Below are 48,446 nucleotides of genomic sequence, written 5' to 3' on the forward strand. Positions count from 1 at the left end.
CAAGAACCTTTTAAATCATCTTGGCTTACTTCTTTGAATTCGTCGTTTTTAGGATCATAAGCTTGCGCTGTGAATGGTAAAATTTCTTTATTGATTAAAGACATAACTTAAATTCCTCCTGATTATCGTGAATATTAATTAGAACTACATAATAATAATTGCTTGTTTATAATAATTCTAATTTCTTAAGTATTATTATTACATGCTATTTCTTATTCGTCAACTTAATGCACTTATAAGTGATAAAATGCTATTTTAACATTGTTAAAACGGGTTTTTTAACACGTCGTTAAGAAAATGAAGAAGTGATTAAGTTTTAGTTTTTAATTTGAAAAATAGGTGTCATCATTTTTTCTGAATATCAATTAACCTTTTTCATTCTCAACTAAACATATATTTTTGATCATGCAAAATAAAATAAATATAAAAAGAACGGAATAGAAACCACATATAGTATGAAGATTTCATTGTTCCGTTCAATAATAATGAATAGGGTGTATAAATGATTTATTTAAGACTCAGGATAATGTTGGAACATATGGTTAATCAATGACTTTAACTGTGACTGATCCTACTTTGTCATAGTCAGCAGTATACGTACCTTCTTCTAAATTTAAAGGAGAAATAAAGGTTCCAGAAGAAATAAATTGTCCTCTTTTTAAAGATTTGCCATGAGAATGTAATTTTTTATTTAACCATTTCACGGATTCAATAGGGTTTCCAAGCACTTCACTAGAGTGACCAGTTTCAATTTGCTGATTATCTTTGAATAATTTTAAATTAATATCTGCGAATGCTTCATAATCGAGAGGTGTGATACGTTCGCCCACTACGATGAGTCCTGTAGCAGTATTATCAGAAATCAAGTCACCTAGAGTGAAATTAGGGAACCAATCTTTATAACGTGCATCTGGAATTTCGATTCCTGGTGCGATTTTCACACTTTCTAATATCGTTTGCGTGTCAGCATCTTCAGGTAAGTCGGCAGTTAATTCAAAAATAATTTCAGGTTCTAATAGTGGCGCAAATAATGTAGTGAGTGATACGCCATGACCATTTTCTACAACTTGATGAGATAAAATTGTACCGTAAGCTGGTTCGTTAGTATTAGCGATGGCTTGAGTTGCAGCACTTGTCATACTTACTTTATAACCTTTGATAGGGACCTGCTTCTCAGCTTGAATTTGCTGAATAAGATCATCTTGTGTTTGATAAGCTTCAGGTTCAGTAAGCGTGTGTGTGTTACTTACAAATTCAATAGGTTCCTTTGACATATATGCTTGAAATAAGGCGTTTGATACTTCTTTATTTGCTTGGCTCATGCTATCTCTCCTTAAATATCTGAAAATTGTTACTATTATGATAACTATAAAATGACCATCATGCAAATGGTTTATGGAAGATAAGTAATTCTTTATAAAAGCAAAATAAAAAATAAATTGTTACGATGTAGTCAATAGGATTGAAGGAGTGGATACAATGACAGACTATGTTTACAATTTAATGAAAAAACACCATTCGGTAAGACAATTTAAAGATAAACCGCTAAGTGACGACACAGTTAGAAAGTTGGTAGAAGCAGGTCAGAGTGCATCAACGTCTAGTTATTTACAAACATACTCAATCATTGGTGTAGAAGACCCAAACATTAAAGAACAATTAAAAGAAGTATCAGGACAGCCATATGTTGTGGATAATGGCTATTTATTTGTCTTTGTTTTAGATTATTATCGTCACAATTTAATCAATGAAACTGTTGATTTTGACATGCAAACTTCTTTTGAATCAGCAGAGGGGTTATTAGTAGGCGCAATCGATGTGGCTTTAGTGTCTGAAAATATGGCTTTGGCTGCAGAAGATATGGGTTATGGTATTGTTTATTTAGGTTCACTACGAAATGATGTTGGTCGTGTTAAAGAAATTTTAGATTTACCTGAATATGCATTTTCATTATTTGGAATGGCTGTGGGAGAACCGGCAGAGGATGAGAATGGTGCACCTAAGCCACGTTTACCGCTTGATCATGTATTCCATAAAAATGTTTATAATAGTAATGCGAAAGAACAAAGAGAAGCGATTCAAAAATATGATGAGACAGTTAGTAACTATTATAAAGAACGAACGAATGGAAAACGCCAAGAAACATGGTCAGAACAAGTCGCTGGGTTCTTAAGTGGAAAAACACGTTTAGATATGTTAGAAGAATTGAATAAATCAGGATTAATGAAGAAATAATCGCGTTTTAATAAAGAAAGCGTAGCTAACGATTACAATTGTTTGAAATAAACACAGTAACGTTTGAGCTACGCTTTTTAAAATATGAATTAATTTGTTGATAAATCTCCATATTCGTTTGAGTTAAACTTATCTTTGTCCATATTACCAGTCAGCTTAGCTGTACCAGTACCTGCTAATATTGAATCATTAACGTTCAATGCAGTACGTCCCATATCGATGATGGGTTCGATTGAGATAAGTACCCCTGCAAGTGCTACTGGAAGGTTTAACGTTGATAATACGAGGATGGATGCAAATGTTGCGCCACCACCGACACCAGCTACACCAAATGAACTGATAATAACAACGCCAATTAAAGTAAGTATAAATGGTAGATCAATATCTACGTTTGCAACTGGTGCTACCATGATAGCTAGCATCGCAGGATAAATACCTGCACAACCATTTTGACCTATGGATAAGCCAAATGATGCTGAGAAATTAGCAATCCCATCTGGTACACCTAATCGCTGCGTTTGCGTTTGAATGTTTAATGGTAATGCACCCGCACTTGAACGAGAAGTGAATGCGAATACAAGCACTTCGAATGTTTTCTTAACGTAACGAACTGGATTGATACCCATAATTGCTAATAATATTAAATGGATAATGTACATTGTGATTAATGCTGCATATGATGCAACCATAAATTTACCTAATGTCCATATCGCTTGGAAATCACTTGTAGCGATTGTTGATGCCATAATCGCAATGATACCGTATGGTGTGAGTCTTAATACAAATGTCACGATAGACATGACCAATGAGTAAATTGCATCGATACCACGTTTTAATAAACTACCACTATCCGGTTGTTTGCGAGCCACACGTAAATAAGCAAAGCCTACAAAAATCGCAAAGATAACCACTGCAATTGTAGACGTTGTTCTTTGACCAGTGAAATCTAAGAATGGATTACTTGGTAATAATTCTAGAATTTGTTGTGGTAACGTATTAGCAGTTATATCTTTCGCTTGATTACTAATTTCGCTTCCTCTTGAATTTTCTGCACTGCCTAAATCAATGCTTGAGGCATCGAGGCCAAATACAATGGCATAAAAAATTCCTACGATAGCAGCAATAGCTACAGTTCCAATTAAAAACATAAAAATATAAGTACCGATTTTAGCGAATTTATCACCAATTTGTATTTTGCTGAATGCAGATACGATTGAAATGAAAATCAGTGGCATTACAATCATCTGTAGTAATGCAACATAGCCGTCTCCTACAATACTGAACCAATCTGTAGTTGTTTCAAGTACTTTAGAGTTAGCACCATAAATGAGATGTAAAGCAATTCCAAACACGATACCCAATCCTAATGCGGTAAATACTCTTTTAGGAAATGAGACGTGTTTTTTAGCCATTATAAATAACCCAATTAAGAATACAATCATAATGACAATATTAATAACTGTAAAAAAAGTCCCCATAATGAATCTCCTTATAATATTCTAATTCCGACATACTTTATAAGGATAATACTATTTATTTTATATTTCAATACTTTGAAATAAAAAGCATAAATTATAAGTTTTTGAAAAGACACAATAGCTAATTAAATTAAAACAATTTAAAGTTTTAAATTATTAATCATATAAAAAAAGGGTGAGGCAGTGGATTCAAAATGAATGCTGTCTCACCCTTATATTAATAGTATTGTGACAAATTGATAGTGTCACAACTGTTCGCTTTATTTGAAAGATTTATAAGTTAAATAATCGTGCAAAGAAACCTTTCTTTTCATCGTTAGGTCTACCAAGAGGAGATGACTGAGATTGTGTCGTAATATCCTCTTTTAATGTATCGATAGATTGTTGATTTTTATCATTAATTTCTTTAACTAAATCATTTTTAGTGTATTCAGATTGCTCTTTTTGAGCCGTTTGAATGGCTTCTTGAGCATTTTGAATAGCTAATAATGATTGATTATTAACATCTAATTTTTCAGTGATTTGATTTTGAAGTTCTTTTAATTCTGTTTGTTGTTGATGAACTTGACTGATCATTTGACCAAGCATTTGACGTTCTTCACGCATTTTTTGAATTTCTGTACGTAATTCTTCTACTAATTGCGTAGCGCTTTGATCCGCAGGTAATTGTTCATTGTCTTCTTTAACAATGACTTGTAAAAAGTCTTTTTCCTTTTCAAGCTCTTCAAAAGCTAAATCATAACTATTTGTTTGTTTTACTTTTTCAGCGATATCTTGGAAAAGTTCAATATCTTCTTCTTTAAAATCAGTAGCTTCACGGCCACGGTATTCAGTCTTACTAAGTTGATAGCCACGTTCTTCTAAATGTTGGACTATTTTACGGACTTGTTTTTCACTTAGTTCGACACGCTGAGCGAATTCTTTGGTTAACATAGCTGAAAGTCCTTTCGTTCATTGATTTATGTACACTGACGTTTGTCTTCTGTCAGTGAAACGTCAGTCTAACCTCGACTATTAGTTTAACCCTTTATATCGCTCATTTCAAGTGTTCCTAGTGTGGTAGGCGTAAATTCATTTTTACTAATAAAGGATAGATAATATCGCGTGAAATACCATTAGCAAATACATATTTTAAAATATAATTTGATTTCACACTTGCTGGGTATATATCTTTAGTTAATTCAATGTTTGATTTAATGAATAAATCTACTTTAAAAGGCGATTCAATTTTTGAGTAATTTGGATGTATATAATCAATTTCACTTTGTCTTTCAAAGCCATTAGATAGCAATAATTGCTGGCGTTGAGTGACTGCTTGTTGATTAATGTCTTGTAATGAGTGATCTGTTTTAGGCACTTCAACCATTACAAAATTAATATCACGAGCATGCACCTTATTAGAAAGTAGGTTTAATTGATGCTCAATTTCTTGTAGTGTGCTAACGAGGACATCTTCATAATCTGAAGTGTTATTCGCAATTAAGTGTATTAAAAAGGCTGAATTTGTTGTTGCTTCATAATGTGCTGTCGCTAAACTAATGATTTCATCATCTCGTATGCCCACGAGAAAAGTATAATCATTTTCTGTTTTATTATTTTTTAAGGATCGCTCAATAATATAGCTATCTTCATAAAAATTTACATCTAATTGTTGATTATAAAAAGCGATTGCTTTGTCATAATACGCATCTTTAATTGATTGAATCACATGAAATTTCATAATATCACCCCCACGAATATTTGTTTAAGTATAGCATATTTAGATAATAAGACGTCATTAATAAAACGTTATGAGACGAAAAAAGGCCGTAAGATAAACGCACTACTATAGCGCATCTTACGGCTTCAAAGTTTAAATCCAATCGTGATTATGATTTTGGACCTTTAGATTCATTCGCATAATGTGTGATATCAATTTCTTCGTAAGCTGAGTTATTTTCCTCAACTTCGTCATGTGAAGATTCATCTTTGTTAGCAACTACTAAAAATTTGCCGTCTAAGATTTCTTTTTTGTATTTTTCTTTTTGATCCTCAGATAAATCATAACGAGCTAAAACAGCTTCTTCACCGTCTTCGCCAGTTAATAATTTAGACATGCGATCACTAAATGAACCACTTGTGGCAATTAAAGTCACTTGAGAATCATGTAAATCATCTAAGTGTAATTTACTTTTACTTACAACGACTAATTCATTTTCTGAATATCCTTCAGCTTTTTTCTTTTGTACAACGTTATAAATTTCATCTTGCTTATCTAATACGGTAAAATCTGCCATATCAATCGCCCTCCATCTTTTCGTCCTACTTTTAATAAAAATATACCCTTAAGAATATTTATAAAACGCAACTATAGTTATTATATAATTAATTAAGAAGTGTTTACAAATAGTGTTGAGCAATATTTAGTTAAACGCTTACACGACAAAATATTATTGTGAAAGGGCTTATAACCATTTCTATGATATTGAAAATCAAGCAAAAGTTTGCTATTATCGTAAAATAATTTATATCACTCATATAATCTAAAGAATATGGCTTTAGAAGTTTCTACCATGTTGCCACAAACGACATGACTATGGGTTCAGAATCAATACATAAAATGGACGATGTTTATTTAAATGACTATCTAGAAATACTGTATAAGGTTGTTTCACTTTGGAGGTTGTATATTCATTCACTTCATCCTATGAGATAAAACAAATTTAAAATTATAAAGTGTTTAAAGAAGAATACATTTAAATATACGACTTCTTGAAATTTTAAAATGATATGTATTGCCTGTTCGCTCATGGATCCTGAAACTTTCTCGTAAAGTTTGAGGCTTTTTTTGTATACAAATTTAGGAGGTTTTGACGTGGAATCGCTTAGACAGAAAGTCAAAGAAGATGGCGTAGTAATTGATGAAAAAATATTAAAAGTTGATGGTTTTTTAAATCATCAAATCGATGCAAAACTAATGCATGAAGTAGGCAAAACATTTTATGAGCAATTTAAAGATAAAGGTGTTACTAAGATTTTAACAATCGAGGCATCAGGCATTGCTCCAGCTATTATGGCGGCATTACATTTTGATGTCCCATGCTTATTCGCTAAAAAAGCGAAACCAAGTACGTTGAAAGATGGTTTTTATAGTACGGATATCCATTCGTTTACAAAAAACAAAACAAGTACAGTGATTGTCTCAGAAGAATTTCTAGATGAGAATGATACAGTTTTAATCATTGATGATTTCTTAGCAAATGGCGATGCCTCACTAGGATTATATGATATTGCACAACAAGCTAAAGCTAAAACAGTTGGTATTGGCATTGTTGTTGAGAAAAGTTTCCAAGATGGCAGACAAAGACTAGAAGAGGCAGGTTTAAATGTGTCTTCATTATGTAAAGTAGCCTCATTACAAGGCAACCAAGTGACTTTACTAGGTGAAAATGAATGAAGACGTTCATTTTAAGTTTACAACACTTATTAGCAATGTACGCCGGTGCAATCTTAGTACCAATCATCGTTGGTACGAGTTTAAAGTTTACACCAGAACAAATTGCGTATTTAGTCACAGTGGATGTTTTCATGTGTGGTGTAGCAACATTTTTACAAGCTAACAAAGTAACAGGTACAGGTTTACCCATTGTACTAGGATGTACGTTTACTGCAGTTGCACCTATGATTTTAATCGGTCAAACAAAGGGTCTGGATGTGCTATATGGTTCATTATTTATATCAGGTATTTTAGTTGTTATTATTGCACCATTCTTCTCTTACTTAGTTAAGTTCTTTCCACCTGTTGTAACAGGAAGTGTGGTTACAATCATTGGTATCAATTTAATGCCAGTTGCAATGAACTATTTAGCTGGTGGAGAAGGCGCTAAAGACTATGGAAATCCTAAAAATTTAATTTTAGGTGGCGTTACACTTATCATTATTCTTATCTTGCAAAGATTTACAAAAGGGTTCTTAAAATCTATTGCGATTTTAATCGGACTGGTTGCAGGAACAATATTGGCAAATCTGCTTGGTTTAGTAGATATTAAGCAAGTGGGAGAAGCCCATTGGTTAGGCATTCCTCAACCGTTTCGTTTTTCTGGTTTCGGTTTTGATTTAGGTGCGATACTGGTATTTACGATTGTAGCAATCGTAAGTTTAATAGAATCGACTGGTGTATATCATGCGCTAAGTGAAATTACTGGCAAAAAATTAGAAAGAAAAGATTTTCGTAAGGGTTACACTGCGGAAGGTCTTGCTATTGTATTAGGATCAATCTTTAATTCATTTCCTTACACGGCATATTCACAAAATGTTGGGTTAGTATCTTTATCAGGTGCGAAGAAGAATAAAGTGATTTACGGTATGGTAGTTTTACTACTCATTTGTGGTTGTATTCCTAAATTAGGTGCTTTAGCTAATATCATTCCATTACCTGTATTAGGCGGTGCAATGATTGCGATGTTTGGTATGGTGATGGCTTACGGTGTTAGTATTTTAGGTCATATTGATTTTAAGAATCAAAATAATTTATTAATCATTGCAGTATCTGTAGGATTGGGTACAGGTATTAGTGCAGTACCACAAGCGTTTAAAGCTTTAGGTGAGCAATTTGCATGGCTAACTCAAAACGGTATTGTATTAGGCGCGATTTCTGCAATTATTCTTAATTTCTTTTTTAATGGTATAAAGTATAAACAAAGCGAAGAAAATGTGAAATAATAGAAATAACTATATATAAAAATGGAGGCTGTATTATCAATGTGGGAAAATAAGTTTGCTAAAGAATCTTTGACGTTTGACGATGTTTTATTAATTCCAGCAGCATCAGATGTGTTACCTAGTGATGCGGATCTTAGTGTTGAATTATCAGAACGAATTAAATTAAATATTCCAGTTATATCAGCTGGTATGGATACAGTAACCGAATCTAAAATGGCAATTGCAATGGCACGTCAAGGTGGTCTAGGTGTCATTCATAAAAATATGGGCATCGAAGAACAAGCTGAAGAAGTTCAAAAAGTTAAACGTTCAGAAAACGGTGTTATCACAAATCCATTCTATCTAACACCTGATGAAAGTGTATATGAAGCAGAGGCGTTGATGGGTAAATACCGTATTTCAGGTGTACCAATTGTGAGTGATAAAGAATCAAGAGCATTAGTAGGTATTTTAACTAATCGTGATTTACGTTTTATAGAAGATTTTTCAATCAAGATTTCTGATGTGATGACTAAAGAAAACTTAATTACAGCTCCTGTAGGCACAACATTGGATGAAGCCGAAACAATTCTACAAGAACATAAAATTGAAAAATTACCTTTAGTGGAAAATGGCCGTTTAGAAGGTTTAATTACAATTAAAGATATTGAAAAAGTCCTTGAATTCCCTCATGCAGCTAAAGATGCGCATGGTCGTTTGCTCGCTGCAGCAGCTATCGGGACATCTAAAGATACAGAAATTCGCGCTCAAAAATTAGTCGAAGCTGGTGTAGATGCATTAATTATCGATACAGCACACGGTCATTCTAGTGGCGTGATTCAAGAAGTTAAAAAAATGAAAGAAACATATCCTGAAGTTACTATTATCGCAGGTAATGTAGCGACTGCTGAAGCAACACGTGCATTATTCGAAGCTGGTGCTGACGTAGTTAAAGTTGGTATTGGACCAGGATCAATTTGTACAACACGTGTCGTAGCAGGTGTAGGTGTACCTCAAATTACAGCGATTTATGATTGTGCAACGGAAGCACGTAAATTTGGAAAAGCAATCATAGCAGATGGCGGTATTAAATTCTCTGGTGATATTATTAAAGCGTTAGCAGCTGGTGGACATGCAGTAATGCTAGGAAGTTTATTAGCTGGTACTGAAGAAAGCCCAGGTGCCACTGAAGTATTCCAAGGTAGACAGTATAAAGTGTACCGAGGCATGGGTTCTTTAGGCGCAATGGAAAAAGGATCAAATGACCGTTACTTCCAAGAAGACAAATCTCCTAGAAAATTTGTCCCTGAAGGTATTGAAGGTCGTACAGCTTACAAAGGTCCATTACAAGATACAATTTACCAACTTATGGGTGGCGTAAGAGCTGGTATGGGTTATACAGGTTCACCTGACTTAAAAACATTACGTGACGAAGCACAATTCACACGTATGGGTCCTGCTGGTTTAGCAGAAAGTCATCCACATAATGTACAAATTACTAAAGAATCACCTAACTACTCATTTTAAAATTAACGTAGTGTGATGATGGCAGTTTGTTAGAAAGAATGGGGAGCACTTTTCAATTCAAATATGTTTGTCTCAGAGTTTGTTCACTTTAAAACATAATCTTGGAGCAATACATTTGGAAAGTGTCTCTCTATTATTTACATAAAATTCAATTTAAAGGAGATCCACAATTATGGAAATGGCTCAAGAGCAAGAGTTGATTCTTGTCTTAGACTTTGGTAGTCAATATAACCAATTGATTACACGTCGTATTCGTGAAATGGGCGTATACAGTGAATTACACGATCACGAAATTTCAATTGAAGAAATCAAACGTATGAATCCGAAAGGTATCATCCTTTCAGGTGGTCCAAACTCAGTTTATGAGGAAGGTTCATTTACGATTGACCCCGACATTTATAATTTAGGTATTCCTGTACTCGGTATTTGTTATGGTATGCAGTTGACGACGAAACTTTTAGGTGGAAAAGTTGAACGCGCTAACGAACGTGAGTATGGAAAAGCAATAATTAATGCGAAATCAGATGATTTATTCTTCGGTTTACCATCTGAACAAACAGTATGGATGAGTCATTCTGATAAAGTGATTGAAATTCCAGAAGGATTTGAAGTTATCGCGGATAGTCCAAGTACAAGTTATGCAGCAATTGAAGACAAAGAACGCCGAATTTACGGTGTTCAATTCCACCCTGAAGTACGTCATACAGAATACGGTAATGATTTATTAAGAAACTTTGTGCGTCGTGTTTGTGAATGTACGGGCGAATGGACAATGGAAAACTTTATTGAAATTGAAATTGAAAAAATTCGTAACCGTGTTGGCAATCGTAAAGTCTTATGTGCGATGAGTGGTGGTGTAGATTCATCAGTTGTAGCAGTCTTATTACATAAAGCGATTGGCGATCAATTAACATGTATCTTTGTTGACCATGGATTACTTCGTAAAGGCGAAGGGGACATGGTTATGGAACAATTTGGTGAAGGTTTCGACATGAATATTATTCGTGTGAATGCACAAGAGCGTTTCATGGATAAATTAAAAGGGGTATCTGATCCAGAACAAAAACGTAAGATTATTGGTAATGAATTTGTATACGTGTTTGATGATGAAGCGGCTAAATTAACAGATGTTGATTTCTTAGCACAAGGTACACTTTATACTGATGTCATTGAATCAGGCACTAAAACAGCGCAAACAATTAAATCTCACCATAACGTAGGTGGATTACCAGAAGATATGGAATTTGAACTTATTGAGCCTATCAATACATTATTCAAAGACGAAGTACGCGCTTTAGGTATTGAATTAGGTATTCCTGAACATTTAGTTTGGAGACAACCATTCCCAGGTCCAGGTTTAGGTATCCGTGTGTTAGGTGAAATTACAGAAGATAAATTAGAAATTGTGCGTGAATCAGATGCGATTTTACGTGAGGTTGTGCGTGAAGAAGGTCTTGAAAGAGATATTTGGCAATACTTCACAGTTCTTCCTGGCATTCAATCTGTAGGTGTAATGGGAGATTATCGTACGTATGATCATACTGTAGGTATCCGTGCAGTAACATCTATCGACGGTATGACAAGTGACTTCGCCCGCATTGATTGGGAAGTCTTACAAAAAATCTCAAGCCGTATTGTAAATGAAGTCGATCACGTTAACCGCGTAGTCTATGACATTACGTCTAAGCCACCAAGCACTATTGAGTGGGAATAAGAGTCAACAAATAAGTATAGGCTAGAAACACCTTTATAATAGGGTTTCTAGCCCTTTTTAATATGAGAGGTTATATAAATGAAATTAAATAAAATGAAGCTTCAAGGAGAAAATTATTCTAAGGCATTAGCCATTTGGGAACGTTCAGTTATAGCTACACATGATTTTTTAAAAGAGAAGGATAGAATACAACTTAAAAAGGAAATACCAACATACTTCCCATATGTTGAAGTATATTTATGGTTCGACGGGAACGACATCATTGGCTTTTCCGGGACTCATGATTCAAATTTAGAAATGTTATTTTTAGATCCTAAGTATTTTAAACAAGGATATGGCACGGCAATACTTCAAAGTCTAATTCGAGACCATAATGTTCGGTATGTGGATGTAAACAAAGATAACCCCGGTGCCTTGGCATTTTATCGCAAGAACGGATTCATAAAATATGATGAATCTGCAAAGGATGGACAAGGTAGGGATTATCCAATCGTGCATCTTAAATTGTAAATGGTTTTACTTCTTCCATGCCATTAATAATTCATTATGGTTTGTTTTATCAATATTGGCGTCGATTTTTATGAAACCTAAATCCGTATAAAAATGAACGGCGCGATGGTTTTCTTCAAATACTTTTAAAGATAAATAATCATATTCAGATTGTAAATGCTTAATGAGTGCATGCCCAATCCCTTGGTCTCGAAATTCTTCTTTTACAAACAAGCCGGCTATGTAAGTGTTATTAAGCCCGCAAAATGCGACAATGTCCTTACCATTTTTATAAACGTAAACCTCAGCATACTTAAGAGCATCAAGTACAGTAGTATAGTTGTCTATCCAATAAAAACTATCAATAAAGGTATGTGTATCTAAATTTGCATTAAGCCAAATATTGCCTAATACTTTTATTGTTTTGCGATTTTTCTTTTTTAAATGTTCAATCATAGTAGACACCAACTTTAAATGTTTAATAGGTTATATCAAAGTGATAAAGGTATTAATGCTATAGTCTGGGACGACAAATTTAGAAAGAATTCTGCCCCACTCCCCCTTGTCTAAAGATACGAATTCGATTCGTTCGTCATCATAAACGGTGATTGCGATAGTCAATGAAGATGATCTGATTATGTATTAATCACAACATATCTGATGATGTACATCTCTAGTATTTGATTCACTATTACCCTAAATTTACGTGTATTGTTCTGAAATGAACATATTATTAAGAAAAATTCACTAAATATTAATTAAATCAATAATTATAAGAGGTTTTTTAAAATATTTTTAAGCGGTTTCACAAAATTGTTACATGCATGACTGTTAAAATATGTTACTTTATAGTTAAACAAAATAAATTCATTTTATCCACTGACGTTCAATCTTTATCCATATAGAGATTGAGCGTTTTGTTTATTAACGCATAAAAAGAGTGAAATCTAATGATTTCACTCTTTTTATGGAATGTTTATGTGCGTTATGCGAGACTTATTTTTTAGTTAAGTCGATGATGAATTTAACAAGTTCAATAATACCAGAAATGATTCCCATTTTGAGTACCTCCTTATTAAATGTTAAATAAAGTATAACGTGACTTTGAATATCTGTGGGCGATAGTTCCTAACTCAATGAAAGCGTTTCGTATTCGTTAGATTTCAGACAATTAGTAACGATAAATCATGCCTATCTGAATGATTAAAGGTCGATAATAATATTGGATAAACGAAATACCCTTCGAATACGTTAATAGATTGACTTTTTAGCAATAATTTTTTATATTGTATGTATTGTGCTGAATTTTTACATAGGTCTTTATCAAGCAGTTGTGCAAGGGTACGCAGTATTCATTGTTCAATTGAAGGATGAGACATATGGTTGATGATACATATAAGGTAGCTTGAAAGAGCATTTATACATATTAAGTAAATGAGTTCTCATAGAAACCTACAATAGTTAGTAAATATCTGATATCTAAGGATAAAACTAGACTATTGTAGGTTTTTTCTTATATTGTTTATAGTATAAGGGAACTTTTTTAATGAAATAGATTGAAGACATGGAGGAGCGGCAATGTTAAGTTCAGGTTTTTTACTAACATTATTTTTCGTAACGCTTGTCATTGCAGTGTTAAGTGGCTTGATTTTTTTAGTGCCATCGGTTCCTGTAAAATACATACGTTTACATTTAACTTTACTTCTATTACCTGTCATTGTAGGAGTAATTGGCTTAATCACTATTAATGGCAGAGATATCGTAGGCATCTTTGCGCTAGACAAATTAGCTTGGTTAGTAGGTGCCTTTGTACTCGCTTTAGGGTTTATAATTCAAAAATTCTCTACACGTTACTTATTAGGTGATCGTAATTATCGTAAATACTTCCCGTTATACACATTTACAACGGTATTTGCGTCTGTAGGTTGGCTAAGTAATGATTTACGTTTAATGGTTATTTGTTGGGGATTGACATTATTTTGTTTAACGCAACTGATTCGACTCAATCGTTCATGGAAAGTACCAGCTGAAGCAGCAAAGGTTTCAGCACGATCATTTATCATTGGTTGGGTAGCATTACTTTTAGCTGTCGTTGTATTTTATATTGGTACAGGCGATTGGGTTATCGACCCATCACAAGATTATGATGTTGCAATGAGTTATGGACTGAAATTAATTGTAGATTTATTACTCGTTATTGCAGTTATTATTCCAGCAGCACAGTATCCATTCCAAAGCTGGTTAATTGAATCTGTTGTAGCACCCACACCTGTTTCTGCAATTATGCATGCTGGTATTGTAAATGCAGGTGGCATCATTTTAACGCGTTTTTCACCTGTGTTTGATAATAGTATTGCCTTAACGTTATTACTTATTATTTCAAGTATTTCTGTACTTATCGGTTCAGGAATTAGCTTGGTGCATGTTGATTATAAAAGACAGCTTGTAGGTTCAACAATGAGCCAAATGGGTTTTATGCTTGTACAATGTGCGTTAGGTGTTTATTCTGCTGCGATTATTCACTTGATTTTACATGGCGTCTTCAAAGCAACGCTATTCTTACAATCAGGATCAATTGTTAAACGTTTTAATATCCCAACACCACCTAATGTTAAACGTTCTTATGCTTGGACAGTGTTAGGGAGAACATTAGCAATTGTTATTGCAGTTATTTTCTTTTTAACAAGTTCGCACACACCTTATACATTAATTAGTGCATTTATTTTAGCATGGTCGTTATCTGTATCGTGGAATCAGATGGTTGCGCTAAATAGAGGAATGATGGGTAGGATGATTGGCATAGCAATGCTCATCATTGTAGCGCTTGTTTATGTTGTGACCCATGACGTATTTGTCAATATTTTAAGTAATGTATATATGGTTGCGCCACACCCACCATTCATTAGCGTGGTCATTTGTATTGCCATTCTAGTATTAGGTAGTATCTTTAGCATTTGGGTAGCACGTCGTCGTTCGTCAACAGCTTTTGCTAAAGTATATTTATGGCTTGTGAAAATTGGGGAAGCAAAATTTAAATCGGTTGAAAGTCATCCGAATTATTTAAAAAAATATTTATAAGAGGTGGCATCAAACATGACTATAACTAAATTTAACATAGAGGACACAGTCAAAGCGGCACGTCGTGTGATTACACCACTATCTCCGATCTCTATCTTTGCTGCACGTAATCCGTGGGAGGAAATGGAACATGAAACGTTTGATCAAGTTGCTCAATGGTTTAAACATGTTCGCGATATAGATTTGTACCCAAGTCATGCATCGGTGATGACTGCTTTGGAAAATGGAGAGATAGATCAAACACTCGTAGAAGCAGACGTTCAACAAGCTATTAAAGCTTACGATACATCAGTGCCAAAATCACATATTGATACTTATTGTAAGAACGCAATGCGCATTAAGGATGTGCCTACAAACCTAATAACTAAAGAAGCCTATTTAAAGATTGAAGTTTCTAAGCTTAAACGTGTATTTGAAGATGAACCTTTTAAATACGCACGTTCAAAAAGTGCGAATGCGTTTAATGCTAAAGGCGAATCTTTAATGGATGAACTGAATACACATATTATTAAGTGGTCTAAATTATATTTGGATAACTTCCAATCAAGTTGGACAATGCCGAAAAGAGAAAAAGGATTTTATATCTCTTGGTTGCATCTCGCACAGCACGATCCCATGTTGAGTAAGACACAACGTAAAATGGTTAAAACATTACCTCAAGATTATAGAGAAGCTTTAATTATGGCATTGAACCATTTAGATATAGCGGAAGATGAACGAGAGTCTTATTTAACAGGACATTTCTTATCGTTACCAGGTTGGGCTGGAATGATGTATTATCGTGCCGAACAACATGAGCATGAAGCGGACTTATTAACACAGTATCTTGCTATACGATTAACGATGGAATGTATTTTATTAGATACTGAAAAAATGAGTCGCCCGGCAGTCTTAAATGTGGAAAGACGAATTAAAGAATTGGTAAGTAAGTGGTTATATTATGGAGAAATGTCTATTGATGATTGGGCATCGATGTCTATTGAAGATCAGTTAGAACATTTAAGATTTGCACATGATTTTAACCCGCTTTATTTCAAAAAATTATGGCTTGAAGCATGGGAAGAAACGCATGAACGTGAGTTAGTGGAAGCGATATATGATAAATCTGTTAAACCAGTTAAACAAGAAACACAAGTTCAATTAGCCTTTTGTATTGATGTGCGTTCTGAACCATTTCGTCGTCATTTAGAAAGTGAAGGACCATTTGAAACAATCGGCATTGCAGGTTTCTTTGGACTTCCAATTAGAAAAGAAGTGCTAGATGAACAATTTACACATAATTCATTGCCTGTTATGGTATCGCCGGCTTATGCCATTAAAGAGTACGCGGATCGTCATGCTCTAAATACGTATAATCAACAGCAACATTCGGTTACGTCTATGTTCTATACATTTAAATTGATGAAACATAATGTTTTACCAAGTTTACTATTACCGGAATTAAGTGGACCATTTTTAAGTTTGAATACGATTGCGAGTACATTGATGCCGAAGAAGACAGGGCATTTTGTTCGTAATTTTACCAAGAATTGGTTGAAGAAACCTGAAGCTAAACTAACAATAGACCGTGAACATGAAGTTTATAGTGATTTACCAATCGGTTTCACAGAAGAAGAACAAGTTGCCTTTACAAGACAAGCATTACAATTGATGGATTTAACGACGAACTTTGCCCCTTTAATTGTATTAGGGGGTCATGGAAGTGTGTCTAATAATAATCCGTACCATGCCTCGCTAGAATGTGGTGCTTGTGGCGGTGCATCAAGTGGCTTTAATGCTAAATTATTAGCAATGATGTGCAACTTGCCTCACGTTCGTAAAGCTTTAAAAAGTGAAGGTATAGTGATTCCAGATTCAACGGTCTTTGTGGCTGCAGAGCACAAGACGTCTATCGATGACTTAGAATATATTTATATGCCTGAATTAACGACAGAAGCACAACATGCATTGGATATGTTAAATGAAGCTATGCCGCGTGTAAGTTATAAGGCAAATTCTGAACGTCTAGCAAATCTTCCTGGCTTAGATCAAGAACATTTAAAAGACCCAGTGGCAGAAGCACATCGCTTTGCGAATGACTGGAGTGAGATTCGTCCAGAATGGGGCTTAGCACGTAATGCGGAATTTATTATTGGCCAACGTAGTATTACTGCAGGCACTGATTTAGAAGGGCGTGCTTTCTTACATAATTATGATTGGAAGAAAGATGCTGATGGACAATTATTAAACACAATTATTTCAGGACCAGCGCTAGTAGCCCAATGGATTAATTTACAATATTACGCATCGACGGTTGCGCCGCATTTTTACGGAAGCGGAAATAAAACGACGCAATCTGTTACGTCTGGTGTCGGTGTCATGCAAGGGAATTCAAGTGATTTACTTGCCGGGTTGCCTTGGCAATCAGTTATGGCAGCGGATAACAAGATTTATCATTCTCCAATTCGATTACTGGTCGTTATTCAAGCGCCGGATCAATATATCAAAGACTTACTTGAGAATAATGTTAAGTTCAAGCAGAAAGTGGATAATCACTGGGTACGTTTGGCTAGTATTGATGAGAACGATAGCTGGAAAGACTGGTAGGGAGTTCGGTTTTTCCGAAAAAAATGATAAAATAAGGTTAATCAATCAATAGGAGATAAAAGATTAATCATGGCTAAATCTAAAGGTGCTTATGAGGCAGAAATTAGTAAAGCAATTACGCAATGGGAAAAGGACTTTCTCGGACGTGGCTCACTCTCAGTAAAAACGGATATATTACGCGATATGATTATCGTCAATTTGCAAGGCGTATTAACACCAGCCGAGTATAGAGTATGTAAAACGCAAGAAGGTTTACTTAACATTAAACGTACGCGTTCAGAACTGGTGGAATCCGGTCAAGATGATTTGATGCAATTAATCTTAGATATTACTGGGGTTAGTGTAAGTAGTTTCCATAGTGATTTAAGTACGATTACAGGTGAACGTGTGATTGTATTTAAACTAGATACTAATTTGGAAAAGCAACTTTAATATTCAACAACAAGCATTGTAATATAAATTTAGAAAAGTACCCTATCTAGTCAGCAATAGAAACTGACCTTCAGGGTACTTTTTATTTATAGGAAGGTTAATGGATGCATGATTCATTTATATTTTATAATTTCTAATTAAGAGATTATTTTAGTGGTTTAGTGTACAATTTACACAAAGGTAATCTAGGAGTTGAAAGTGATGCGCGTAAATGAATTTAAGCAACCCATTGGAGAAGCATTAGATGATTTTGTGACGCCGCCTTTTCCTAATAAACAATTATTAGAAGGGCATTATGGCAGCTTAGCAAAGTTGAATAGTCATCACACAGATGATTTGTATGATGTGCTATGTGATGTTGAATCAAGACATATTTGGACGTACCTTTATGAAGGCCCTTTTGATTCTAAGTCGGAATTTGAACAATACATTAACCAACTGATTGATAGTGAAGATAAATATTTCTTTACGATTATAGATAAGGTGCAGTACAAACCTCTAGGTATTGTGGCATTAATGCGCATAAATCCAGAACAAGGATCGATAGAAGTGGGCAATATCATTTATTCTAATCAATTACAGCAAACACGTGTAGCTACAGAAGTTCAATATTTGTTAGCAAAATATGTATTTGAACAACTAGGTTACAGACGATATGAATGGAAATGTGATAATTTAAATGCGCCTTCTAAGCATGCTGCACAACGATTTGGCTTTACATACGAAGGGTTATTTAGACATTCTAATATTTGTAAAGGTCGTAATCGCGATACGGCTTGTTTCTCAATGTTAGATAGCGAGTGGCCAGATGTGAAACTAAGATTCGAACATTGGCTTGCACCGTCTAATTTCAATAAGGATGGACAACAAATTAAACATTTAAATGACTTTTAATGAAGTGATTTAAATGAATGCGAATTACAGAAAACAATGAAATTAGGGACTGATGAACGTATGAGGAAACAAAAAAGAGAAATATCACCTATGACGACGGTACCTATGTTCATGATTGGGTTAATTATTTTTATTATTGTAGCAATAAATGTCAGTCGTGATACATTAATGGTTCAATATATCGATAAAGGATCATTACATTGGCTAACCGATTACTTTGGTGAACCAAAACGCAGATTTGGTGACGGCATTTGGCATAATTTTATGACGTTTTGTGCTGAAATAGGAGAAGTAAAATCTGTTATCTATATCACGTTATTTTTAGCTATCATTTTATTATTTAAACATTTTAAGCTAGCTATTTGGATGCTTTTAACGGTATCCAGTGGTACGTTATTAAATTATTTGATTAAAGAGCTAATTGAAAGACCACGTCCATATAATCATTTGATGCGAGATCATGGTTATTCCTTTCCAAGTGGCCATTCTAATGCGAGTACGCTATTAGCGTTAATGTTATTCATTATCTTAATTCCACTAATCAAGTTTAAAGCTATCAAGATTATAGCCAGTATTATAACCATTATCGTATGGATAGGTGTATTGTGTTGCCGACTATATTTTCATGCGCATTATATAACGGATGTAGTTGGAGGTGTGACATTAGCTATAGTGTGGATAGCATTGTTTTTAATGATACTACCACTGTTTAACCTTAATCTTCGTCATAAATCTAATAATAATGAATAGGACAACATCTTTTTAACAAAGGGGAGATGGCAATGCCAAAAGATAAAGCATGTACTTTAGTTCTTGGTGGTGGCGGTATTACAGGGATTGCATGGGAATCAGGCGTCTTAGCTGGATTGATTGAAAGTGGTGTGAGTTTAGATTTAGCAGATAGAATCATTGGCACATCAGCAGGATCATTTGTAGGTGCAGTACTGGCGAATGGTGATGATATGCGCACATATTACTATGAATTAAATGAGCGCAGAGATGATAGTGATCGGGCGACGGTTTCTTCAGATATTTATCGTTTATGGCAGAATGCCTTTATTGTAGGTCGTGATGATGCTGTAAAAGTAGGGCAAATGATGGGAGACATTATATATACGAGACCCTCTCGTGTCGATTTATCTAAACGTAAGCAAGCCATACGACAGCGTTTAGGAGATGTAGGGTGGCACGATAATTTGGAAATTACCGCTATGAATGCTAAAACAGGTGAAGTTACTACATTTCATTCACATAGCGATGTAACACTTGAAGAAGCTGTGACAGCAAGTGGCGCAGTACCGGGTATTTGGCCGCATATACATTTGAATCATCGTGACTGGATTGATGGGGGCATGGTTTCTCCTACTAACGCAATGTTAGCAGAAGGTGCTGATAGTATCATTATATTGGCACCGTTAGCGGATGGCTTAGGTATGATACCGGGGGCATTTGATGATGCTAAACGATTGCGTGAACATAGCCATGTTCTAGTGATAAGTCCAGATAGTAAGAGTAGAGTAGAAATTGGAGATAACATTTATGATCCTAATAACATCTTAAAAATAGGGAATGCGGGGTATGAGCAAGGCAAATCCCTCGCACAACGCATTCATATGGAATTTAGCGAGTGGGTTGAATGATTTTTCACATTTAAGACTACGCGCAATGTCATCATGTGTTTATTTTTAAAATAAGGAGAGATTAAGAATGAAAGTAAAATCACCACGCCCCATTCATTTACAAGGGACACGTGAAGAAGCAGTATTATTGCTGCATTCATTTACTGGTACAATTCGTGATATTAAACCATTAGCACAGACACTTAATAATGAAGGTTACACATGTTACGCACCTAATTACAAAGGGCATGGGTTACCACTCGACCAGTTTACACAATATACTGTTCATGATTGGTGGAATGATGTCCTTGATGGTTATCAATTCCTAAGAGATGCAGGGTATGACACAATTTATGCAACTGGCGTATCTTTAGGCGGTCTATTCACTTTAAAATTAGCTGAAACGGTAGATGTTGCCAAAATTGCAGTCATGTCCGCACCAAGTGAAAAGGAAGAAGCGGGTATTGTATGGCGTATGGAACGTTACGGTCAACGCATGAATGAGTTGATGAATGTAGATGGTGATGCCGCACAGGCGCAGCTAAATTATATAGAAGACTATCGCGCTAGCGTTCGTGTATTTAAAGATTTTATTTCAAATATTACTGCTCATTTAGGCGATATTACAACACCGGCAAGCATTCTTTATGGAGAAAAAGATGAACAATCTTATCAAGATAGCGCACATTATATTTATGAACATATTAGTAGTGCAGATAAAGATTTAACACCTCACCCTTTATGTAAACACCTTATGACACATGGTGAGGGTAGTGATAAAGTAGAATCACAAATTGCAGCATTTTTTATGACTAACTAAATGGAGTGTAAAGAATGAAACGTACATTTTTATTAACATACATAACGACGTCTGGTAAAAATTATACTGAATTTAAAACATTTCAAAATGGCCCTGATCATGATACATGCGTACAACGTCTTATTGATGAATTTGATGAACTGGCTTATTTATTTTTAAAAACGGGCCAACAATCGCATTATATTAACATTGATCATATTGAAAGTTTAAGCATTCAAGAAGTCGTGGACGGACAAGAAGTGATGTACGATTTTGAAGATTAATCTATTCATTAATCGCATAATATAAGTAGTATATATTTTGAAATACTAAATAAACATTGTCTGGATACAAATCATTTTATTAATGGAGAAAATTAGAAATAAAATAAATTCATTGCCGGTCCCCAGCATGCTTAGCTTGTAAAATCACTTTCGTGATTTTTTATGTTGGGGCCCCGCCCACCTCCGCAAGGGTGACTAGAACTGAGAAAAGCTTGAATTAAGCGCCTTCTCAGTTCAGTCAGTTACTGCGAATTTGCAAAATAGCTTCATTATATTATTTTTGTCCCAGCCTATTTTTTCTTTCATGAACACACGCATTGATATATATTGTGGTCTTTATCAATTATTTTGATACCATTAGGGACGATGAATAACATAACGTCCCGAATATGTTGATAAGGTACAAACACTGAACCGCCTTGAATGTTAAATGGGGACGTAAACCTGAATCCCTCATCCTCAACACAATATAACCACCTATAACTTCTATACCTTTCCAATAATTAGCGCTAATCTTTTGTGAAGCAATGTCGTTATACGCCTTCGTTCGTCATTAGGATTAGTTAAATTTTACTATAAATTTAAAAAAATAAAAAAACTATGTATATTGCACTTATAAGCAAGACATGTTACAGTATTACTTAAGTGCATAAACGCTTTAACGCGCTAAAGGGAGTGGAACGATTGAGCAAAGAATCACAATGGAAGACATCAACTGGATTTATTTTAGCGAGTGCGGGATCGGCGATTGGCTTGGGCGCAATGTGGAAATTTCCGTACATGGCAGGCATCTATGGTGGAGGTGCTTTTCTACTACTATTCTTAATATTTACTATATTTGTAGGCTTACCACTATTAATTATGGAATTTACAGTAGGTAAGATGGGGAGAACTTACACTACTCAAATATATAGCAAGTTAACTGGTAAGAAGTGGCTAAATATTATTGGGTGGAATGGTAATTTAGCAGTATTTATATTATTTGGTTTTTATAGTGTTATAGGTGGATGGATCATTATTTATATCGGTAACGTGATATTACAAATGTTATCTATCGAGAAGACATCTTTAACCAGCATTAATTTTGAAGCAATTATTAGTAATCCATGGTTAACCGTTTTGGGCCAAGGGATTTTTATCTTTTTAACGATGATTATCGTAATGTTAGGCGTTGAAAAAGGATTAGAAAAAGCATCAAAAGTGATGATGCCGTTGTTATTTATTTTTCTAATTATAGTTGTGGTGAAATCTTTAACTTTAGACGGTGCGGTAGACGGTGTTCGCTATATTTTACAACCACGTTTAGAAGATATTTCTATGGAAGGTATTTTATTTGCGTTAGGGCAATCATTCTTTACATTATCGTTGGGAACAACGGGAATGATTACTTACGCTAGTTACGCGCCTAAAGAAATGACTATTAAGTCATCAGCAATTTCAATTGTGATTATGAATATTTTAGTATCCGTACTAGCTGGCTTAGCTATATTCCCAGCTTTGAAGACATTTGGCTATGAACCTCAAGAAGGTCCAGGCTTATTATTTAAAGTATTACCTTTAGTGTTTAATCAAATGGGCTTTGGTGTTACGTTTTACTTCCTATTCTTAATCTTATTCTTATTTGCAGCATTAACATCATCTATTTCATTATTAGAATTAAACGTATCAAACTTTACTAAAAATGATAATTCTAAACGTAAATCTGTAGCGTTTATCGCAAGTATACTGATATTAATGATTAGTATTCCAGCGACTTTATCGTTTAGTAGTTTAAGCGATATTAAGTTTGGCGCAGGAACAATTTTTGATAATATGGATTTTGTCGTATCAAATATTTTAATGCCATTAGGTGCGCTTGGAACAACGCTAGTAGTGGGTCAATTGTTGGATAAAGATGCCTTAAAAGAAAGTTTCGGACGCGACAAGTTCAAATTCTTTGCACCTTGGTATTTTTTAATTAAATTTATCATGCCAGTCGTTATCATACTTGTGTTTATCGTGCAGTTATTCTAAGAAATATATTAAAATAGAGGTTAGCCACATACATGTGGCTAACCTCTTATTTTTTACTTGAAACGAGCATTGATAAAGTCGCGCTCAATTTCTAATAACGTTATATAATCTTTAGACATTATTTCTTTGCCAATCTCAATATTTTTAGAAATAATAAAGTCGGCAAGTTCACGATTATCTTCCTCAGAATCAAAGAATGTGAGTGCCCGTTTTATTGTATCCTTTTCGGAAAAGAGAATTAACGTCCGTCCGTAGGTTAAGTCCTCTTTACTTCTTTGATACGAAGCTTCTAAAAACGCAAATATTTTTGCGCCATCATTGTATTCAAAAGCTGTATTGATATCACTTTGAACTTTATCAGCAATATTTGACAATCGTGATTGTTCTGCTGGTGCTTCAGGCTTATAGTGATCTCTTACATATTCTTTCCATTTTGTTAGTTCAGTATCAATATGTTGTTTTAATTCTGAGTTATTATTTTTTGTATTGAATGTATCAACTCGTTGTTGTAAGTCGCTTAAATCCATTAAATCGTCACGATGAAGTTGACTCTGTTCAAATGCTTTATAGTGATCATTTTCATGAGTAGCCATTAATCATTCCCTCCCTTTGAAATACTTTAATGATTATTCCTTTAATAGTTTTATTTGAAACATATGTTTTAGAACGTTAAGGAGATCATTGATAAGTTAGGAAGTGTATAGGTGTAACTGCTCAAGGTTACATATTTTCAAAATGAACGTCTTGTTTACGTAATTCTTTCATGACTTTCTCAGAAATTGCAGAATTATTAATTGAAACATTTTTAAAAATGCAATCTTTAATTTTTACGCTATCTAGTTGGCATAAATCTAATGCTACATTTTCAAAGACTACTTTCTTTAAAACAACATCCTTGAAAGTAACGTTACGTAGGCTACAGTCTTTGAAGGTCGTATGTTCTATCGTTAATGCGTTGAATTCACTATTATCGAAAGTAGTTACACTGTAATTCACTTTACGCATTAGTGTCTTAAAGCAATTAATATTCACAAAAATACTACTGCTAAAATCACAATTAATTAACTTAGTATTAACTACGGAATGGACATTTTTAAATATACCTTCTGAGAAGTCGCAATTTTTAAAATAACTTTTATTGACTTCTAAATCGTCATACATCGCGTTTCGGAAGGTACTATGAGTATATTTTTTACTTTTAAACTGTTCATTAGTGAACACAGATAAAGATAAATCGGCTTTTGATGTCATTATGATTCTCCTTTAAGTATGATTCATATAAATCATCAGTTATTGCTTTTGCATCGTTATTATCGTAACACGAGTATTAAGTTGAACGATAGTTATTGAGATACGAGTACATGTATGATTACATAGGAAATTTTAAAATTTGTAGTTTTGCATAAATCTTAAGATTATCGTATAATTCATAGTGATTGAGTAAGAATTTATAAAACAGTATTGGGAATCATGAATATTTTAAACAGAAGGTAGGTTGAGTCAAAGCGAATAAAGCGCTTTAGATGATTAATATGATTGCATTTGACTTAATAGGACAAACACCATTAGTATTACTGGAAAGTTTCAGCGATGAAAATGTTCAGATATATGCAAAATTAGAGCAATTTAATCCGGGTGGCAGCGTGAAAGATCGACTAGGTAAATATCTTGTTGAAACAGCTATAAAAGAAGGTCGTGTGTCATCTGGCGATACAATTGTTGAAGCTACGGCAGGTAATACAGGAATAGGACTTGCAATTGCTGCTAATCGATATCATTTAAATTGTGTTATTTTTGCGCCGGAAGGTTTTTCGGAGGAGAAGATATCCATCATGCGTGCATTAGGCGCTGATATTAAACGTACACCGAAAGCGCAAGGAATGATTGGTGCGCAAACTGAAGCAAGACGTTATGCTCGAGATTTCGAAGCGGTATATATGAATCAATTTGAAACTGAGCACAATCCAGCTGCATACACCCATACATTAGGGAAACAATTGACAGATGCTTTACCAAACATTGACTACTTTGTTGCTGGTGTTGGTTCGGGAGGCACATTTACAGGTGTTGCACAGCATCTTAAACAATACAATGTAAAGAATGTGATTGTTGAACCCGAAGGCTCAATATTGAATGGTGGCGAAGCACATGCACACGATATTGAAGGTATTGGTTCAGAGAAATGGCCGATCTTTTTGGAACGTAGCTTAGTTGATCACATTATTACAGTGAGTGATAACGATGGCTTTGAGAATGTGAAACGCTTAGCGCAACAAGAAGGATTGTTAGTAGGTAGTTCATCAGGAGCTGCGCTACAAGGTGCTTTAGACATTAAAAATAAAATCGATAAAGGCGTTATTGTGACCATTTTTCCAGATGGAAGCGATCGTTATATGTCGAAGAAAATATTTGATTACAAAGGAGAATAATGATTATGAAGAAAAAAACACAAATGATTCACGGTGGACATACAACAGATGATTTTACAGGTGCAGTAACAACACCAATTTATCAAACAAGCACGTATTTACAAGATGACATTGGCGACTTGAGACAAGGGTATGAATACTCTCGTACCGCTAATCCAACACGTAGTGCTATTGAAAGTGTGATTGCTAATTTAGAAAATGGGAAACATGGTTTTGCTTTTGGTTCAGGCATGGCAGCCATTAGTGCGGTTATTATGTTATTAGATAAGGGCGACCACCTTATTTTAAATTCTGATGTATATGGTGGAACTTACCGTGCCTTAACTAAAGTGTTTACGCGTTATGGCATCGATGTTGATTTCGTAGATACAACACATATCGAAAATGTGAAGGACTATATTAAACCAGAAACTAAAATGTTATATGTTGAAACACCATCTAACCCATTACTACGTGTAACGGATATTAAACGTACTGCAGAAATTGCAAAAGAAAATAATTTAATTTCAGTAGTAGATAATACATTTATGACACCTTATTATCAAAATCCATTAGATTTCGGCATTGATATTGTATTACACTCAGCTACTAAATACATTGGTGGCCACAGTGATGTAGTAGCTGGCTTAGTTGCTACTGCAGATGACGAACTTGGTGAACGTTTAGCATTTATTTCAAATTCAACAGGTGGTGTGCTTGGACCACAAGACAGTTACCTATTAGTCCGTGGTATTAAAACATTAGGCTTACGCATGGAACAAATTAATCGTAACGTTGAAGCGATTGTTGAAATGTTACAAAATCATCCAGCCGTTCAACAAGTCTTCCATCCAAGTATTAAAGACCATTTAAATCATGATATTCATGCTTCTCAAGCTAGCGGTCACACTGGTGTCGTAGCGTTTGAAGTAAAAGATACAGAAGCAGCCAAACAACTTATTCGTGAAACACATTACTTCACATTAGCTGAAAGTTTAGGCGCAGTTGAAAGCTTAATTTCAGTGCCTGCTTTAATGACACATGCGTCTATCCCTGCTGATGTACGTGCTAAAGAAGGTATCACTGATGGACTCGTACGTTTATCAATCGGTATTGAAGATACTGAAGATTTAGTTGAAGATTTAAAACAAGCCATCGATACTTTGGAATAACTATTAAATACAAATTCATAGTAACTAAAGTGAAAATCATTCTTGTATTCATTTTCAGTTTTTAGTCATTTATACGGGAGTAGGACAGAATTCATAAAGAATTCTGTCCTACTCCTGTAATTTTTATATCAAACACGATACATTAATCGGTGAAAATGTGTTATACACTTATGAAAAGTAAATTATATTTCTAAGGATATTATTTGAAATTTTATAGTAGTGCACAAAAAATTCATAGACATGTAATCAAAATGAAATGGAATATCATGCTAAATTGTATTAATTTAGTATAAGTACACTACTTGAACGGATAAAAGAAAGAAGTATGTAATAAAGATTTAATACAGATAAGTGTCTAGTACAACTAGAAATAAGTGGTGAGTAACCCAATGAACAAGCATAAGATTAAGGAGGCGCTTTGTATGAATAAAAAAATTCTAGCAACAGCAGTATTAGGGACAGGAGCACTTAGTACACTATTTGCTCATCAAGCTGAAGCATCAACAACGCACACAGTTCGAAGTGGTGAATCTTTATGGTCTATTTCAAACCATTATGGTATCACTGTATCTAAATTAAAATCATTAAATGGCTTATCATCAAATCTTATTTTTCCAAACCAAGTATTAAAAGTATCAGGATCTTCTAATTATTCAAGTCGTTCAAATTACGGTAATTCAAGTAGTACATATACTGTGAGAGCAGGGGATAGTTTATCATCTATTGCTAGCCGATATGGTACAACATATCGTCATATTATGAATTTAAATGGATTAAATAGTTTTTTAATTTTCCCTGGTCAACAATTAAAAGTATCAGGTTCTGCTAGCTCTAATTCTCAATCAAGTTATAATTCAAATTCAGGTGCATCATCAAGCACTTATACAGTACGTTATGGTGACTCACTGTCATCTATTGCTAGCCGATATGGTACAACATATCAACATATTATGAAATTAAATGGATTGAATAATTTCTTTATTTATCCTGGTCAAACATTAAGAGTGAGTGGTTCAGCTTCTTCAAACACGTATACAACACGTTCAACGCAATCAACTTACTATTCATCACCAGTATTTAACCATAGTAACTTATATGACTGGGGACAATGTACTTGGCATGTATTCAATCGTCGTGCTGCTATTGGAAAAGGAATCAGTACGTATTGGTGGAATGCTAATAATTGGGATAATGCGGCAGCTAGAGATGGATATCGCATTGATAGCAATCCAACAGTAGGTTCAATTGCACAATCAGATGCTGGTTATTACGGCCATGTGGCTTTTGTAGAGCGCGTAAATAGTAATGGTAGTATTTTAGTTTCAGAAATGAACTTTAGTGCTGGTCCAGGGGTTCTAACATATCGTACAATTCCTGCGTACCAAGTACGTAATTATAAATTCATTCATTAGAAAGCTTGAAACAAAAATAATAATTTGGCTATGTAGCCAATTTGCAGTAGTTGACTGAATTGAGAAGGCGCTTAAATGAAGCGTTTCTCAACTCAAGTCATCCTTGCAGGGCTGGGAAGACGAATTCAATAAGAATTCTGACCCAGTCCTTTTATTTTATTGAAATTGATAATCTTCTTTAACTTTTCTGAAACTTGAAGCTAAGCGTGTAACATTAATAATGAATGAAACGAATGAAAATAACTTACGGAATTTGTAAGGAGATTTCATTGATACTACGAAATCTAAAAGTGTACCCACTGTACTTAGGCCTAAAGATAAATAAACTAGGTTTTTATTTTTTGCATCAAATTTAATACCGTTGTAACCATCAACGATAAAGCCTGCAGTGCTTACTAAATTTGAAACGCGTGTTAATTTTGATTTCTTTGCCATGAATAATACCCTCCGAATATCAAAATGTCACTAAACGGACATTTAGTATATTAATATATGTTAACATCATACTAAATTAACATATATTTTTGAAGTACAAAACATTTAATAGAAAAGGTGTGCAGGTATGATCAAATGTGTTTGTTTAGTGGAAGAAACAGATGACCAAATCTTATTAGTGCAAGTAAGAAATAGAGAAAAATATTATTTCCCGGGTGGTAAAATTGATGCGGGTGAAACGCAATTAGAAGCGATACAACGAGAAGTTAAAGAGGAATTACAATTGGCGTTTGAACAAAGTGACTTTACATATTTAGGTACAGTTGTTGGGGATGCTTACCCACAAAAGAACACGTTAACGGAGCTAAATGGATTTAAAGTTCAACAGAAAATTGATTGGGATAGTGTGGAAATTGATAATGAAATTACAGATATTCGTTGGTTCGATAAATCTGATACAACCTTAATCGCACCAGCTGTTGTAAAATGGATTGAGACCTTTTCAGAGAGAAAGTAGGGAGAAAATGGAAATACGACCATATACAATTCACGATCAACCACTATTAAATGCGTTTGAAATATTAGCAGAAGATAGAAAATTCACTCGAACGCCTAATGATAATATTGCATCGGCTAAAGGGGACAATGAGCGTCATCCGACACTTGTTATGTTAAATGATCAATGCGTGGGCTTCTTTACATTACATGAAGGTCAAGGGGTTAAACCGTATAGCAATCATCAAGATGCTATATTTTTCCGTTCATTTAGTGTAGATGCACGATATCGTGGTCAAGGTGTTGGAAAAGCTGTGATTCAACAACTACCAAGCTATATTAAAGCAACGTTTCCCTATATTAATGAAATAGTATTGACTGTAAATACTGACAATGACAAAGCAATATCGTTGTATAAACAAGCCGAATATTCAATAACTGGAGAGACGAGCTTAGAAGGTCGACCAGTTCATATTATGAATTTGAACATATAGTTTTTATAAATATGCGCATTAAAAAAGTGCCATTACAATCAATATGAAATAAATGAGGTAGGACAAGACATTCATAAAGGCTTCTGTCCCAATCTCGATAACTTATTTCAAGATTGTATGGCACTTGTTGTTTTATCAATTTAATGATTGATGTTTTGCTCTGAAGTTTGTGAAACTTCTTGTGAAGGCTGTGTACTTAATTTAGGATGCTTAATTAATAATGCAGTAATCCATGCTGTGATAGGGATACTAATCGCTACAGCAATTCCACCGAGTAAGATAGAAATGAATTCTTGCGCAAATATCTTTGAGTTAATAATGTGTCCAAAAGAATAATGTAATTGGAAAAACCAAAAGAATAGTGTTAATTGACCCCCAAAATAAGCTAAATATATTGTATTGGCAGAAGTTGCTAAAATTTCTCTCCCTACACGCATACCTGACTGGAACAATGCCTTGCGTGAAAGATTAGGATTGGTTTCATTGAGCTCATACATAGGTGAACTTATCGTTATCGTTAAGTCAATGACAGCTGCAATAACAGCTAAAATAACCGTAAATACTGAGAATTGAACCATATCGATACCGATATTCATTGAAAAAATATAGGTTTCATCTTGTTGTTCCGTAGTAAACCCTTGTAGATGACCAATACTTATAGATAAATAAATGCCTAATATTAATAATATCGTAGTTAATATTGTAGCAATAAAAGCAGCCTTGGTTTTAATATTGTAACTATTTAAAATAAACAAGTTACAAGCAGCAATGACGATACAAAATATCAATGAAACTAAATAAATAGGTGTTCCAAATAAAATGAACACAATACTGATCAGTAAGATTATAAAGTTTAGGAATAATGTTAAGTATGAAACTAATCCTTTTTTACCGCCGAAGATAAGCATTAAAATAAATAAAATGAGTGCTAGTAGGACGACTGCATTCATCTTGTCACACCCTTCCATTTCATCCACATAACCATCAGGCTAATCGTAATTGGAATCGTGAGTACGATACCAATACCACCTGTTATAGCACGAGCGATTTCTAAAGACCAATTCATCGAAATCGTATATGTAAATGTGTTAGCATTTTTTAAATAAATTAGGAACATTGGCAAACTTCCTGATAAGTAGGAGAAAAGTAAAATATTTGTCATAGTTCCCATAATATCTTGTCCTATATTACGACCTGCTAGAGCCCAACGCGATAAAGAAATGTTAGGCGTACGTTGTAAGATTTCATACATACCACTTGATATTGTAATGGCGACATCCATTACAGCGCCTAAAGATCCAATAAGCACGGATGCTAAGAATATATCTTTAGGTGGTAATGTTAGAAAACTCATTGTTTCATATTTAATACCAGATCCATTGGTTAATTGAATAATGATTTGAGTGATACCAATACATAAAAATGTACCTAATAACGTACCGATTGTTGTGATCCAAGTGCGCATATGCCAACCGGTTACGAGCAATAGCGTGACAATGGTAGACAGCACGATTGCCACACTCATTAGAATGAATAGGTTAGTAGATGGATGTTTATCATGGATTGCAATAGCTATTAAAATAGCACCAGTGTTAAAGATAAGTGACAGGATAGACTGTAAACCTACATTACGTCCAACGAGTAATAGGGACATAATAAATATACCTACAATTGCTACAGTAAGACTATCGCGTTTTTTCTCTAAGATTGTTGCATCTTTCGGGCTGTTTTGAATGTGCATTAAGACCTTATTATTTTTACTAAAGTGCTCTGAATCTGCTTGCGATTTGACATAGGTATTATCTATCGTAGTGGATTCACCTTTATATTTACCATTTAATATTTCTATTGTTAAATGTTGTTTGTATTTGAAGTCGGTATTATGTTGTTCATCAACGACTTTGTGAGCGTTACTCGTTTCTACATGTGTCACTTTTCCGATAGGGGTGTTATAGAAACGTGCATTGAAAAACGTAAAAATAAAGGCGCCGATGATAAATAATCCGATAATTACAATAATGGTATTCATTATACGATGACTAAAATAGTTGCGATTTTGTGCATTCATTATATTTAACCCTCATTTATAACTCGAAATTCTACGCTTTAATAAGTCAGAGTGATTATACGCTCCTCAACTGTATTATTCAAATAGTAACTATTTGAATTATGACATATCACCTCATACTGTTAATGGTATGTCGACACTTTACTTAGAAGTTGATGTATTAAATTCGATAAATTGAGAATATCTACTTTTTTATTATCTTTTTTGAAGGCGACGCAAAAGGAGCGTTTTAATTCTGTATGCGCTAATGATATATCACATAATGACTCCATCTCATTCTCCAATGATAAGTAATCAGGCAAGATGACATAGCCACGGTGATGTTTAAGTAAATAGTGTGCTAGGGATTTCGTTCCAATGATATGAATTGGTAACTTTAAAGTATGTTGTAAACGGCTTTCTATAGTTGTTGCTAAAGGTTTCAAAGTGAATAGTTGTGTTTCAGCTAGTTGAGTTAGTGGCGGATTTATAGATAAAGCAATCACATCATCTTTAGGCACATAAACATGGTATGTTTCTTCAAATAATGGTTTGAGTGATAAATTAGCGTTCTTCTGAAGAGCCGTGTTTATTTCAACCAATCCAATATCAATTTTACCAGTATATAGCGCTTCAGAAATCTCAGATGATGACATCATATGAGGAACAATTATGCTATCATATTGGCGCTCAAACGCTTGAATGATGGCAGTAATCATTTGAGAAATATAGCTCTCTTCAAACCCAATATTAAGTATGCGCGCATTTTTGTGATTAGTTTGTTGAAATAATGCTACTGTTTCGTCTAACTGCTCCAAAATCTGAGTCGCCTGAGTGAGTAACGCTTTACCATGTGACGTTAAATGGATGTTTCGCCCTTGCCTATTAAATAAAGTAACTTGTAGTTCTTGTTCTAACAATGTGATTTGTCGACTTATTGCAGATTGGGCAATATTCAACTCGAGTGCTGCTTCAGAGAGATGTTCTCGACGTGCAACTTCTACGAAATATTTTAATTGTTTAATTTCCAAATGAATGCTCCTTTCTACTGTGCGCATAAACATTTTATTGTCGATTGTTCTAATTTTTAGAATTAAGTCATCTAATTAATATATTGTTCAGATAAATATTTTACATTATATTAATTATTATTAACAGTAAATTTTCTGAAAATTCTCAAAAGGAGTGGGCATCATGTTTGATGAAAGATTAAAAAGAGGATTATATGATTACCGTGAGGAACATGATGCATGCGGTATTGGTTTCTACGCAAACATGAATAATTTAAGGTCGCACGATATTATTGAAAAATCACTCGAAATGTTACGTCGACTTGACCATCGTGGTGGTGTTGGTGCGGATGGTATAACAGGTGATGGTGCAGGTATTATGACCGAAATACCATTTCAATTTTTTGAAGCACATGTCGATTTAGACTTACCTAATGAGGGCGGTTATGCGGTAGGTCTTTTTTTCTCTAATGAAAAGATACAAGGTACGACACACGAATCGCAATTTAATCATTACTTTCAAAGTGAAGGCCTAAAAGTAATTGGCTATCGAGATGTACCTGTTGATGTCAACGCCATAGCACCTCATGTTGCATCTACAATGCCACACATTCAACAAGTGTTTATAGATATTCGATCAGTTGCAACGCCAGTTAAACCGTTATATATAGCAAGAAAGCAAATAGAACAATATGCAGAACAGCAAGACTTAGGTCTTTATTTTACAAGCTTATCCCATAAGACGATTGTATATAAGGGATGGTTACGCTCAGATCAAATAAAAAAATTATATTTAGATTTAAATCATGAAGATTATCAATCTAAGCTAGGTTTAGTACATTCAAGATTTAGTACAAACACTTTTCCGAGTTGGAAACGTGCACATCCAAATCGTTTATTAATGCATAATGGTGAAATCAATACAATTAAAGGTAATGTGAATTGGATGAGAGCACGTCAAAGACAATTAATTCAAACATTATTTGGCGAAGAGCATAGTAAAATACAGAACATTGTTGATGAAGATGGAAGTGATTCAGCAATTGTAGACAATGCGCTAGAATTTCTATCATTGGCAATGGAACCTGAAGAAGCTGCGATGTTGCTTATCCCTGAACCATGGTTATATAACAAAGAAAATGATGCGAATGTTCGTGCGTTCTATGAGTTTTATAGTTATTTGATGGAACCATGGGATGGTCCAACGATGATTTCGTTCTGTAATGGAGATAAAATTGGTGCATTAACTGACCGTAATGGATTACGACCAGGTCGCTATACAATTACAAAAGATAATTTTATTGTCTTTTCATCCGAAGTAGGCGTTGTGGATGTACCAGAAGACAATGTTGCTTACAAAGGACAACTTAATCCTGGAAAGTTACTTCTTGTAGATTTTGAGTCACGTCAAGTAATTGAAAACAATGAGTTGAAAGCGCGTATTGCCAGTCAATATCCTTATAAGAAGTGGTTAGATAACAATAAAATAGATTTACAATTAGAAGCGCAAATCTATCGTCAGTCTTCACTGAATCACAAGATATTATTTAAGTTACAACGTCAATTTGGATATACCAAAGAAGATATATATAAATATATGGCTGAGTTAGTGAAAGGTAAGAAAGATCCAATCGGTGCGATGGGGTATGATGCACCACTTGCCGTATTAAACGAGAGACCAGAATCATTATTTAATTACTTTAAACAGTTATTTGCACAGGTAACCAATCCGCCTATTGATGCCTATCGTGAAAAGATTGTAACGAGTGAATTATCATATTTAGGTGGAGAAGGTAACTTATTCCATCCGGATGAAACGGTATTGAATCGTATTCAATTAGCAAAACCGGTCCTGACTTTAACGCAACTCAATAGGATTAAACAAAGTAAGTTTAACGTGAAACACTTGTCTACACTGTATCAAGATCATCTTGAAGTGGCATTGGAAAGATTAGGTGACGCTGCAATACAAGCTACACGAGAAGGTTATACGATATTAGTCCTAGATGATAGTGAACTCATTGATTGTCATATCGAGGATGGGGCATCGAAACAACGCTACGCTATGCCAATACTTCTGGCTATCAGTCATATTCATCAGTTATTGATAAGAGAAGGCTTACGCATGGATACGAGCTTAGTAGCGCTATCTGGTGAAACGCGTGAGGTACACCATGTGGCATGTTTATTAGGATATGGTGCGAATGCGGTCATTCCATATTTAGCACAACAAACCATTGCCCATTTAACTGAAACACATCGTTTAGAAGGCACGATTTCAGATAATGTTGAAACTTACACACGTGTTCTATCAGAAGGTGTTATTAAGGTGATGGCGAAAATGGGTATCTCTACTGTTCAAAGTTATCAAGGGGCTCAAATCTTTGAAGCGGTTGGTTTATCCCAAGATGTAATTGATGCTTATTTTACTGGAACACAATCCAAATTATCAGGGTTAAGTATTCAACAAATTGACGTAGAGAATAAAATGCGTCAACAAAGACATAATGAGTACCTTGATTCGGGAAGTGTCTTCCAGTGGCGCCAACAAGGTCAACATCACGTATTTAATCCTACAACCATACACTTGTTACAACATGCATGTCGTGAGAATGACTATACACAGTTTAAAGCTTTTTCTAATGCTGTACATGATCAAAGAAATGATCATTTACGTGATTTATTAGAATTTAAAGTACAGCGACCGGTTCATATTAGTGAGGTTGAGCCAGTAGAAACCATTGTTAAACGTTTTAATACAGGTGCGATGAGTTACGGTTCTATTTCTGAAGAAGCACATCAAACATTGGCCCAAGCCATGAATCGTCTTGGTGGTAAAAGTAACAGTGGTGAAGGTGGCGAAAATCCCAAACGGTATGAAATTCAAGCGGATGGTAGTGTGTTATCAAGTGCGATTAAGCAAGTGGCTTCAGGGCGTTTTGGTGTAACGAGCGAGTACTTACAACATGCAAAAGAGTTACAAATTAAAGTTGCTCAAGGTGCTAAGCCGGGTGAAGGTGGACAGTTACCTGGAACGAAAATTTATCCATGGATCGCTGAAACACGTGGTTCAACGCCAGGTATTGGGTTGATTTCACCACCGCCTCATCATGATATTTATTCAATTGAAGATTTGGGGCAACTTATTCATGATTTAAAGAACGCGAATAGAAATGCAGACGTAGCAGTTAAATTAGTCTCAAAAACAGGAATCGGAACCATTGCATCAGGTGTTGCTAAAGCATTTGCAGATAAAATTGTCGTGAGTGGGTATGACGGAGGTACAGGTGCATCGCCTAAGACAAGTATTCAACACGCTGGGTTGCCTTGGGAACTTGGCTTAGCTGAAACACATCAAACATTGAAATTAAATCATTTACGTAGCCGTGTCCGATTAGAAACAGATGGTAAGTTGATGACGGGTAGGGATGTGGCGTTAGCATGCGCATTAGGTGCTGAAGAATTTGGATTTGCGACTGCGCCATTAGTTGTTTTAGGGTGCGTCATGATGCGTGTTTGTCATAATGATACATGCCCAGTAGGTATTGCGACACAGAATAAAGATTTGAGAGCACTATTTAGAGGTAAGGCTGACCACGTTGTTAACTTTATGCATTTTATTGCTGAAGAGTTAAGAGAGGTCTTAGCTTCATTAGGATTAAGAACGGTTGAAGAATTGATCGGACGTACCGATTTATTACAACGTTCAAGTCGAATCGATGAACGTTCGAAAGCAGCAACATTGGATATCGAAAAGTTATTGGATTCAGTTGATGGGCCTAACGCAAAAGAAATCAATCAAAATCATCATTTAGATATCGGTTTCGATTTAAATTATCTTTATAAAGATGCTAAACAAAGTATTGAGGATGGAAAAGTATTTAAAGGGAACTATGTGATTAATAATGAACAACGAGATGTAGGGGTTATTACAGGAAGCTATATTACACAGCAACACGGTGCTAATGGCTTACCAGAAGCAACTATTGTAGCTAAAACGCACGGACATGCAGGACAGAGTTTAGCGGCATTCGCACCGTCAGGATTGTTAATTCAACATACAGGTGATGCAAATGATTACGTTGGTAAAGGTTTATCAGGCGGTATAGTTGTTGTTAAAGCGCCAAATAAAGAGCGAGAACGTGAAATTATAGCTGGAAATGTATGTTTCTATGGCGCTTCAAAAGGTAAAGCCTTTATTAATGGTAGTGCTGGCGAACGCTTCTGTATTCGAAATAGTGGCGTTGATGTGGTCGTCGAAGGTATCGGTGATCACGGTTTGGAATATATGACTGGAGGACATGTAGTCAACTTAGGGGATGTTGGTAAGAACTTTGGTCAAGGCATGAGTGGTGGTGTTTGTTATGTATTCCCAAGTGATATTGAATCATTTAAACATAAGAATCAATTGCCAACCTTAGCGTTTAAGGAAGTGACGCATAATGAGGAGAAAACGTTACTTAAAGCTATGTTAGAAGAGCACTACCACTATACGCAAAGTACAAAAGCAGCAGCAATTTTAAATGATTTTGAACATGTGGCAGATAAAGTTGTCAAAGTAATTCCAAAAGATTACGAACTAATGATGCAAAAAATCGAATTACAAAATCGTAATTTATTACAAATAGATGAAGCTAAACTAGCAGCATTTTACGATGACCGTACGGCAATTGACAAAGAATTACAACCAGCAGTGATTTATTAAAGAAAGGAGGGGTCTGTTATGGGGGAATTTAAGGGATTTATGAAATATGAAAAGCAATCATTATCTGAACTGTCTTTAGTTGACCGTTTGAAGCATCATGATGCTTTTCAACAGCGTTTTTCTCGTGAAGAAGCGTCCATTCAAGGTGCACGATGTATGGACTGTGGGACACCATTTTGTCAAACAGGTCTTCCTTTCGGGAGAGAAACTATTGGTTGTCCAATCGGTAACTATATCCCTGAATGGAATGATTTAGTTTATCGACAAGATTTTGAGTCTGCCTATCATCGTTTGAGTGAAACAAATAATTTTCCTGAATTTACGGGCCGTGTCTGTCCAGCACCTTGTGAACAGTCTTGTGTTATGAAAATTAATCGTGAATCAGTTGCCATTAAAGGTATTGAGCGTACGATTATTGACGAAGCCTATGAACACGGGTGGGTTAAGCCTAAATACCCTAAGCGACGATTAGAACAATCTGTAGCAATTGTAGGAAGCGGTCCAGCCGGTCTTACTGCTGCCGAAGAGCTCAATTATAAGGGGTACCAAGTGACAGTGTTTGAAAGAGCTGCTGAAGCGGGTGGCTTACTTATGTATGGTATTCCAAATATGAAATTAGATAAAGAGGTTGTACGTCGTCGTATCGCATTAATGAAAGAGGCGGGTATTACCTTTAAGACGAATACCAACATTGGTGTAGATATATCACGTGAAACATTAGAGCAGACGTATGACGCTATTATCTTATGTACGGGTGCTCAAAAAGCGCGTGACTTACCATTAGAAGGGCGCATGGGCCAAGGGATACACTTTGCTATGGATTATTTAACTGAACAGACTCAGTTATTAAATGGTGAAATAGATGAACCGACAATAACGGCTAAAGGGAAAAACGTCATCATTATTGGGGCTGGTGACACTGGCGCAGACTGTGTCGCTACCGCATTACGTGAGAATTGTAAGTCAATAGTACAATTCAACAAATATACAAAAGCACCTGAAGAAATCGCATTTGAAAGTAATACGTCATGGCCATTGGCATTACCTGTCTTCAAAATGGATTATGCACATAAAGAATATGAAGCACGTTTCGGTAGAGAACCGCGTGCCTATGGTGTTCAGACGATGCGATACGATGTAGATCACATTGGTAATGTTCGTGGTGTATACACACAAATTTTAGAAGAAACACCAGAAGGAATGGTTGTTGTAGATGGTACTGAAAGACATTGGCCAGCAGATCTTGTGCTTTTATCAATAGGTTTTGAAGGTACAGAACCAACTGTCCCAAGGTCATTTGATATTGCAACACAACAAAATAAAATTATCGCCAACGATAAAGACTATCGTACTAATAAAGAAAAGATTTTTGCCGCTGGAGATGCGCGAAGAGGTCAAAGTTTGGTAGTTTGGGCAATTAAAGAAGGGCGTGGCGTTGCTCAATCAGTAGATCACTTCTTAAAACAAAAGGTCTTCGTGTAAGTTCAATGGCGTATAAGCGCGTACTAAAAATAAAAATGAATAATTTTACAATTTGACTATAAAAGTGATTGACTTCCAATGAACCGTGGTATATGATATTTATTGTGTTCATTGGAGGAATACCCAAGTCCGGCTGAAGGGATCGGTCTTGAAAACCGACAGGGCCTTAACGGGCCGCGGGGGTTCGAATCCCTCTTCCTCCGCCATTATAATTAAAATCCAAGACTAATAAATATAAAAAAGACAAGTACTCAATGTTTAATATGTTGAGTACTTGTCTTTTTTATTGCATTTAGCGCCCATTCTAGAATGAAAATTCAACAATATTATGAAAGCCTTTACAAAACTTGTCTAGACAAGTTATACTTGGGTTATTAAAAATAAGGGAGTGAAAGTCGTGGCTGTAAAAAGAAAAGATGTGCAGGATATCGTCAAAGCAATAGGTGGGCAAGAAAACATTGAAACTGCAACGCACTGTGTTACACGACTGCGTTTAGTGTTAAAAGATGACAATAAAGTTGATAAAGATGCATTAGACGATAATGCACTTGTTAAAGGTCAATTTAAAGCGGATAACCAATACCAAATCGTTATAGGACCTGGTACCGTGGACGAAGTGTATAAACAATTTATTCAAGAGACAGGTGTAGCAGAATCCTCAAAAGATGAGGCTAAAGCTGCTGCAGCGAAAAAAGGCAATCCTTTACAACGACTTATAAAACTATTGGGAGATATCTTCATTCCGATTTTACCGGCATTAGTTACAGCAGGTCTCTTAATGGGGATTAATAATTTACTTACTATGGAAAAATTATTTGGTCCTAAACCACTTGTTGAACAATATCCTCAGTTGGGTGATATATCGAATATTATTAACGTCATCGCAAGTACAGCGTTTATCTTTTTACCAGCATTAATTGGTTGGAGTAGTATGAAAGTGTTTGGTGGTAGTCCAATATTAGGTTTAGTACTTGGACTTATCCTAATGCATCCACAGTTAGTTTCACAATATGACATTGCTAAAGGCCATATTCCGACATGGAATCTTTTTGGGCTTGAAATCAAACAATTAAACTATCAAGGCCAAGTCTTACCAGTTTTAATTGCAGCTTATGTCTTATCACTCATTGAAAAAGCATTAAATAAAGTTGTTCATGACTCAATTAAAATGTTAGTTGTCGGACCGGTAGCATTACTGGTCACTGGATTCTTAGCATTTATAATTATTGGTCCGATTGCACTTGTGATAGGTACTGGTATTACTGGTGCAGTTCAATTTGTCTTCGAACATGCTGGTTGGTTAGGTGGTGCGATTTATGGATTTTTCTATGCACCACTTGTTATTACGGGATTACACCATATGTTCTTGGCAGTTGACTTCCAATTAATGGGAAGCAAACTGGGCGGTACATATTTATGGCCGATCGTTGCAATATCTAATATCTGTCAAGGTTCGGCAGCGTTTGGAGCGTGGTTTATCTATAGACGACGCAAAATGGTAAAAGAAGAAGGTTTAGCCTTAACTTCAAGTGTATCAGCATTTTTAGGTGTTACAGAACCTGCAATGTTTGGTGTGAATTTACCGTTAAAAGTACCTTTCTTTGCTGCTATTTGTACATCAAGCGTTTTAGGTGCTATTATCGGCGCTAAAAAGGTATTGGGTAGTGTCGGTGTAGGTGGTGTTCCAGCCTTCATTTCAATTCAAAGTGAATTTTGGTTTATTTATATGCCAGTTACATTACTTGCTATGGCAATACCAGCTATTTTGACAATTGTCTTTGCAAGATTTACAACAATTAAAGCTAAGAAGATGGTTGAAAACCCTGAAGAAACAACAGCTAAATAAATTTACAAATAAAGACGCTGAAATATAAATAATATAAAATGCTATTTTGCAATTTCACAGTAGCTGACTGAACTGAGAGAGCATTTAAATCAAGGTTTTTCGGTTCTAGTCATTCTTACAGGCGGGCTCTGCAGAGAGACTTTCATAAAGGAATTTGACAAGTTAAGTAAACTGGGAGGGGGATAACGAATTCGAAAAAATTCTATCCCACTCCCTTTAAATCACATTAATACGATTAATAAGCGAAAGGTGAGTATACATGGCACAAAAAGATTGGAAAAAGTCTGTCGTTTATCAAATTTATCCCAAATCATTTAACGATACAACAGGTAATGGTGAGGGAGATTTAAAAGGAATTATTGAAAAATTAGACTATATTCAATATTTAGGTGTTGATTACATTTGGTTAACACCTGTTTATGAATCACCGATGAATGATAATGGTTATGATATAAGCAATTACTTGAAAATTAACGAACGCTTCGGAACGCTAGAAGATTTTGAAACATTAATCAGTGAAGCACATAAGAGAGACTTAAAAGTCATGATAGATATTGTTATTAATCATACATCTACAGAACATGAATGGTTTAAAGAAGCAATCCGTTCGAAAGACAATCCGTATCGTGATTATTATTTCTTTAAACCATCACGAGATGGGCCTCCAACTAATTGGGAATCGAAGTTTGGTGGTAATGCTTGGCAATACGACGAGAAGACAGATGAATATTATTTACATTTATTCGATGTCACACAAGCAGACTTAAATTGGGATAATGAAGCAGTGAGGCAGGCTTTATATGATGTTGTTAACCACTGGATTGAATTTGGTGTAGATGGTTTCCGCTTTGATGTAATTAATCTTATTTCTAAAGGTGAATTTAAGGATTCTCCTAAAATTGGAAAAGAGTTTTATACTGACGGACCACATGTACATGAGTATCTACATGAACTCAATCGTCATACATTTGGAGATAAAGATATGATGACGGTAGGAGAAATGTCATCAACAACCATTGATAATTGTATCAAATATACAAAATCTGACCGACAAGAATTAAGTAGTGTCTTCAACTTCCATCATCTAAAAGTAGACTATGTTGATGGAGAAAAGTGGTCAAATGCGAAATTAGACTTTTTAAAACTAAAAGAAATATTGATGGATTGGCAAATTGGAATATACGAAGGTGGCGGATGGAATGCGATTTTCTGGTGCAATCATGATCAACCACGCGTTGTATCTCGTTTCGGTGATGATTCTACAGAAGAAAATCGACAAGCAAGCGCTAAGATGTTAGCTATCGCATTGCATATGTTGCAAGGTACACCATACATTTATCAAGGCGAGGAAATCGGTATGACGGATCCGCGCTTTGATTCTATTCAACAATATCGTGATGTTGAGTCACGTAATGCCTATGATAACTTAAAACAACAAGGTATAGATGAAAGTGAAATTTTAACTATTCTAGGGCAAAAATCACGTGACAATTCTAGAACACCTATTCAATGGACATCAGGTGAACAAGCAGGTTTCACTACTGGTACGCCTTGGATTGATATACCAAACAATGCGCAATATATTAACGTAGAAGCAGCAATTGAGGACAAAACATCCGTACTACACACGTATCGCGAACTGATTCGATTGCGTCATGAACATGATATTATCACTTATGGTGACATCGAGCCGTTATATATGGAACACCCACAATTATTCATGTACCGTCGAAATTATGACGGCCAAACATGGCTCGTGGTTGCTAACTTTTCAAAAGAAGCAGTAAAATTACCTGAAGACATCAATAGACAAGGAACAGTTATTATTCAAAATGGCACAATAGAAAATGGTGAAATATCTCCATTTGGTGCAATTGTCATTGATGTTCAATAGATTGATGTAATGGAGAAGGACATGGCAACACAAAAATTCATAACGATATATGAACAACTCAAGCAACAAATACATGAAGATGTATATACCAATGGACAACAACTTCCGTCAGAACATGAATTGGTAACACGATATGGCACATCGCGTGAAACTGTTCGAAAAGCACTGGACTTGTTAGCAAATGATGGTATGATTCAAAAAATTAGAGGTAAGGGGTCTATTGTTATTGATCAAGGTGTTACGGAGTTCCCATTTTCAGAATTAATTAGCTTTAAAGAGGTGCAAGAAGAACTGGGTTTGAAACATGAAACTGAAGTACTCATTAACGAGCGGATTAAAGCTAACTCGGTACCTTATGTTAAAACGCAATTAAACCTTAAAGGTGATGAGGAGCTGATTCATGTTGTACGTACAAGAAGTATCAATCATAGAGTGAAGATTTTAGATGAAGATTACTTTTTAGCTTCAATCGTTCCGGGTATTACGAATTCAGTAGCAAAAGATTCTATTTATCATTATTTAGAAACGCAATTAGAATTAGATATCAGTTATTCAAGCAAATCGATTACGTTTGAGCCTTTTACTGAAAGTGCCTATGATGTTTTCGGTAAAATACAACCACCATATACTGCAACAGTGAGAAGTGTCGTTTATTTAAATAACACAACGCCATTCCAATACAATGTGTCTAAGCATTTAGCAACAGAATTTAAATTCCAAGAATTCTCTAGACGACATAAATTATGAGATGGCATCAAGCTATTTTTGAGTCGATGATATGGAGAATTAAAACTTTACACTTGCAATAGGGAGAACGTTTATAGTATTATAAAACTTACCGTGCTAGGTGGGGAGGTAGCGGTTCCCTGTACTCGAAATCCGCTTTATGCGAGACTTAATTCCTTTGTTGAGGGTGTGTTTTTGTGAAGTCTGCCCGAAGCACGTAGTGTTTGAAGATTTCGGTCCTATGCAATATGAACCCATGAATCATGTCAGGTCCTGACGGAAGCAGCATTAAGTGGATCCTCATATGTGCCGTAGGGTAGCCGAGATTTAGCTGTCGACTTCGGTAACGTTTGTGATACACACTCGATTCGAAGGTGCACGGTTTTTTAATACGTTAAATTAACCGAAATAAATCAAATTTTTAGTACAAATTTAAAAGAGAGCTTGTAATATAAATAATGTAATGATGCTACTTTGCGAGTTCGCAGTAGCTGTCTAAATTGAGAAGGCGCTTAAATCAAGCATTTCTCAGTTCTAGTCATCCTTAAGGGAGTGGGACAACGAATTTAAACAGAATTCTGTCCTGCTCCCATTTTTTTGTATAAAATATAGATAAATAAAAACGGGAAAGCGATATGTCCGAGTGTCGAACGGGGAACACTTTGACGCATTAGAGGGGTGTCAATATGCGATTATTCTTAAGTACATTAACGGAAATGGATTATAGCGAAACTTTGAATAGAATAGAATCAAGTTATGATGAGAAACATCAAGGTGCTGGTCAAAGACAACGTGCACTCATTTCAAAATTACGTCAAGCAGCGAATTATAATTATGAACTCGAAGTCATTGCTAAAGATGAATCGGGCGATATTATAGGACATGTCATGCTTAGCGAGATCAATTTGAATGCTGAAAATCAGCGTTACAAAGCACTAGAATTAGCGTCCCTTATAGTTGAACAGCCATATCGTAATGAAGGGTTGGGCAAAGCCTTAGTCCAAGCTGTTGAAGAACGCGCGAAATCACAACAATATACGACTATCGTTGTGGGGTGTTGTCCAGAGTATTTCGAAGGGTTAGGTTATGAATCGGCAGACAAACATCATATTTTCTCAAAAGAAACAGATGCGTCTATGTTACGGGTTAAATTTCTATGGAATCAACTGGATGATTATCCACATGGTATTGTGCAAGACGCAGATATGACATAATAAATTCATTGAAATTAAGGCGATAATGCGTGATATAATGTAGAGTAATTGTTAACGGAGGTGCGGATGTGAATTATCAAGCTTTGTATCGAATGTTTAGACCCCAAAGCTTTCAGGATGTTGTGGGGCAAGAACATGTAACTAAGACGTTACGAAACGCCATTTCCAAAGGTAAACAATCACATGCCTATATCTTTAGTGGTCCTCGTGGAACTGGTAAAACGAGTATTGCTAAAGTGTTTGCTAAAGCAATAAATTGTTTAAATCCTCAAGATGGCGAACCATGTAATGAATGTGCGATTTGTAAAGGTATTACACAAGGTACGAATGGCGATGTGATTGAGATTGATGCTGCAAGTAATAATGGTGTAGATGAAATTAGAAACATTAGAGATAAAGTTAAATATGCGCCTAGTGAGTCGAAATATAAAGTATATATTATTGATGAGGTGCACATGCTAACAACTGGTGCGTTTAATGCGCTATTAAAAACACTTGAGGAACCACCGGCACATGCTATTTTTATTCTTGCTACAACTGAACCACATAAAATCCCGCCTACGATTATTTCGCGAGCGCAACGTTTTGACTTTAAAGCGATAGGCACAGAACAAATTACAGATCGCTTGCGCTTTGTAGCTGAAGAACAACATTTAGATTATGATAATGAAGCCCTTGAGTTTATTGCTAAAGCATCTGAAGGTGGTATGCGTGATGCGCTAAGTATTATGGACCAAGCTATCGCATTTGGTGATGAGCATCTTACACTACAAGATGTATTAGATGTAACGGGTAGTGTGGATGAAGCGGCATTAAATGAATTATTTAAAGACGTTGTTGAAGGGAATGTTAAAAATGCATTTACACGCTATCATCAATTTATTTCAGAAGGAAAAGAAGTAAACCGCCTTATTAATGATATGATTTATTTTGTTCGCGATACAATTATGAATAAAACGGTCGATAATCATGCAGAATTCGATGCGCTAATGAATTTTAATTTAGATACGCTTTATCATATGATTGATATCATTAACGATACTTTAGTATCGATACGTTTTAGTGTGAACCAAAATGTGCACTTTGAAGTATTACTAGTAAAAATTGCTGAAATGATGAAATCACAGTCTGACACTGTAACCAATGTTGCGACAACACAAGTTGCGTCACAACCTAATAATGACGTGTTGTTACAACGTATGGAACAACTAGAAAATGAACTAAAAACACTCAAAGCTCAAGGCATCCCTCAAGCAAATTCAAAACAGCATGCTACACAAACGAACACGCGTGGTAGACGTCAGAATAAAGGTACTTTCTCAATGACGAATATTGCTAAAGTATTAGACGAAGCAAACAAAGAAGATATTCAACTATTGAAGAAACACTGGCTAGAAGTAGTAGACTATGCGAAAAAGAATGATAAGAAATCATTGGTAAGTTTATTACAAAACTCAATTCCTGTAGCAGCTAGTGAAAAACGCGTATTAGTTCAGTTTGATGAAGAGATACACTGTGAAATTGTTAATAGAGATGATGAAAAACGAACTAGTATTGAAAATGTAGTGAGAAACATCATTAATAAGAATGTTGAAGTAGTGGGCGTCCCTTCAGATCAATGGATGAGAGTAAGAACTGAATATATTAATAGTAGAAAGCAACAAGATAAAGATAATCAAACAACACCAACTAATGGTGAAGAAAGTAAGCAAGACACAGATGTAGCACAGAAAGCCCGTGACTTATTTGGTGAAGAAACTGTTCATTTAATAGATGAATAATCCTTTTTGTTATATTAATAGTAAGAACTTGATTTGAGTATAGGATTGTTGAATTGATTCTAGAAACAGAGATACATGACAATAAATATAAACGTATGTATAATAAAATATAAATTAAAAGATAATGTCGATACATTCAAGGAGGAAATGATATTATGCGCGGTGGCGGAAATATGCAACAAATGATGAAACAAATGCAAAAAATGCAAAAGAAAATGGCTCAAGAGCAAGAAAAATTAAAAGAAGAACGTATTGTTGGTACTGCAGGTGGTGGCATGGTAGCTGTTACAGTTACTGGTCACAAAGAAGTTGTAGATGTTGAAATTAAAGAAGAAGCGGTAGATCCAGACGATATCGAAATGCTACAAGATTTAGTTTTAGCAGCAACGAATGAAGCGATGAATAAAGCTGACGAATTAACTCAAGAACGTTTAGGTAAGCATACACAAGGCTTAAATATTCCGGGAATGTAATATAGATGCATTATCCTGAACCTATATCTAAATTAATAGATAGTTTTATGAAACTGCCAGGCATTGGTCCCAAGACGGCTCAACGTCTGGCATTTCATACTTTAGATATGAAAGAAGACGATGTAGTCCAATTTGCTAAAGCCTTGGTAGATGTTAAACGTGAGCTTACTTATTGTAGTGTATGTGGTCATATAACTGAGAATGACCCTTGCTATATTTGTGAAGATAAGCAACGTGATCGCTCAGTTATATGTGTAGTTGAAGATGATAAAGATGTTATTGCGATGGAGAAGATGAGAGAGTATAAAGGACTTTACCATGTACTACATGGCTCAATCTCTCCAATGGATGGAATAGGGCCAGAAGATATTAATATACCGACATTAATTGATAGATTAAAAGATGATGAGGTTAAAGAATTAATATTAGCTATGAATCCTAACTTAGAGGGAGAATCAACGGCGATGTATATATCAAGATTGGTGAAACCTATTGGAATTAAAGTCACTAGATTAGCCCAAGGACTCTCAGTAGGTGGAGATTTAGAATACGCTGATGAAGTTACTTTATCTAAAGCAATAGCAGGAAGAACAGAAATGTAAAACATAGAGTCGCTATTAGCAAATTGATAGCAAATATAGCTATAACAGTTATATTTCGATTTGCAATAGCGTTTTTTTAATTTATTTTAAAAAAATGTAAATTTTTTAAAGTTTGTTATTTGAGTGATTAAAACGAATTAAAATGGGTAACAAAAACGATATAATGCATAAAAACGAACTATTTAATACTTATTATTAATTAAAGTTCGTTTATTGAGTATTTTAGAACTTTTTGTACTGAATAAAGTGTAATTTTTACTGTTGTTAAAATGGATGAATGCCTGTATAGTATATATTTGTTGAGCGGAACAAATCAACGAACATTAAAACACTTCAAAAATTAATGAAAAAAGTTGTTGACTTTATTGTTGGTAGCGAGTATAATTAATTCTTGTGGTAACAAAAAATGAACATTGAAAACT

At 35.0% G+C, this 48,446-nt stretch carries 42 protein-coding genes, 1 tRNA gene, 1 other RNA gene, 1 pseudogene and 1 riboswitch (1 of these 46 only partly in view); of the genes and pseudogenes, 31 read left to right on the forward strand and 14 right to left on the reverse strand.

The features are described 5' to 3' along the window. Together ahpC and KA909_RS02940 are read right to left on the reverse strand one after the other, a co-directional pair. Positions 1–104 carry the 5' portion of an alkyl hydroperoxide reductase subunit C gene (gene ahpC / locus KA909_RS02935; protein WP_053030264.1) on the reverse strand. It extends 466 nt beyond the left edge of the window, so the window shows 104 of its 570 coding nt (coding positions 1–104); the start codon lies at positions 102–104; its stop codon lies off the left edge, out of view. Between the two features lie 438 nt (positions 105–542). After that, the gene (locus KA909_RS02940) at positions 543–1,322 is read right to left on the reverse strand and encodes a 2-keto-4-pentenoate hydratase (RefSeq protein WP_053030263.1); all 780 of its coding nucleotides are present in this window, start codon (positions 1,320–1,322) and stop codon (positions 543–545) included. Between the two features lie 157 nt (positions 1,323–1,479). On the opposite strand from KA909_RS02940, the gene KA909_RS02945 reads away from it, so the two are divergent. After that, on the forward strand, positions 1,480–2,235 hold the full coding sequence (locus tag KA909_RS02945) for an NADPH-dependent oxidoreductase (RefSeq protein ID WP_210129950.1): 756 nt from the start codon (positions 1,480–1,482) through the stop codon (positions 2,233–2,235). 89 nt (positions 2,236–2,324) lie between these two features. Here KA909_RS02945 and KA909_RS02950 read toward each other — a convergent pair whose 3' ends face one another. From KA909_RS02950 to KA909_RS02965, 4 genes and pseudogenes are all read right to left on the reverse strand, one after another. After that, positions 2,325–3,713: an L-cystine transporter gene (locus KA909_RS02950; RefSeq protein ID WP_075108943.1), complete on the reverse strand. Its 1,389-nt coding sequence runs from the start codon at positions 3,711–3,713 to the stop codon at positions 2,325–2,327. A gap of 429 nt (positions 3,714–4,142) precedes the next feature. Further along, a pseudogene (locus KA909_RS02955) lies at positions 4,143–4,646 on the reverse strand (DNA-binding protein); the annotation flags it as partial. Positions 4,647–4,764: 118 nt separating this feature from the next. Continuing rightward, positions 4,765–5,433, reverse strand: coding sequence for a hypothetical protein (locus KA909_RS02960; RefSeq protein WP_053030259.1), 669 nt, complete (start codon positions 5,431–5,433; stop codon positions 4,765–4,767). A 148-nt stretch (positions 5,434–5,581) separates the two neighbouring features. After that, the gene (locus KA909_RS02965; protein ID WP_075108940.1) at positions 5,582–5,989 is read right to left on the reverse strand and encodes a general stress protein; all 408 of its coding nucleotides are present in this window, start codon (positions 5,987–5,989) and stop codon (positions 5,582–5,584) included. Between the two features lie 217 nt (positions 5,990–6,206). Next, a riboswitch (purine riboswitch) is annotated at positions 6,207–6,309 on the forward strand. Positions 6,310–6,567: 258 nt separating this feature from the next. Between KA909_RS02965 and xpt the strand changes: the two genes are divergently transcribed. From xpt to KA909_RS02990, 5 genes are all read left to right on the forward strand, one after another. Beyond that, entirely contained in the window at positions 6,568–7,149 is a 582-nt protein-coding gene (xpt, locus tag KA909_RS02970) for a xanthine phosphoribosyltransferase (protein WP_053030257.1), read from the forward strand. Then, positions 7,146–8,414 carry a xanthine permease PbuX gene (gene pbuX / locus KA909_RS02975; RefSeq protein WP_053030256.1) on the forward strand — a complete coding sequence of 423 codons (1,269 nt, stop codon included), beginning with the start codon at positions 7,146–7,148 and terminating at the stop codon, positions 8,412–8,414. Before xpt ends, pbuX begins: the two co-directional genes overlap by 4 nt. Positions 8,415–8,453: 39 nt before the next feature. Continuing rightward, positions 8,454–9,920 carry an IMP dehydrogenase gene (gene guaB / locus KA909_RS02980; RefSeq protein WP_053030255.1) on the forward strand — a complete coding sequence of 489 codons (1,467 nt, stop codon included), beginning with the start codon at positions 8,454–8,456 and terminating at the stop codon, positions 9,918–9,920. Between the two features lie 172 nt (positions 9,921–10,092). After that, complete coding sequence (gene guaA / locus KA909_RS02985; RefSeq protein WP_053030254.1) at positions 10,093–11,634, forward strand: glutamine-hydrolyzing GMP synthase; 1,542 nt, start codon at positions 10,093–10,095, stop codon at positions 11,632–11,634. A 78-nt stretch (positions 11,635–11,712) separates the two neighbouring features. Continuing rightward, positions 11,713–12,144, forward strand: coding sequence for a GNAT family N-acetyltransferase (locus KA909_RS02990; protein WP_210129951.1), 432 nt, complete (start codon positions 11,713–11,715; stop codon positions 12,142–12,144). 6 nt (positions 12,145–12,150) lie between these two features. On the opposite strand, the gene KA909_RS02995 is transcribed toward KA909_RS02990, so the two are convergent. Together KA909_RS02995 and KA909_RS13745 are read right to left on the reverse strand one after the other, a co-directional pair. Continuing rightward, a complete protein-coding gene (locus tag KA909_RS02995) occupies positions 12,151–12,579 on the reverse strand; it encodes a GNAT family N-acetyltransferase (protein WP_193839768.1) in 429 nt (142 codons plus the stop codon). 540 nt (positions 12,580–13,119) lie between these two features. Beyond that, the gene (locus KA909_RS13745) at positions 13,120–13,182 is read right to left on the reverse strand and encodes an alpha family phenol-soluble modulin (protein WP_089046351.1); all 63 of its coding nucleotides are present in this window, start codon (positions 13,180–13,182) and stop codon (positions 13,120–13,122) included. Positions 13,183–13,701: 519 nt separating this feature from the next. Here KA909_RS13745 and KA909_RS03005 point away from each other — a divergent pair. The 9 genes from KA909_RS03005 to KA909_RS03045 all read left to right on the forward strand — a co-directional run bounded on the left by KA909_RS03005 (position 13,702) and on the right by KA909_RS03045 (position 23,828). Then, positions 13,702–15,201, forward strand: a complete 1,500-nt coding sequence (locus tag KA909_RS03005) for an NADH dehydrogenase subunit 5 (protein ID WP_193839767.1) — start codon at positions 13,702–13,704, stop codon at positions 15,199–15,201. Positions 15,202–15,216: 15 nt separating this feature from the next. Then, the gene (locus KA909_RS03010) at positions 15,217–17,787 is read left to right on the forward strand and encodes a DUF2309 domain-containing protein (protein ID WP_193839766.1); all 2,571 of its coding nucleotides are present in this window, start codon (positions 15,217–15,219) and stop codon (positions 17,785–17,787) included. Positions 17,788–17,856: 69 nt separating this feature from the next. Then, positions 17,857–18,219 (forward strand): Na-translocating system protein MpsC family protein, encoded by a 363-nt coding sequence (locus KA909_RS03015; RefSeq protein WP_011276808.1) that lies wholly within the window; start codon positions 17,857–17,859, stop codon positions 18,217–18,219. 201 nt (positions 18,220–18,420) lie between these two features. Further along, positions 18,421–19,113 carry a GNAT family N-acetyltransferase gene (locus KA909_RS03020; protein ID WP_193839765.1) on the forward strand — a complete coding sequence of 231 codons (693 nt, stop codon included), beginning with the start codon at positions 18,421–18,423 and terminating at the stop codon, positions 19,111–19,113. A gap of 60 nt (positions 19,114–19,173) precedes the next feature. Beyond that, positions 19,174–19,863 (forward strand): phosphatase PAP2 family protein, encoded by a 690-nt coding sequence (locus KA909_RS03025; protein WP_193839764.1) that lies wholly within the window; start codon positions 19,174–19,176, stop codon positions 19,861–19,863. Positions 19,864–19,895: 32 nt separating this feature from the next. Next, positions 19,896–20,753, forward strand: coding sequence for a patatin-like phospholipase family protein (locus KA909_RS03030; protein WP_193839763.1), 858 nt, complete (start codon positions 19,896–19,898; stop codon positions 20,751–20,753). Between the two features lie 67 nt (positions 20,754–20,820). Then, positions 20,821–21,552 (forward strand): alpha/beta hydrolase, encoded by a 732-nt coding sequence (locus KA909_RS03035; RefSeq protein WP_193839762.1) that lies wholly within the window; start codon positions 20,821–20,823, stop codon positions 21,550–21,552. 14 nt (positions 21,553–21,566) lie between these two features. Next, positions 21,567–21,815, forward strand: a complete 249-nt coding sequence (locus KA909_RS03040; protein WP_053030242.1) for a hypothetical protein — start codon at positions 21,567–21,569, stop codon at positions 21,813–21,815. A gap of 684 nt (positions 21,816–22,499) precedes the next feature. After that, entirely contained in the window at positions 22,500–23,828 is a 1,329-nt protein-coding gene (locus tag KA909_RS03045; RefSeq protein ID WP_075108928.1) for a sodium-dependent transporter, read from the forward strand. Positions 23,829–23,881: 53 nt separating this feature from the next. On the opposite strand, the gene KA909_RS03050 is transcribed toward KA909_RS03045, so the two are convergent. Further along, on the reverse strand, positions 23,882–24,421 hold the full coding sequence (locus tag KA909_RS03050) for a hypothetical protein (RefSeq protein WP_075109144.1): 540 nt from the start codon (positions 24,419–24,421) through the stop codon (positions 23,882–23,884). Positions 24,422–24,548: 127 nt separating this feature from the next. Then, complete coding sequence (locus tag KA909_RS03055) at positions 24,549–25,079, reverse strand: pentapeptide repeat-containing protein (protein WP_075109145.1); 531 nt, start codon at positions 25,077–25,079, stop codon at positions 24,549–24,551. A 281-nt stretch (positions 25,080–25,360) separates the two neighbouring features. Here KA909_RS03055 and KA909_RS03060 point away from each other — a divergent pair, with 281 nt between their 5' ends. The 3 genes from KA909_RS03060 (at position 25,361) to KA909_RS03070 (ending at position 28,820) form a co-directional block, all read left to right on the forward strand. Then, positions 25,361–26,257, forward strand: coding sequence for a PLP-dependent cysteine synthase family protein (locus KA909_RS03060; RefSeq protein WP_075109159.1), 897 nt, complete (start codon positions 25,361–25,363; stop codon positions 26,255–26,257). A gap of 5 nt (positions 26,258–26,262) precedes the next feature. After that, positions 26,263–27,408, forward strand: a complete 1,146-nt coding sequence (locus tag KA909_RS03065; RefSeq protein WP_053030238.1) for a bifunctional cystathionine gamma-lyase/homocysteine desulfhydrase — start codon at positions 26,263–26,265, stop codon at positions 27,406–27,408. Between the two features lie 422 nt (positions 27,409–27,830). Beyond that, the gene (locus KA909_RS03070; RefSeq protein WP_193839761.1) at positions 27,831–28,820 is read left to right on the forward strand and encodes a LysM peptidoglycan-binding domain-containing protein; all 990 of its coding nucleotides are present in this window, start codon (positions 27,831–27,833) and stop codon (positions 28,818–28,820) included. A 156-nt stretch (positions 28,821–28,976) separates the two neighbouring features. Here KA909_RS03070 and KA909_RS03075 read toward each other — a convergent pair whose 3' ends face one another. After that, positions 28,977–29,255, reverse strand: a complete 279-nt coding sequence (locus tag KA909_RS03075; protein ID WP_053030234.1) for a hypothetical protein — start codon at positions 29,253–29,255, stop codon at positions 28,977–28,979. A gap of 127 nt (positions 29,256–29,382) precedes the next feature. Here KA909_RS03075 and KA909_RS03080 point away from each other — a divergent pair, with 127 nt between their 5' ends. Together KA909_RS03080 and KA909_RS03085 are read left to right on the forward strand one after the other, a co-directional pair. Then, positions 29,383–29,772 carry an NUDIX hydrolase gene (locus tag KA909_RS03080; RefSeq protein WP_075109147.1) on the forward strand — a complete coding sequence of 130 codons (390 nt, stop codon included), beginning with the start codon at positions 29,383–29,385 and terminating at the stop codon, positions 29,770–29,772. 7 nt (positions 29,773–29,779) lie between these two features. Next, positions 29,780–30,244: a GNAT family N-acetyltransferase gene (locus tag KA909_RS03085; RefSeq protein ID WP_193839760.1), complete on the forward strand. Its 465-nt coding sequence runs from the start codon at positions 29,780–29,782 to the stop codon at positions 30,242–30,244. Between the two features lie 140 nt (positions 30,245–30,384). Here KA909_RS03085 and KA909_RS03090 read toward each other — a convergent pair whose 3' ends face one another. The 3 genes from KA909_RS03090 to gltC form a co-directional block, all read right to left on the reverse strand. Further along, entirely contained in the window at positions 30,385–31,194 is an 810-nt protein-coding gene (locus KA909_RS03090; protein ID WP_193839759.1) for a YibE/F family protein, read from the reverse strand. Continuing rightward, positions 31,191–32,273, reverse strand: a complete 1,083-nt coding sequence (locus KA909_RS03095) for a YibE/F family protein (RefSeq protein WP_398577042.1) — start codon at positions 32,271–32,273, stop codon at positions 31,191–31,193. The genes KA909_RS03090 and KA909_RS03095 overlap by 4 nt, the downstream gene beginning before the upstream one ends. Before the next feature lie 161 nt (positions 32,274–32,434). Further along, complete coding sequence (gene gltC / locus KA909_RS03100) at positions 32,435–33,322, reverse strand: glutamate biosynthesis transcriptional regulator GltC (RefSeq protein WP_193839758.1); 888 nt, start codon at positions 33,320–33,322, stop codon at positions 32,435–32,437. Between the two features lie 163 nt (positions 33,323–33,485). Between gltC and gltB the strand changes: the two genes are divergently transcribed. The 11 genes from gltB to recR all read left to right on the forward strand — a co-directional run bounded on the left by gltB (position 33,486) and on the right by recR (position 48,024). Beyond that, entirely contained in the window at positions 33,486–38,006 is a 4,521-nt protein-coding gene (gltB, locus tag KA909_RS03105) for a glutamate synthase large subunit (protein WP_210129952.1), read from the forward strand. Between the two features lie 18 nt (positions 38,007–38,024). Continuing rightward, entirely contained in the window at positions 38,025–39,488 is a 1,464-nt protein-coding gene (locus tag KA909_RS03110; protein ID WP_193839756.1) for a glutamate synthase subunit beta, read from the forward strand. Positions 39,489–39,601: 113 nt separating this feature from the next. Continuing rightward, a tRNA-Ser gene (locus KA909_RS03115) sits at positions 39,602–39,694 on the forward strand. Between the two features lie 191 nt (positions 39,695–39,885). Then, on the forward strand, positions 39,886–41,334 hold the full coding sequence (treP, locus tag KA909_RS03120; protein ID WP_075109154.1) for a PTS system trehalose-specific EIIBC component: 1,449 nt from the start codon (positions 39,886–39,888) through the stop codon (positions 41,332–41,334). A 259-nt stretch (positions 41,335–41,593) separates the two neighbouring features. Then, positions 41,594–43,228, forward strand: a complete 1,635-nt coding sequence (gene treC / locus KA909_RS03125; protein ID WP_193839755.1) for an alpha,alpha-phosphotrehalase — start codon at positions 41,594–41,596, stop codon at positions 43,226–43,228. A gap of 21 nt (positions 43,229–43,249) precedes the next feature. Further along, positions 43,250–43,975, forward strand: coding sequence for a trehalose operon repressor (gene treR, locus KA909_RS03130; RefSeq protein ID WP_210129953.1), 726 nt, complete (start codon positions 43,250–43,252; stop codon positions 43,973–43,975). 91 nt (positions 43,976–44,066) lie between these two features. Next, positions 44,067–44,336: signal recognition particle sRNA large type (gene ffs, locus KA909_RS03135), an RNA gene on the forward strand. Positions 44,337–44,640: 304 nt separating this feature from the next. Then, positions 44,641–45,168, forward strand: coding sequence for a GNAT family N-acetyltransferase (locus KA909_RS03140; protein ID WP_193839753.1), 528 nt, complete (start codon positions 44,641–44,643; stop codon positions 45,166–45,168). Positions 45,169–45,236: 68 nt separating this feature from the next. Continuing rightward, complete coding sequence (dnaX, locus tag KA909_RS03145; protein ID WP_075109158.1) at positions 45,237–46,949, forward strand: DNA polymerase III subunit gamma/tau; 1,713 nt, start codon at positions 45,237–45,239, stop codon at positions 46,947–46,949. A gap of 155 nt (positions 46,950–47,104) precedes the next feature. Next, entirely contained in the window at positions 47,105–47,422 is a 318-nt protein-coding gene (locus KA909_RS03150) for a YbaB/EbfC family nucleoid-associated protein (protein WP_001213992.1), read from the forward strand. 5 nt (positions 47,423–47,427) lie between these two features. Further along, entirely contained in the window at positions 47,428–48,024 is a 597-nt protein-coding gene (recR, locus tag KA909_RS03155; protein WP_053030221.1) for a recombination mediator RecR, read from the forward strand. Positions 48,025–48,446 lie beyond the last annotated feature (422 nt).

It is taken from the genome of Staphylococcus sp. GDX8P54P (assembly GCF_017893165.1).
In the GTDB taxonomy this organism is placed as follows: Bacteria; Bacillota; Bacilli; order Staphylococcales; family Staphylococcaceae; genus Staphylococcus; species Staphylococcus borealis.

Excerpts from the sequence above, each read along its gene's own strand:
- KA909_RS02940 (WP_053030263.1), bottom strand. The coding sequence starts at position 1,322 with ATGAGCCAAGCAAATAAAGAAGTATCAAACGCCTTATTTCAAGCATAT.
- KA909_RS02945 (WP_210129950.1), top strand. The coding sequence starts at position 1,480 with ATGACAGACTATGTTTACAATTTAATGAAAAAACACCATTCGGTAAGA.
- KA909_RS02950 (WP_075108943.1), bottom strand. The coding sequence starts at position 3,713 with ATGGGGACTTTTTTTACAGTTATTAATATTGTCATTATGATTGTATTC.
- KA909_RS02960 (WP_053030259.1), bottom strand. The coding sequence starts at position 5,433 with ATGAAATTTCATGTGATTCAATCAATTAAAGATGCGTATTATGACAAA.
- KA909_RS02965 (WP_075108940.1), bottom strand. The coding sequence starts at position 5,989 with ATGGCAGATTTTACCGTATTAGATAAGCAAGATGAAATTTATAACGTT.
- pbuX (WP_053030256.1), top strand. The coding sequence starts at position 7,146 with ATGAAGACGTTCATTTTAAGTTTACAACACTTATTAGCAATGTACGCC.
- guaB (WP_053030255.1), top strand. The coding sequence starts at position 8,454 with ATGTGGGAAAATAAGTTTGCTAAAGAATCTTTGACGTTTGACGATGTT.
- guaA (WP_053030254.1), top strand. The coding sequence starts at position 10,093 with ATGGAAATGGCTCAAGAGCAAGAGTTGATTCTTGTCTTAGACTTTGGT.
- KA909_RS02990 (WP_210129951.1), top strand. The coding sequence starts at position 11,713 with ATGAAATTAAATAAAATGAAGCTTCAAGGAGAAAATTATTCTAAGGCA.
- KA909_RS02995 (WP_193839768.1), bottom strand. The coding sequence starts at position 12,579 with ATGATTGAACATTTAAAAAAGAAAAATCGCAAAACAATAAAAGTATTA.
- KA909_RS03005 (WP_193839767.1), top strand. The coding sequence starts at position 13,702 with ATGTTAAGTTCAGGTTTTTTACTAACATTATTTTTCGTAACGCTTGTC.
- KA909_RS03010 (WP_193839766.1), top strand. The coding sequence starts at position 15,217 with ATGACTATAACTAAATTTAACATAGAGGACACAGTCAAAGCGGCACGT.
- KA909_RS03015 (WP_011276808.1), top strand. The coding sequence starts at position 17,857 with ATGGCTAAATCTAAAGGTGCTTATGAGGCAGAAATTAGTAAAGCAATT.
- KA909_RS03020 (WP_193839765.1), top strand. The coding sequence starts at position 18,421 with ATGCGCGTAAATGAATTTAAGCAACCCATTGGAGAAGCATTAGATGAT.
- KA909_RS03025 (WP_193839764.1), top strand. The coding sequence starts at position 19,174 with ATGAGGAAACAAAAAAGAGAAATATCACCTATGACGACGGTACCTATG.
- KA909_RS03030 (WP_193839763.1), top strand. The coding sequence starts at position 19,896 with ATGCCAAAAGATAAAGCATGTACTTTAGTTCTTGGTGGTGGCGGTATT.
- KA909_RS03035 (WP_193839762.1), top strand. The coding sequence starts at position 20,821 with ATGAAAGTAAAATCACCACGCCCCATTCATTTACAAGGGACACGTGAA.
- KA909_RS03040 (WP_053030242.1), top strand. The coding sequence starts at position 21,567 with ATGAAACGTACATTTTTATTAACATACATAACGACGTCTGGTAAAAAT.
- KA909_RS03050 (WP_075109144.1), bottom strand. The coding sequence starts at position 24,421 with ATGGCTACTCATGAAAATGATCACTATAAAGCATTTGAACAGAGTCAA.
- KA909_RS03055 (WP_075109145.1), bottom strand. The coding sequence starts at position 25,079 with ATGACATCAAAAGCCGATTTATCTTTATCTGTGTTCACTAATGAACAG.
- KA909_RS03060 (WP_075109159.1), top strand. The coding sequence starts at position 25,361 with ATGATTGCATTTGACTTAATAGGACAAACACCATTAGTATTACTGGAA.
- KA909_RS03065 (WP_053030238.1), top strand. The coding sequence starts at position 26,263 with ATGAAGAAAAAAACACAAATGATTCACGGTGGACATACAACAGATGAT.
- KA909_RS03070 (WP_193839761.1), top strand. The coding sequence starts at position 27,831 with ATGAATAAAAAAATTCTAGCAACAGCAGTATTAGGGACAGGAGCACTT.
- KA909_RS03075 (WP_053030234.1), bottom strand. The coding sequence starts at position 29,255 with ATGGCAAAGAAATCAAAATTAACACGCGTTTCAAATTTAGTAAGCACT.
- KA909_RS03080 (WP_075109147.1), top strand. The coding sequence starts at position 29,383 with ATGATCAAATGTGTTTGTTTAGTGGAAGAAACAGATGACCAAATCTTA.
- KA909_RS03085 (WP_193839760.1), top strand. The coding sequence starts at position 29,780 with ATGGAAATACGACCATATACAATTCACGATCAACCACTATTAAATGCG.
- KA909_RS03090 (WP_193839759.1), bottom strand. The coding sequence starts at position 31,194 with ATGAATGCAGTCGTCCTACTAGCACTCATTTTATTTATTTTAATGCTT.
- KA909_RS03095 (WP_398577042.1), bottom strand. The coding sequence starts at position 32,273 with ATGAATACCATTATTGTAATTATCGGATTATTTATCATCGGCGCCTTT.
- gltB (WP_210129952.1), top strand. The coding sequence starts at position 33,486 with ATGTTTGATGAAAGATTAAAAAGAGGATTATATGATTACCGTGAGGAA.
- KA909_RS03110 (WP_193839756.1), top strand. The coding sequence starts at position 38,025 with ATGGGGGAATTTAAGGGATTTATGAAATATGAAAAGCAATCATTATCT.
- treC (WP_193839755.1), top strand. The coding sequence starts at position 41,594 with ATGGCACAAAAAGATTGGAAAAAGTCTGTCGTTTATCAAATTTATCCC.
- treR (WP_210129953.1), top strand. The coding sequence starts at position 43,250 with ATGGCAACACAAAAATTCATAACGATATATGAACAACTCAAGCAACAA.
- KA909_RS03140 (WP_193839753.1), top strand. The coding sequence starts at position 44,641 with ATGCGATTATTCTTAAGTACATTAACGGAAATGGATTATAGCGAAACT.
- KA909_RS03150 (WP_001213992.1), top strand. The coding sequence starts at position 47,105 with ATGCGCGGTGGCGGAAATATGCAACAAATGATGAAACAAATGCAAAAA.
- recR (WP_053030221.1), top strand. The coding sequence starts at position 47,428 with ATGCATTATCCTGAACCTATATCTAAATTAATAGATAGTTTTATGAAA.